At 47.7% G+C, this 44,276-nt stretch carries 41 protein-coding genes and 1 pseudogene; 19 read left to right on the forward strand and 23 right to left on the reverse strand.

All coding sequences use genetic code 11. The features are described 5' to 3' along the window. Positions 1-886: pseudogene (locus KNQ04_RS14825) on the forward strand (copper amine oxidase); the annotation flags it as partial. A 95-nt stretch (positions 887-981) separates the two neighbouring features. Here KNQ04_RS14825 and KNQ04_RS14830 read toward each other — a convergent pair. Next, positions 982-1,563, reverse strand: coding sequence for a DedA family protein (locus tag KNQ04_RS14830; protein ID WP_214851673.1), 582 nt, complete (start codon positions 1,561-1,563; stop codon positions 982-984). 386 nt (positions 1,564-1,949) lie between these two features. On the opposite strand from KNQ04_RS14830, the gene KNQ04_RS14835 reads away from it, so the two are divergent. Continuing rightward, the gene (locus KNQ04_RS14835; RefSeq protein WP_214851674.1) at positions 1,950-2,735 is read left to right on the forward strand and encodes an NUDIX domain-containing protein; all 786 of its coding nucleotides are present in this window, start codon (positions 1,950-1,952) and stop codon (positions 2,733-2,735) included. A 62-nt stretch (positions 2,736-2,797) separates the two neighbouring features. On the opposite strand, the gene KNQ04_RS14840 is transcribed toward KNQ04_RS14835, so the two are convergent. Beyond that, positions 2,798-3,400, reverse strand: a complete 603-nt coding sequence (locus KNQ04_RS14840) for a CPBP family intramembrane glutamic endopeptidase (protein WP_214851675.1) — start codon at positions 3,398-3,400, stop codon at positions 2,798-2,800. Between the two features lie 153 nt (positions 3,401-3,553). Here KNQ04_RS14840 and KNQ04_RS14845 point away from each other — a divergent pair, with 153 nt between their 5' ends. Then, the gene (locus KNQ04_RS14845; protein WP_353049736.1) at positions 3,554-4,441 is read left to right on the forward strand and encodes an Rgg/GadR/MutR family transcriptional regulator; all 888 of its coding nucleotides are present in this window, start codon (positions 3,554-3,556) and stop codon (positions 4,439-4,441) included. Between the two features lie 315 nt (positions 4,442-4,756). Here the strand turns inward: KNQ04_RS14845 and KNQ04_RS14850 are convergent, their stop codons facing one another. Then, positions 4,757-5,620 (reverse strand): VOC family protein, encoded by an 864-nt coding sequence (locus KNQ04_RS14850; RefSeq protein ID WP_214851677.1) that lies wholly within the window; start codon positions 5,618-5,620, stop codon positions 4,757-4,759. A 121-nt stretch (positions 5,621-5,741) separates the two neighbouring features. Between KNQ04_RS14850 and KNQ04_RS14855 the strand changes: the two genes are divergently transcribed. Then, entirely contained in the window at positions 5,742-6,098 is a 357-nt protein-coding gene (locus KNQ04_RS14855) for a winged helix-turn-helix transcriptional regulator (RefSeq protein WP_214851679.1), read from the forward strand. A 173-nt stretch (positions 6,099-6,271) separates the two neighbouring features. Then, on the forward strand, positions 6,272-7,045 hold the full coding sequence (locus KNQ04_RS14860) for a nucleotidyltransferase domain-containing protein (RefSeq protein ID WP_214851681.1): 774 nt from the start codon (positions 6,272-6,274) through the stop codon (positions 7,043-7,045). 447 nt (positions 7,046-7,492) lie between these two features. Here KNQ04_RS14860 and KNQ04_RS14865 read toward each other — a convergent pair whose 3' ends face one another. The 3 genes from KNQ04_RS14865 to KNQ04_RS14875 all read right to left on the reverse strand — a co-directional run bounded on the left by KNQ04_RS14865 (position 7,493) and on the right by KNQ04_RS14875 (position 10,817). Further along, positions 7,493-8,068, reverse strand: a complete 576-nt coding sequence (locus tag KNQ04_RS14865; RefSeq protein ID WP_214851683.1) for a DUF4352 domain-containing protein — start codon at positions 8,066-8,068, stop codon at positions 7,493-7,495. 167 nt (positions 8,069-8,235) lie between these two features. Continuing rightward, positions 8,236-9,165, reverse strand: coding sequence for an NADP-dependent oxidoreductase (locus KNQ04_RS14870; RefSeq protein WP_214851684.1), 930 nt, complete (start codon positions 9,163-9,165; stop codon positions 8,236-8,238). A 173-nt stretch (positions 9,166-9,338) separates the two neighbouring features. Continuing rightward, positions 9,339-10,817, reverse strand: a complete 1,479-nt coding sequence (locus KNQ04_RS14875) for a methyl-accepting chemotaxis protein (protein WP_214851725.1) — start codon at positions 10,815-10,817, stop codon at positions 9,339-9,341. A 144-nt stretch (positions 10,818-10,961) separates the two neighbouring features. On the opposite strand from KNQ04_RS14875, the gene crcB (KNQ04_RS14880) reads away from it, so the two are divergent. Together crcB (KNQ04_RS14880) and crcB (KNQ04_RS14885) are read left to right on the forward strand one after the other, a co-directional pair. Further along, the gene (gene crcB, locus KNQ04_RS14880) at positions 10,962-11,366 is read left to right on the forward strand and encodes a fluoride efflux transporter CrcB (RefSeq protein ID WP_214851686.1); all 405 of its coding nucleotides are present in this window, start codon (positions 10,962-10,964) and stop codon (positions 11,364-11,366) included. Beyond that, the gene (gene crcB / locus KNQ04_RS14885; RefSeq protein ID WP_214851687.1) at positions 11,363-11,722 is read left to right on the forward strand and encodes a fluoride efflux transporter CrcB; all 360 of its coding nucleotides are present in this window, start codon (positions 11,363-11,365) and stop codon (positions 11,720-11,722) included. Before crcB (KNQ04_RS14880) ends, crcB (KNQ04_RS14885) begins: the two co-directional genes overlap by 4 nt. Positions 11,723-11,783: 61 nt before the next feature. On the opposite strand, the gene KNQ04_RS14890 is transcribed toward crcB (KNQ04_RS14885), so the two are convergent. From KNQ04_RS14890 to KNQ04_RS14915, 6 genes are all read right to left on the reverse strand, one after another. Continuing rightward, entirely contained in the window at positions 11,784-12,638 is an 855-nt protein-coding gene (locus KNQ04_RS14890) for a DegV family protein (protein WP_214851688.1), read from the reverse strand. Between the two features lie 70 nt (positions 12,639-12,708). After that, positions 12,709-13,737, reverse strand: a complete 1,029-nt coding sequence (locus KNQ04_RS14895; RefSeq protein WP_214851689.1) for an aldose epimerase family protein — start codon at positions 13,735-13,737, stop codon at positions 12,709-12,711. Between the two features lie 193 nt (positions 13,738-13,930). Beyond that, on the reverse strand, positions 13,931-15,622 hold the full coding sequence (locus KNQ04_RS14900; RefSeq protein ID WP_214851690.1) for a LytS/YhcK type 5TM receptor domain-containing protein: 1,692 nt from the start codon (positions 15,620-15,622) through the stop codon (positions 13,931-13,933). Positions 15,623-16,217: 595 nt separating this feature from the next. Continuing rightward, positions 16,218-17,531, reverse strand: coding sequence for a hemolysin family protein (locus tag KNQ04_RS14905; RefSeq protein WP_214851691.1), 1,314 nt, complete (start codon positions 17,529-17,531; stop codon positions 16,218-16,220). A 37-nt stretch (positions 17,532-17,568) separates the two neighbouring features. Further along, positions 17,569-17,967, reverse strand: a complete 399-nt coding sequence (locus tag KNQ04_RS14910) for a MerR family transcriptional regulator (protein WP_088836120.1) — start codon at positions 17,965-17,967, stop codon at positions 17,569-17,571. Between the two features lie 131 nt (positions 17,968-18,098). Then, positions 18,099-20,234, reverse strand: coding sequence for a (Fe-S)-binding protein (locus KNQ04_RS14915; protein ID WP_214851693.1), 2,136 nt, complete (start codon positions 20,232-20,234; stop codon positions 18,099-18,101). A gap of 202 nt (positions 20,235-20,436) precedes the next feature. Between KNQ04_RS14915 and KNQ04_RS14920 the strand changes: the two genes are divergently transcribed. Continuing rightward, complete coding sequence (locus KNQ04_RS14920) at positions 20,437-20,781, forward strand: DUF2628 domain-containing protein (protein ID WP_214851695.1); 345 nt, start codon at positions 20,437-20,439, stop codon at positions 20,779-20,781. Between the two features lie 86 nt (positions 20,782-20,867). On the opposite strand, the gene KNQ04_RS14925 is transcribed toward KNQ04_RS14920, so the two are convergent. The 5 genes from KNQ04_RS14925 to KNQ04_RS14945 form a co-directional block, all read right to left on the reverse strand. Next, entirely contained in the window at positions 20,868-21,911 is a 1,044-nt protein-coding gene (locus KNQ04_RS14925) for a zinc-binding dehydrogenase (protein ID WP_214851697.1), read from the reverse strand. A 21-nt stretch (positions 21,912-21,932) separates the two neighbouring features. After that, on the reverse strand, positions 21,933-23,252 hold the full coding sequence (locus KNQ04_RS14930; RefSeq protein ID WP_214851698.1) for an APC family permease: 1,320 nt from the start codon (positions 23,250-23,252) through the stop codon (positions 21,933-21,935). Between the two features lie 202 nt (positions 23,253-23,454). Beyond that, positions 23,455-23,874 carry a hypothetical protein gene (locus tag KNQ04_RS14935; RefSeq protein WP_214851699.1) on the reverse strand — a complete coding sequence of 140 codons (420 nt, stop codon included), beginning with the start codon at positions 23,872-23,874 and terminating at the stop codon, positions 23,455-23,457. After that, positions 23,864-24,286, reverse strand: a complete 423-nt coding sequence (locus tag KNQ04_RS15695; RefSeq protein WP_353049735.1) for a YwiB family protein — start codon at positions 24,284-24,286, stop codon at positions 23,864-23,866. The genes KNQ04_RS14935 and KNQ04_RS15695 overlap by 11 nt, the downstream gene beginning before the upstream one ends. Before the next feature lie 112 nt (positions 24,287-24,398). Beyond that, a complete protein-coding gene (locus tag KNQ04_RS14945) occupies positions 24,399-26,099 on the reverse strand; it encodes a glycoside hydrolase family 13 protein (RefSeq protein ID WP_214851700.1) in 1,701 nt (566 codons plus the stop codon). A 359-nt stretch (positions 26,100-26,458) separates the two neighbouring features. Here KNQ04_RS14945 and KNQ04_RS14950 point away from each other — a divergent pair, with 359 nt between their 5' ends. The 9 genes from KNQ04_RS14950 (at position 26,459) to KNQ04_RS15850 (ending at position 36,173) form a co-directional block, all read left to right on the forward strand. Continuing rightward, positions 26,459-27,898 carry an NAD-dependent succinate-semialdehyde dehydrogenase gene (locus KNQ04_RS14950; RefSeq protein WP_214851701.1) on the forward strand — a complete coding sequence of 480 codons (1,440 nt, stop codon included), beginning with the start codon at positions 26,459-26,461 and terminating at the stop codon, positions 27,896-27,898. Next, positions 27,895-29,520: an acetolactate synthase large subunit gene (locus tag KNQ04_RS14955; RefSeq protein WP_214851702.1), complete on the forward strand. Its 1,626-nt coding sequence runs from the start codon at positions 27,895-27,897 to the stop codon at positions 29,518-29,520. Before KNQ04_RS14950 ends, KNQ04_RS14955 begins: the two co-directional genes overlap by 4 nt. A gap of 4 nt (positions 29,521-29,524) precedes the next feature. Then, complete coding sequence (gene ytxJ / locus KNQ04_RS14960) at positions 29,525-29,851, forward strand: bacillithiol system redox-active protein YtxJ (RefSeq protein WP_214851703.1); 327 nt, start codon at positions 29,525-29,527, stop codon at positions 29,849-29,851. 190 nt (positions 29,852-30,041) lie between these two features. Beyond that, positions 30,042-31,574: a DHA2 family efflux MFS transporter permease subunit gene (locus tag KNQ04_RS14965; RefSeq protein WP_214851705.1), complete on the forward strand. Its 1,533-nt coding sequence runs from the start codon at positions 30,042-30,044 to the stop codon at positions 31,572-31,574. A gap of 128 nt (positions 31,575-31,702) precedes the next feature. Further along, positions 31,703-31,999, forward strand: a complete 297-nt coding sequence (locus KNQ04_RS14970) for a metal-sensitive transcriptional regulator (protein ID WP_214851707.1) — start codon at positions 31,703-31,705, stop codon at positions 31,997-31,999. A gap of 12 nt (positions 32,000-32,011) precedes the next feature. Continuing rightward, positions 32,012-34,144, forward strand: coding sequence for a heavy metal translocating P-type ATPase (locus KNQ04_RS14975; protein ID WP_214851708.1), 2,133 nt, complete (start codon positions 32,012-32,014; stop codon positions 34,142-34,144). Then, entirely contained in the window at positions 34,141-34,347 is a 207-nt protein-coding gene (locus KNQ04_RS14980) for a cation transporter (RefSeq protein ID WP_214851709.1), read from the forward strand. Before KNQ04_RS14975 ends, KNQ04_RS14980 begins: the two co-directional genes overlap by 4 nt. An 85-nt stretch (positions 34,348-34,432) precedes the next feature. Continuing rightward, on the forward strand, positions 34,433-34,657 hold the full coding sequence (locus KNQ04_RS14985; protein WP_214851710.1) for a hypothetical protein: 225 nt from the start codon (positions 34,433-34,435) through the stop codon (positions 34,655-34,657). Positions 34,658-34,865: 208 nt separating this feature from the next. Continuing rightward, on the forward strand, positions 34,866-36,173 hold the full coding sequence (locus KNQ04_RS15850) for a protoglobin domain-containing protein (protein ID WP_214851711.1): 1,308 nt from the start codon (positions 34,866-34,868) through the stop codon (positions 36,171-36,173). Between the two features lie 513 nt (positions 36,174-36,686). Here the strand turns inward: KNQ04_RS15850 and KNQ04_RS14995 are convergent. The 5 genes from KNQ04_RS14995 to KNQ04_RS15015 form a co-directional block, all read right to left on the reverse strand. After that, positions 36,687-37,313 (reverse strand): class F sortase, encoded by a 627-nt coding sequence (locus KNQ04_RS14995; protein WP_251137082.1) that lies wholly within the window; start codon positions 37,311-37,313, stop codon positions 36,687-36,689. Continuing rightward, on the reverse strand, positions 37,273-38,067 hold the full coding sequence (locus KNQ04_RS15000; RefSeq protein WP_214851712.1) for a DUF4397 domain-containing protein: 795 nt from the start codon (positions 38,065-38,067) through the stop codon (positions 37,273-37,275). Before KNQ04_RS15000 ends, KNQ04_RS14995 begins: the two co-directional genes overlap by 41 nt. Positions 38,068-38,298: 231 nt before the next feature. Further along, entirely contained in the window at positions 38,299-39,171 is an 873-nt protein-coding gene (gene speB, locus KNQ04_RS15005; RefSeq protein WP_214851713.1) for an agmatinase, read from the reverse strand. Between the two features lie 60 nt (positions 39,172-39,231). Next, positions 39,232-40,071 carry a polyamine aminopropyltransferase gene (gene speE / locus KNQ04_RS15010; protein WP_214851715.1) on the reverse strand — a complete coding sequence of 280 codons (840 nt, stop codon included), beginning with the start codon at positions 40,069-40,071 and terminating at the stop codon, positions 39,232-39,234. 142 nt (positions 40,072-40,213) lie between these two features. Continuing rightward, positions 40,214-40,888 carry an NAD(P)H-dependent oxidoreductase gene (locus KNQ04_RS15015; RefSeq protein ID WP_214851717.1) on the reverse strand — a complete coding sequence of 225 codons (675 nt, stop codon included), beginning with the start codon at positions 40,886-40,888 and terminating at the stop codon, positions 40,214-40,216. 399 nt (positions 40,889-41,287) lie between these two features. Here KNQ04_RS15015 and KNQ04_RS15020 point away from each other — a divergent pair, with 399 nt between their 5' ends. Next, a complete protein-coding gene (locus KNQ04_RS15020; protein WP_214851719.1) occupies positions 41,288-42,844 on the forward strand; it encodes a BCCT family transporter in 1,557 nt (518 codons plus the stop codon). A 78-nt stretch (positions 42,845-42,922) separates the two neighbouring features. Continuing rightward, positions 42,923-43,768, forward strand: a complete 846-nt coding sequence (locus KNQ04_RS15025) for a metallophosphoesterase (protein WP_251137083.1) — start codon at positions 42,923-42,925, stop codon at positions 43,766-43,768. A gap of 71 nt (positions 43,769-43,839) precedes the next feature. Here the strand turns inward: KNQ04_RS15025 and KNQ04_RS15030 are convergent. Continuing rightward, on the reverse strand, positions 43,840-44,276 hold a 437-nt coding region (locus KNQ04_RS15030), incomplete at its 5' end, for an RNA-guided endonuclease TnpB family protein (RefSeq protein WP_214851723.1).

Below are 44,276 nucleotides of genomic sequence, written 5' to 3' on the forward strand. Positions count from 1 at the left end.
AAAAGCCGCTGCGGAAGAAGCCCTCCGTGCCCACGAAGCGGACGTCTATAAAACATTCCAAGAGTATGCAGCAGGCGACTATGAAGGTTCGTACAACACGTTCCGTGAAGGTTACAGCCGCATGTATGACATCTCGAAAGCTCTCTCAGTCGCAATCACAACACAAATGCCTGAGAAGTTCGACAACACGAAAGCTGATACAAAAGCCGCTGACCTCCGGTCAACACTCAACAGCCTCGCTGCTGAACACGTCGCACTTGCGAACATCAGCATGACAGCAGGCGTCGATCAAGCGAAAGACTACGACGCAGCGAACTGGACGGAAGACATGCACACAGCTGACTTCAAAGCCGCGATCAAATCAATCTACGGTCAAGCCGGTGCGGATCAGTTCGAGCAAGTCTGGACGAAAAACCACATCGAAGCACAAGCGAACCTCGTCACAGCAGCCATCAACGATGATAAAAAAATGATGGGTGACGCACAAGACATGCTCAAAATGTTCACGAACGACTTCGGTGCGTTCCTCGGAGCAGCAACGGAAGAAAACCTTCCGACAAAAGCAGCACAAGAAGCCGTCGCTGGCCATGAAACGTATGTCCAAGACACGTTCATGCAGTACACGGAAGGCGACTACAAAGGTTCAGTCGACACGTTCCGTGAGTCATATGCTTACATGTACGGTGTCGGGGAAAACCTCGGTGAAGCAATCGTCAAACAATCACCTGAGAAATTCATGGACGGTACGCCAGGTTCAATGCCGAACACAGGTAACGGCGGCATGAGCGACACAAACAACAACGCAACAACAGGTGCACTCGCACTCTTCGGTCTTGCACTCGGTGCAGCTGGAATCGTCGTGGCACGCAAACGTCAAAACGCGTAAGCTCACTTCATCAACTTCATTCAAACGAAAGACACGTTCCGCTTCGGCGAACGTGTCTTTTTTGTATATACCCGGTTTGGTAACCGTACTCTGAATCACTCAGCAACCGCTTCTTTCTCCAGTTGGTGTCGCCGTCTCGCATGCATAATGGAGGCGCCGGCAATAATCAACACGACGGCAAGGATGATAAAAATCATGCTCGGGTTTGTCATGATCCATTCCCATAACTCCGACCACGTGACAGCCTGACCAATCCGGACGATGATGAATGTCCAGAGGCCTGTGTACAACCCGGCAGCTAAAAATGTCATCCCCAGGTAACGCGGAAGCGGATACGCGAGTAATCCCGCGACATAATGAATCGGATGGCGCACGCCCGGTAAAAAGAAGGACAGCCCAATCGCCCAAAGACCACGGCGATCCAGAATGTCTTCGGCGCGCGTCAAAAATTTAACTTTCATGAACTTTTTGATGAATGGAATTTCGCGGAAGAAACGTGCCAGCAAATAAAACCACGCAAAGGAAATAAAAAATATCGGCCACGCGGCTAGCCATATGAGAACAGGATGCACACCTTCTTTGATTCGTAACGCTGTATATCCCATCATCAATACATCGTCTGATAACGGCGTAAACATGATGCCGCCCGCTAGTCGGACGAGTGCCATTAAATCCATTAATCGCTCACTTCCTTTTTTCTCTATATAGACAGTATGCCCGATTTTTTTGTTTTTGAGTGTCCTTTGTCGAACAAAGTATTTCGAACCAAAAACATTTGGATTTTAATTTTTGTACGTTGATAGCGCACAAGACCGCTTCGGTACAGCAGCAAACGTCACGGGTGACGGTATCATTGTCATGTCATCAAACACAATGCAATCCATCGCTCCTTGCAAAAAAAGAACGAGATTTTGCTTAGGGGCTGAAACGATCTCGCTCCCCGCGAAGTCCTTTTTTTAGTCATCTTGATTCATTTAAAAAAGAAGGGAATCCGCTTACATAAAGAGAAGTGTAGTAAAGAACCTGAACGTATATCTGCTTGTATGATAGAGGAGGAATTTCCATGTTACATCGCCGGAAGACCTATACGATTCGTCCCGAACGCTTAGAAGAATTTACTGAGTTTTTCCATACCTATTTGTACCCGCTTCAAGTTAGTCATGGTGCTCGTCTTGTTGGTCGCTGGGTGACCGAGGCTGAAGATGAAGTCATCGCCATCTGGGAATATCGCGACCGTGAACATTACGAACAAGTCGATCGTGATGTCCGCAACAGTGCTTTACGCCGCGAAGCGATGAAAAAGCGCGCCCGACTCGGCAAAAATTTGTATATCAAATCGTATGAAGACTTCATGACAGCAACTGGTACGTATGCTCCACCTCGCGCGATTGTCAGTGTGACCGCATATATTACGAACGATGCGGGTGAAGTCCTGTTGGTCCGTAACTTACATCGTGGTGATACGTACGAGATGCCAGGTGGACAAGTCGAAAATCATGAGTCGATTCTTGACGCGATCAAACGAGAAGTTAAAGAAGAGACCGGTATCGATGTCACGATCGACGGGATCACCGGTATTTATCAAAACGTCTCAAGTCACGTTCTTTGCGTTTGCTTCCGCGGAAAAGCGGTCGGTGGTGAACTCGCAACACAAGAAGGTGAAACGACGGAGGTCGGATTCTTCCCGCTGACGCGTGACTCACTGAGTGAGTACATCAAACGCGAGCACTTCCAGTTGCGTACACTCGACGCCATGGATCCACACTACTTCCCACACGCTTTATATAAAGTCAGACCGTATGAATTGATCAGCCGTTATGATGGTAATACGACATCCCCGTCACGCTGACTTGATTACTGTATAACGACATCCAGGAGCAAACCTAACGTCCGTTCCTGGATGTTTTTGCTTTAAAACGATAAGGCAATGAAATCGACAATCATGTGCGCAATCCATGATCCAAAAATGCTACGGCCGGTTTTGATATAGATGTAGTTGAAAATTAATCGCGCTACCCCTTGAAGTAACAGTACATGCAAGAGTGTCGATACGAAGGAGCCGTCCCAATATGACGGAATATGCATGAGTCCAAAAACCAGCGCACTCAACAGAGTACTCATCCACATCGATAATCCTTTACTGCGTGCACCTTCTAATACACCGATTCCAAGTAACTCTTCTCCCATCAACATGAAGGGAATCATAAGAGCAATTTGCGCGAGATGACCTGAAGCTGGATTAGCCGCCCATTCCATACCAGCCGCACTAGCGATTAAGCCAATTAACATACTTGAAACGAAATAGAGCAAAACACCTAGTGGAATCATCCACACTTTTTTCGGAAACGTCAGTACCTGCAGGCTATCTTTTTTAAAAGTAACTGCCCATGCCGCAAGTCCACCTATGAATAATGCTGACCACGCCCATTCCCACTGCGTCAAACCTAAGAATCCAACCAGTAACAACAGTGCTCCAACCACTAACCCACCATTTGTTGTCCGCATCGTTTTCATAATAAGTTCCTCCTTGAGTATTGCACGTTTTTCAATTCGTGCTTCATTTGATACTTGGAGTATAAGACGGATTGATAAAAATAATTCCAATAGTCTCCTATTTAGCACCTTTTACTTTTCGAAAGATACACTTGAAGAAAGGAGAGGATCGTCATTCTATCGCACGGCGAACTTTTACGCGAATTACGGATCAAAAAAGGTGTGACCCAAAAGGATCTCTACGATTCTGTCATGTCTAAGTCTTATGCAATCCGTTTTGAACAGGGGAAACATGAAATCTCTTTTCACCTTATTCAACTACTACTCGAACGGCTCGGTATGGAAATTGATGAATTTCTCTATATCCACCATGGGTTTCAGGAATCTCTTGTCGAACGCTTTTATGACGAGTATGGACTCAAAGGAAATGCAAATGATATCGACGGATTGATGGCTCTTCGTTCCACCTATCGTGCATTTCCGACTTCTTATCAAAATAGTTTGCGTCTTACCGAACTCGATGCCCGGATCGAACAACTGACTTACTTTAATCAGCATAGTGTCTTTTCAAAAGAGGCAATTTCAAAAGAAACACGCCAAACGATTCATGACTATTTAGATCGGATTGAGACGTGGACAATTGGAGAACTGCGTTTTTTTGCGAATACACTCGATTTCATCGACTATGAACGAAAAACGGAGTACTTTCGTAGCATTCTGCCTTCGCTTCATCGCTACAAACAGTTCAAACGCGGACGAACCGTCATTTGTACATTGTTGATTAATGAAATCCATGAATTGATCATGACGACTGAACTTGGTATGGCACAAATACTCCTCGTGCAGCTCGATGATTTTTCACAAGGTGTTGAAGCCATGTTCTATCGAAATACACACCACTTTTATAGCGGACTCCTACTAATTGCTCAAGGGAATGTCTCAGCTGGAAAACTCCAAGTCGAGCAAGCTATCATGATCTATGAAACACTTGGCTATTCTCACCAAGCCGCATTATCACGTTCGTTTTATCAATTGCTTCGTCCAACGAATCCTCCTGAATGAGGTCTTAAATAAGTGACTTTTTTTATCCCGTCCCTTGTTCTTCGATACGATACACCTATATTCGATTATAGGGCGGTGACTTTCCATGAAAAAATCAAATTCGAGTAACATCCGGTGGGAACGATTCTTTCTTTCGCTTGGTCTTCTTTTGCTCTCCTATCTGTATATGAAAACCCACCTATTTGGAGCGCAACTAGCGATGCCGTTATCTGGATTTTTCTCGATCCAACTCTTTTTATTATGAGATTTAATGATGATATCCAGTATAAAACCCTCGTCCATGCGATCATCGCATACAGACGAGGGTTAATCAGGTTAGTTTACGGATGGTGTAACCGTGAGTCGAACGGTAATTCCAGCATCATCGGTGACATACACATCTCCTGCTTGATCCGTAACAGTATAAGCAGAAGCTTTCAACGCCTTAATTGCTTCTTGGAGCGTCTCTTGATCCGGATAGCGTAACGTCCAGTAGACGAGACCGACCGCATCATTTGGATTCGTCGGTGCATCGATACCAGACCAGACGTTCAGACCGATATGATGATGATAACCGCCAGCAGCAACGAATAACGCCCGCATCCGGGAAGCGTCAGCTGCTACTTCAAAGCCGAGTGTCTCAACATAAAACTTTCGCGCTGCTTCGAGTGTCTTCACGTGGAAGTGGACGTGTCCCATGACCGTCTCGCTTGGCATGCCATACCAATCTTCTTCTCCTGCTTCAACGAGCATGCTTTGCCAATCGACAGGATCCGTCGTCATTTTGACGTCGCCATTCGCTTCATACGTCCACGTATCCCGCGGACGATCGGCATAAATCTCAATGCCGTTCCCATCTGGATCTGATAAATAGAATGCTTCACTGACAAGATGGTCGCCTTGACCAACCTCAATGCCTTGTGCGATCAGATTCCGGATGACGAAGCCAAGTTCTTTTCGGTTCGGTAGCAAAATCGCAAAATGGTATAACCCAGCGACCGAGTTCGGTGGGAAGCGACGGGCGTTCGGATGGACTTCCAGCTCAACGAGTGGTGTACCTTGTGCGCCAAGTACAGTCAGTTGATCGGTTTGTGTCAGCAGACGCAATCCGAGTGATTCGGTATAAAATGAAACGGAACGATCGAGATCCGTCACGCGTAAGCGAACAGGACCGAGTGTAATCTGTGGGTGAATGGACATCTTGTTTCCTCCTTCAATTAAATGGCTCGTGTCTCTATTATTACGCGGAAGCGATGGAAGCGGAAGTAGGCACGAATAAGTGGTATAGTATCCTCAACGATACCATGAAGGAGGAAGACCGATGGAAGAGACACCAAGCTGTCGGGTCGAGACGGCACTCGAAATCTTGACTGGAAAATGGAAACCGTCGATTTTACTTGTCTTGATCACACACGGAACACTCCGCTTCAGTGAACTGAAACGACAATTACCGAATATCACCCAAAAGATGCTGACAGCTCAACTACGTGAACTTGAGCTAAACGATATCGTACACCGTGAAATCTACCAAGTCGTTCCCCCCCGCGTCGAGTACTCCTTGACGGATTACGGGCGGACACTCATGCCAATTCTCCATGCGATGAACCATTGGGGCGAACAGCATGCCGCACATATGGAACAAAAAGAAGAGGATCAGAAGGCAGCTTCTTTGCGCTGAGTATTTGAAACGGCCGATTATTCGAAGGGATGGCTTTTGAGCCAGTCCCTTTTTGTGTGGTTGTTTTTTCTCTCCTCCCCCGTTTTCGTAAATCAGTAAAAAATGACAATGGAATAATATCCCTTATTTCACGTATACTGAAGAAATAGACTGCTTGAAGGAGTGACTTACTTATGCACCAGCTATATGCCATCGAACAACTTACAGACCGGCTCAAACAGGATCCGACCGTTGAAGCGATTTTTTTGAAAGGCTCGTTCGGTCGGGGGGAAGAAGATTACCATTCCGATCTCGACCTCTACTGCCTCGTCGCGGAAGACGCTGTTTCGACGTTCTTACCTCGCCGACTGGCGCACCTCGAAGCCTACCGGCCTGTCATTTGGCACGATGACCTGTTCATCGTCGCCCCGCAAATGATCGCCGTCTACGATGATCTGTTACATGTCGACTTATTTACTGTCACGACGGATTCGTTAAATCAAAAAGATGCCATCCGTGTCCTTTATGACCCAAAAAATCAGTTAGCACCGTTTATCGAAGAAAGTTCTCTGACCCTTGCCAAGCAGGAATTCGAAGACGAGGCGATTGACGCCGTCTGGTTCTACTTCCAATATCAGAAAGCTGCCGCACGCGGCAACGGTTTATGGGCAGTCGAAATGTTACGCAGTGCATTAACGAAATTCGCCAAAGTCCTGTTGCACCACTATCTGCCGGAACGGGCCCAACTCGGACTGAAGACGATTCCAGATTACTTACCGGACGACCGGCGTATCCCGTTCGAAGCCGTTTATGACGTCCTTGTCCCGGCGACGCATCAAGAAGCCGGACGTCGCTATGCTGCGTTACTCGAACAAGAACGCACCTTTTTGCAGACGACATTACAGGATCAGCCGGAGACACTTGTGTTACTTGATCGTCTCCTCCGCTCAACGTCTGTTTCCCATTGAACAGGTTGTCGCTTTTGTCAGATATCACTTGATCAACAAAAAAACTCCCTTCCACATCGGAAGGGAGTTTCAGCGTGTAGACAAACTCTTATGAAGCGCGAACATGCGATAACGAGAGACAATCCGGTCGCGCTTCCCTGTCTCGCCTCGTCTTCAAAGCGATTCGAGACGGATTGCGCCCTAAACCGTCTGCATGACTGGATTTCTTTCACGGTATTATCTAAAAGCGTCGCGTTTCGTTGACTCCTGCGGGGAAAAGTGCGTTTTTAACGTACTTTTAGAGGCAGGCAAGACCCTGCTCATTGTCCGTGAGGATCAAGGAGCAACGGCTTGCGCCTCGCCCGAGGAAAGCAACGAAAAAGGACGCTTGATCTCCCGATCGCACGTTGTCTACAGCCTGAAACGCCCTTCCACATCGGAAGGGCGTTTTGTCCAGTGTACCTTGCGTCATAACTTAATTTGTTTCGACTCCCCACCGGACCAGCCGAACCCGGACGAGACTTCGAGGACATATCCGTTTGCATTCTTCGGTAGCTCAAACACAATCTTCCCTTGTTTTTCGATATTCGGATTAATCGTCTCCAGGAAAAATCCGAGCCCTCCGTCATTGGCATATGAATCGAGTTCGGCATCTGCCGAATATTCAGTATCGCCGACTTTGACTTTAAACATTTCGCTGTCGACGAACCGTTCTTCCTTGTCCCGATTCAAAATCGTCACGTCAACGACGAGAAATTGACCCGACGTCTTTTTTTCACCTAATACATTACTAAGGGTCGCGACTTGTTTGACGTCATTGACGGTATAGGTCAGTTTGCCGACTTTTACTTGATCGCCCACCTTCGGAATCACTTTTTTTACGGCCGGCTTTGCCACCGCCTTTGGTTTCGTTGTTTCTTTTTCTTCCTTCCCTTCAACGGTCGTTTCCGGCTCCGCTGTTTTTGGTTCTTCGCTGTTCATTAATGCTGAGAGAATGATGAACCCGATGACGAGAAACGCGCCCCACTTGATTACTTTTTTCATGTTTCTTCCTCCTCTTTCTTTTGGCTGGTGATGTGATACTCCTAGTATAGAAAGAGGCAAGAGGTAGACCTTTTATTATTTTTGACCAGGTTATTTTTTGTTTATGGTATGTAAAATGACGTTTAAAAAACGCCTTGGCTCTAAGTTTGAGTCAAGACGTTCTTAGGTCATTTCACTTTAATGACGATTTTACCTTTCGCATGACCTTCTTCTCCGTAATCATGCGCTTGTTTCGTATCCTCAAGATCAAAGATCCGATCGACGACTGGTTTTAATTCACCTTTTTCGACGGCTTCCGCAATTTTTTTCATCCGTTCGCCTGTCGGTTGCATAAAGACATATTCGACGCGTGCCTTCGCCTGTTTTGCTTCCTCTTCGTTTGGCGGTGTTGAAATCGAGACGAGCATCCCATTTTCTTTAAGCATCTTGTAGAGTTTGCCCTGTCCGTCTCCCCCCATCGTATCGAAAACGAAATCAAGGTCACGCACGCTGTCTGCCGGGTCTTGTTGTTTATAGTCGATGACTTCGTCGGCTCCGAGTTCACTGACCCAATCGACGTTCGTCGTGCTCGTTGACGTGACGACATACAAGCCATGTGCTTTCGCGAGTTGGATTGCGACCGTTCCTACACCACCTGAACCGGCACCGATGAAAATACGGTCGCCTGGTTTCGCATCCATCACTTCGAACATGACTTGCCATGCCGTATGCGCGACGAGTGGCAGTGATGCGGCCTCCTCGAAGCTAAGGGAAGCTGGTTTTTTGACGACGAGATGGGCATCGACAGCGACATACTCGGCATATGTGCCTTGACGGGCAATATCCGGGCGACTGAAGACTTCATCTCCGACCTTCAAATCGGTCACGTTCGCTCCGACTTCTTTGATGACACCCGATACATCCCAACCGATGACAAGCGGCATTTCGTAACTGAGCATCTCTTTTAAGTATCCTTCGCGCAGTTTCCAGTCAACCGGATTGACACTCGCTGCATGAACTTCAATCAATACATCATCTGCACCAATCGTCGGTTGCTCAATCTCACCTACTTTGAACTCATCCGATCCACCATATTGTTCGATATACGCTGCTTTCATCTCATCGTCCTCCTTTAATCTATTCATTCACCCTTACTCTCTTCCCATTCTGCTTGGTTCACAAACGAAAAAGCACACCGCTTGTGGGACGGTGTGCTTAGAACTATAGACAAACTCTTATGGAAAGCGAGGATGTCGGAACCGTCCGTCACAAGGATTGGTTTTGATCTGACTTATCCATGTTCTTGTGTCGTCTCGCGTAGCGTCGATGCCGTCGCGTTCAACGCATGAATCGCATGCTGCAAGTCCCGAATCTGTTCGACTTGTGACCGGGTCAGACCCGATAACTGATCACTGCTCGTCAATAACAGATCCATGAAAGCATCCAGCTGTTCTGTCGCCTGCGTGATATCCGTTAGGCTACTCGTAATCGTAGCGAATTGCTGACGTGCACCACTGATTGCTTGGACTGAGTCTGACGAATCTGCCGCAATCGTTTGCAAGGCCTCCTGACTCTGTTGCATCCGCTCCTCTTGCTCACGGAGTAATGCCGTACTCGCATTGATTGCACTTCCCGTATTCGTCACATCACGTTCGACCCGTTCGATGATTTGATTGATTTCTTTCGACGCTTCTGCCGTTTGTGACGACAAGTTACGAATTTCTTGCGCGACGACGGTGAACCCTTTTCCGAATTCCCCCGCCCGTGCCGCTTCAATTGAAGCGTTTAAACTCAGTAAATTCGTTTGCGTGGCGATGGCATTGATGCTTGACGTGATCGTCACGATTTCTTGGAATCGTCCCGCGAGCTGACCGAATGACGTCACAGACTCACCCATGCTGACCGTCAATTGTTGGAGCGACTCACCTGCTTCACTGATTGTCTCTTGACTGTTCTCAGCTGTAAGTTTTGAAGAGGAACTCCGTTCGAGAGCGCGATCGACAGCTAATGTGACATCGGCAATCGATTGGACGTTACTTTCGTTCATTTGCCGAATTTGACGGACGGACGTTGCATTTTTCGCTGAATTTGCCGCAAGCATCTTCATCGCGTCATCGATTTTCTCGAATGAGGCTTTTGCCGTATCGACCGTTTCACTCATCTCTTCCGTGAACGTCGTCACGTCTGTAGCAGTCGCCGCGGATTGGGCAAGCGTCGTCCGAGAGACTTCTGCATACGTTTCTGCCTTTTCTTGCTGGAGCCGGACTTCTGTCATGACGTTCCGACCGAATACAGCGACAAACACGGCAGCTGCGAACGTCATCAAATAGATGACAAGTGCAACGATCATATCAAATAAATTGACCAGTTGAATCGTCCCTGTGACCGTAAAGAGCACGAGTTCAAAGAGACCAAGAAGACCTGCCATCACGACCATTCGTGGAATCAAATAGACGACGGACATGACGAGGTAGAGATAGGCAATCGTCCAAATGCTTTGTGTCGGTAAGGTAACGAGCACTAGGGCAAGAACCATGTATGTCAACACGATTTGGATGTACTTACCACTCGGGTGTTGTCCGAAAAAATGATTTCCGGCGAGGAGCGCGGCAGTCAATAGGACACCACCGATTAAAAATTGATAAAAGACTTGCATCGTGACGTAATCCATCTGGGCAAAAATAAAAATCAACGGATGGGCAATTGTGATCAATGTCGGGATGAGACGCGATAAGATTTTAGTGCTAAGCTGTTCGAGCGGCGATACCATCTGCAAAACTCCTTCTCCTGTTCGTATAGTCATATATCGGTTATGAAGGAAGAGAGGTTTAGTGGTTCTTTTTTACCTACTTGACGCTTCGATTCGAAACAGCGTATGTTGAAAACACGATACAGGTAGAGGATGGATGACAGCATGCTTTATGTTTTAGTTGGTTTAGCCGGTGTACTCGGTGCCTCGGCACGATACGGTCTGAGTCTAGCGATCGGGCAGTTCGCGACGGGAACGTTTCCGATTGCGACGCTCGCGATTAATCTGCTCGGTTGCTTCATTTTAGGATATGCCACCCACTTTTTATTTCGGACGAATTTACTCCATCAGTATGCGATGACGGCGCTCGGGACGGGGTTCGTCGGCTCGTTCACGACCTTCTCGACGTTTAGCGTCGAAACGGTCACGTTACTCCGGACAGGCGCGTACGGTTTTGCTGCGCTTTATGTGTGCATCAGTTTGTTTGGTGGATTACTTTGTTCATACCTCGGTTACGCACTTGGAACGCGGCGCCTCCGCCACTTCGCGACAAGGAGGGGGAACAAATGAATCTGCTTGCACTCGGCCTTGGTGCTTTTTTTGGTGCCCTTAGCCGCTTCGCGCTCAGTCAGTGGACGAAAACATTTTGGACACGTGACTTCCCCCTCGCAACCTTCGTCGGTAACGTCAGCGGTTCCTTTTTGCTTGGTCTCGTCGTCGGACTTCATCTCGATTCGCCATGGATGTTGTTCCTCGGGACAGGATTTCTCGGTTCATTTACGACGTTTTCGACCTTTAAACTCGAGACCCTCCAATTGTTACAGGATGAAAGTCGTCGGACGCTCGCCCTTTATCTCGGGATGAGTTATGTTCTCGGAATCGGTGCTGCCTTTCTCGGTCTACTGTGCGCACTTGCAACAAACTAAAAAAACAGATCTGCGTCTCCATTTAAGGAGAAACAGATCTGTTTTTGTTTTGCTGAGTTGATTAGTCGTTCAACCAGAAGAGACCGACTGTTTCTGCTCCGGCATGTGTTCCGATTGCTGGACCAAATGTACCGTCAAGAACCGTTAACTCCGGGAACTTCGCGACAACTTGATTCCGCAACTCGGCGGCCATTTCCGGTGCCATCGTTGTCGCAACATAAATCCGGTTTTTATAAAACGTGTGCTGGCGCATTGCTTCTTCGACTTGCTTGACGATTTCGATGTAGGCTTTTTTCAGCGAACGTGCTTTTTTGAACGGGACGATTTTACCGGCTTCATCCGTCGTGATGATCGGTTTAATGCTGAGTAAGTTCGCTAAGAACAAATCTCCTGACGAGACCCGTCCGCCACGGCGCATCGTCTCCATGTTGCCGACGATCATATAAAAATGCGTTTTTTTAGAAAGTTCATGTAACGCCGCTGTGATTTCCTCAACGGACTTTCCTTCCGCTTCAAGCGCCATCCCGTAACGAATGAATTCTTGTTGCGTTTCGAACGCCGTGTGCGAATCAATGATATGGACCGGGAAACTTGCCGCTTCTGCAGCAGATGCAGAACTTTGAACCGTACTCGATAGACCGTTCGTACAGTGGACGGCAATCGCACAATCATATCCTTCTTCTTTTAAGCGTTCATACGTACCGACGAACTCCCCAAAAATCGGTTGTGATGTCTTTGCGACCAACTTCTTATCTGCATCGAGTGCGCGGAACAGGCGCTCTACCGTAATCGTGTCTTCATTATAGGCTGTATCGCCGAGCAAGATTTGAATCGGTACGACATTGACGCCGATGGATTCTGCCTCTTCCTTTTTGAAATAGGCCATACTATCGGTCACCCATGCTATTTTAGTCATTTTCCTATGCCTCCGTTAGATTCTTCTTGCTTTATCGTACCACATACGAGCACGTAATTCGCAAGAAACGTCACTCTATTCGCCCAAATTGGAAGGTCGTCCGTTTTTTGTACAGTTCCCCTGCACGTAAGACAACGGATGGGAAATCTGGTTGATTGATCGCGTCCGGTAACCCTTGTGTCTCAAAACAAATCCCAAGATACGGGGTTGCCTTGCGACCGGCAATCGTGAAGTCTCCACCTAAATGGTTACCGGTATAGACGACGACGCCTGGCTGCTCCGTCACGACCCGCAATCTTCGTCCGCTCACGGGTTCCTCAAGAACGATTTCGCCCTCTTCTTTGAGAAGGAACGGATGATCGACCCCACTTCCTGCTTGGCGGAGTGCTTCATCCGACGCATGGGTCACTTCGTACAGTGGACGAGGTGTCCGAAAATCAAAGACGGTCTCATTCACCGACAAAATTTCCCCGGTTGGGACAGCATCTTGATCCAGCGGAATATAAAACGGCGCATCCATCCGTAACCGGTGCTGTTCGATCGTCGTCTTCGCGTCTCCCGTCAAGTTAAAGTACGTATGATTGGTCGGACTAAACGGAGTCGAGGCCGTCGTCGTCGCATCATAAGTCAGAATTAACGCATCATCGTCTGTCCACTCGACCGTTAAGCGGACTTCCATCTGACCGGGATACCCATTCTCGCCTTCCGGACTGACAAGTGACAGCTGTAGCGTATCGCCTTCAATCGTGTGATCAAAAAATCGATTCGACCAGTTGACACTTCCTCCATGTAAATGGTGTTCGCCCTCATTTTGTTCGAGGAGATAATTCATGCCTTCGAGCGCGAATGCTCCGTTCGCGATTCGCCCACCGACGCGACCAATCGTCGCCCCGAGATGGTGCGGATCGTCTAAATAGTCATCTAATTCATCAAATGCGAGCACAACATTTTCAATGTTCCCTTCTTGATCCGGTACACGAATGGCTGTGATTTTCCCACCGAGATTCAACAATTCGACGCTATGCCCGTTTCGATTCATCAGTGTAAAAGCGATGATCGGCCGTTCGTCGGTCTGACCGACTTCTTTTTTTGTAATCATCTGCCTCGTCCTCCTGTATCTCATCTTTGTCTGCTTTCATTTTTACCCGAGTTCTTCAAAAAAAAAACAAAGTGGTTACATGAAAGCAATCACTTTCGATTCGCCCGTGTGACTTCATCTAAAAAAGTACGGCAGCCGACTCAACATATGCTGCCGTACTTTCAGTTGAAGATTCGCGTTTTCATCCAGTCTGCTATCCATCATTCCGCGAGAGGGGCAAAGTTATCGCAATACGCGTTCCTTGGTTGAGACGGGAATGGATCGTATACGTCGCTTCCGTCCCGTATTTTGCACCAAGCAGACGGCGTAGTCCAAATAACGTGCTCGTATCTGTCAGCTGATCCTCATCGAGTCGTTGACGGATGTCTTTGTTCATCCCGACACCGTTATCGCTGATTTCTAATACAAGATCGTTCACCTGCCGAAAAGCACGGACCTCAATCCGAAAATGACGTCCGTCTTTTGGAAAGGCGTGCCGCAATGCATTATCGACTAGTTTCGTTAGTAAAAATGGCGGCACAAATGACTCTTCAATTGCCGTTTCGATATCTAAATCAATCGTAATATCGGCATGGGTCAATTGATTTTGACGGCGTCGTGTCCCTTCAAGCGACAGATAGGCTTTTAATGTCGCAATCTCTTCCCGAAGTGGATAATCATCGATTCGCCGTGCCGCCGTCAACAAATGAAGCAACGCGTCGAGTTGTTGCTTGACCGGAGTTCCGGGATCAGCCGTCTGATGAATCTCGTCTACGATGCCACGCAAATAATTTGGATGAAGAAATGGTTTTTGTATCGGATTTGACCGTTTTTCGAGCTGTTCTTCCCGGTACGTTACAAGCTCACGCGCCAACAAGTGAACCAGTTGCTCTGTCGTCTGTTCAATCGTATCGTCAAACAAATCACTCGGGAAGTAACACAATATCCCTGCTTTCTCACCATTGATCTGCAAGGGATGAAACGACAAAATTTGCTGCGTCACGGGTTCTTCGATTTGTGTCGGTACCGCTTCCTCAATCCAGCGGTTCAGTTCCCCATGTGGTGTTCCCCCATATACGGGGTCCTCTCCTGCTTCAATGTCGACAAGAACTTCCGAAGGACTGGACAAGGTAATGCGGTCGATTTTTGTTTCATCTAAAATCGTCGTCCCGATTTGGCTAGCGACATCGCGTGTCATCCCCTCTTTTCGAAGTGGGCGGATCGCTGATAACAAGCGCGACGCACGTGCACTCTCGCGGACGAACAGTTCCTTCTCAAAACGCAACTGCGTCCGTAAAATCAAAATGAACACCAAAATACCGACTGCATTCGCAAACAGCATCGGAAAGACGGCTTGTCCCGTGATGGTTAAAATCTCTGCCGGATCGTCTGCCAGTAAAATCGCTAAACCTAAATCAAGTATCACCATAGTCAAAACGAGCGCAATCGGTTGGAGCAACGTGTATTTATCTTTCAGTCGCCACCGTCGACTATATAGACCACTTAACGTCCCTGCAAGGATTGCAACGAACCAGCCCGCCTCCGCACCGAGTGACCCAATTAAAAACCGATGGAACCCGACAAATAGTCCGGTCAATCCCCCAATCACAGGTCCCCCGAGGAGTCCGCTCGTAACGATGATCGTCAACCGTGTATCAATTAACAGTTGATCGTCCGTCACTGCGAGTCCAAGTAACGGGTCAATCGTTTGATTTGAGGATACAGCAACGCCTGCGTAATTCATTAAAATACCTGACACGGAGAAAATAACAAGGAGCGACAGCCGACGTGAACGACTCGTCGAGGTTTTGAAGACATGCCGTGACGTACGCCACTGCGATAACAAAAAGGCAAGTAAAGCCAGCATACCAAGCCGGCTGAGCAGAAACGGCATCAAGTCTAACACAAGGTTCCTCCCTCTTTTGAACGACACGATGAATTCTCTTTTTAGTAGTATTCAAGCCGGTACGCCGTTTTCCCTACTGATTAATCCGTTATTCGCACACTGATTTAATTTCTGAAAAATTGATTCCCACAGCAACAAAAAAATCCCCTTGATTGATTCAAGAGGATTTCAGACTGTAGACAACGTATCATCGGGAGAGCAAGCGTCTGTTTTCGTTGCTTTCCTCGGGCGAGGCGCAAGCCGTTGCTCCTTGATCCTAGCGGACAACGAGCAGGGTCTTGCCTGCCTCTGAACGTGCGTTAAAAACGCACTTTTCCCGTAGGAGTCAACGAAACGTGACGCTTTTTAAATCATACCGTGACGGAAAACTGGGCAGACAGACGGTTTAGAGCACAATCCGTTTTGAATCGCTTTAGAACCGTGAAAAGCAATCAATCGCAACCCTGCAGCTTTGTTCGATTGCCGCTTTGAATACGAGGCGAGACAGCAAAGTGCGAACGGATTGCCTCTCGATAGCGCATGTTCACGCTTCATAAGCGTTTGTCTACATGCTAAAATCCCCTTGATTAACTCAAGAGGATTTTGCATTTTATTCTTATTCTGCTTTTTCGAGCGGGTGCAACCAGAGTTTAATCTGATTGATTTGATAGTTCTCCATCTCCATCACTTCGACAGAGAACGTCTCTGTATCAATATGTTCGCCTGGCTGAAGATCGATGTTATGCATCTGGATCCAACCGCCGATCGTATCGACATCTTCGTCGTTCGTAAACTTGAGACCAAACCGTTCTTCTAAATCTTCCAGCAAGACCGTTCCGGCAACGAGGTACTCGTTGTTCGGCAACTCTTGAATTTCTTCGACTTCGTCCGTATCAAATTCGTCACGGATTTCGCCAACGATTTCTTCCAGTAAATCTTCCATCGAGACGATTCCCGCCGTACCACCGTATTCGTCAACGACGAGGACGATGTGCGAACGCGTTTCTTTCATTTTTCGTAACGTATCTTGAAGCGACGTCGTTTCTGAGACGACCGGTAAATCCTTCAAGTAATGTGTCACCGGATACTGATGTCCATTCGCAAAATCCGTCAAAACTTCTTTGACGTTGATGTAACCGAGAATCCGGTCTTTGTCGTTTTCTTCCGTTACCGGGTAACGTGTGAACGGATTGTCCATGAAGATTTCCATCAGTTCTGCTTTTGAGAGACGCTCCGAGATCGTCGCCATCCGCATCCGTGGAACCATTAAATCTTTGACGACATGCTCGTCAAAGGCGAACACATTTTGCATCAAAGCAAGTTCCGTTTGGTTGATTTCACCACTTTGGAAGCTTTGTGCCATGATGATTTTCAATTCATCTTCCGAGTGGGCTTGTTCGTGTCCAGCAGGTTTTACACCGAATAATCCAAGGAAAAAACGTGCCGATCCATTGAGTAACCAAATGAACGGGTACATGATTTTACCGAAAATGAACAGTGGACGTGCGAAGAGCAAGGTCATTTTTTCCGCGTATTGGATCGCGAGCGTTTTTGGCGCGAGTTCTCCGATGACGACGTGCAGGAATGTCACGGAAATAAAGGCAATCCCGAACGATAGGAGTGTCGAGACAGCAGCCGAGACACCGAATTCGTCAAAGACCGGGTGGAGAATCTTTTCGACGGTCGGTTCTCCGAGCGCCCCGAGTCCAAGTGCCGTTACTGTGATTCCAAGCTGACAGGCAGACAAGTAGTAATCGAGATCACCGGCAATCTTTTTGGCGAGAATCGCACTCTTATTGCCTTCTTGAATCATTTGATCGAGACGCGACATCCGAACTTTAACGACCGCAAACTCTGATCCGACGAAAAACGCTGTTAACACAATCAACAACACCACTAAAAATAAATTGATGAAAAGTATAGTATCCAAAATCCCCTAAACAGGGGTCACCTCCAGTTATTTGTTTTTACAGCTGTGCAATCAAGGATGCAATCAAGGTGAGACGACGTGATAACTCAAGACGAATCTCTTGTTTTTCGAACTCTGTTGATTCGAGTAAACGCCGCTCCAATCCTTTGACCGTATCTTGAAGTTGCTGTACTTCTTGATAAATGACATCTCCCGTTTTTTCTTCCCGTTCCGTAAATGAAGCAAGAATCTCTTGTAAGGAAAGTCGCTGTGTCTTTAAATATTCAATCTTTTGAACTTGATGGACGACATCTTCCGGATATAACCGGTAGCCGGCCGCCGTGCGTTCTGATGTTAAGAGACCGAGTGACGTATAGTAGTCGATCGTCCGTTTTGATAAGCCGGTGGTCTCCGCGACCTGACCGATTTTAAGTAGCGCCTTCCCAAAGATTCTCACCCCCTTCTCTAGTGAAATTGTATTTGTATCATAACACGCCAAAACCGTACAGTACAACGTTACGCTTGTTTCTTGTTACAAAAATAGACCATTTGTCCTCCTCCAGACGAGAAGAGCAAATGGTCATATCTTTATACTGAAGCGACTGATTCTCTTGTTGGTGTGCCGACGATCGAACGTTCAAGCAGTTCGACGACGTCGTATGTTGCGACGGATTCATCGACTTCTTTTGCTTTCGTTCCATCGCTGAGCATCGTCAGACAGTACGGACAAGCAGAACCGATGACAGATGGTTGCACCGTCAACAGTTGTTCCGTCCGGGCGACATTGACACGGGCTCCGACTTTTTCTTCTTGCCACATCATCCCGCCGCCTGCGCCACAGCACATGCCTTTTTCCCGGTTCCGCTCCGTCTCGACGAGCGTGATCCCTGGAATCTTTTCAAGGATGTAACGTGGAGCGTCGTAGATGTCGTTATACCGACCGAGGTAACACGAATCATGGTAGACGACACGTTCTTTGACTTCATGCATCGGCGTGATCCGTTTGTCGTCAATCAAGCGCGCCAGTAACTCCGTATGGTGATAAACCTCGACATCCGGACTAAGTCCGAAGTCTGGGTATTCATTTTTGAACGTGTTGTAAGCGTGCGGGTCAATCGTGACGATTTTTTTGACACCGTATTTTTCGAACGATTTAATGTTCGCTTCCGCAAGTTCTTGGAACAAAACTTCGTTCCCGATCCGGCGTGGTGTGTCACCGGAGTTCTTTTCATCATTGCCGAGAATCGCAAACGAGATGTCCGCTTCGTTCAGAATACGGGCGAAGGCCATCGCGATTTTTTGACTGCGGCTGTCATATGAGCCCATCGCACCGACCCAGAAGAGGTACTCGAATTCTTCGCCGGCTTTTTTCTTTTCTTTTGCCGTTGGAACGACAAGTTCTTCGCGCGTTTTGCGCCAGTTTTCGCGTTCTTTCCGGTTCATTCCCCATGGGTTCCCTTGACGTTCGATGTTTGCCATCGTCCGTTGCATTTCAGGATCCATTTTTCCTTCCATCATCACAAGGTGACGACGGAGATCGATGATTTTATCGACGTGTTCATTCATGACCGGGCATTGATCTTCACAGTTGCGGCATGTCGTACACGCCCAGATTTCTTCTTCCGTGATGACGTTGCCAATCAATGAATCCGGTACAACATCCATCTGACCGGCTGCTGCAAGGGACGCAATCTGATTCCCTTGTGATCCGTCAAAGGCAAAGGCTGGTGCCCACGGTGATTTTTGTGTGATCGCTGCCGTCTTCATGTTGAGGTGATCGCGTAGCTTGACGATTAAGTCCATCGGCGACAGCATCTTCCCGGTTCCGCTCGCTGGGCACATATTTGTACAGCGTCCACATTCGACGCAAGCATACAGATCGACCAATTGTTTTTGGTTGAAGTCTTCAATTTTATTGACTCCGAAACTAAATTCCGCATCATCATCTTCCGCTTCTTCCATGACAGACAAGTCGATTGGTGCAAGGCGCCCGACTTTTGACGTCCGACCGAGCCAGACATTCGCCGTACCGGCGATTAAATGAGCATGTTTGCCTTGCGGAATGTAGACCATGAAGCTAAGCAGGAACAGTAAGTGTGCCCACCAGAAGAAGACGAACAGTCCGAATGCGACTTGTTCCGGTACCCAGCTGAACAAGAAGGCGATGGCAGACGCAACCGGTTCACCGAGTGTCGAGTGGTTTTCGTAGACGAGGAAAAACCCGTTGCCGAATAAAACTGCGACCATCAATCCACCGATAAAGATTAAGGCGAGTCCTGCCATGAAGTTTCGTTTTAAGCGCACCAGTTTCTCGACATAGCGACGGTAGAATCCCCAAACGACCGCAACCAAGATGACGAGCATGACGATTTCCTGGAAGAACGTAAAGATTGGATAAAGTGGGCCGAGTGGAATGTGTGGAAAACGTTGTCCGACTGCAAGTCCCTTCCAAATGAAATCAATCGCCCCGAACTGGACGAGTAAGAAGCCATAGAACATCATGACGTGAATCGTCCCACTCTTCTTATCCTTAAGTAGTTTCTTTTGTCCAAAGACGTTCACGAGTACCGAGTTGAACCGTTCTTTATTCGTTAAATCCCATTCCGCCTTTTTCCCCCGGCGAATCGCTTCATAACGGCTCTTGACGAGCGTCACAAACAGATAACCTGCATACCCGACGATGAGCAGGAAGGCAATCCAGTTAATCAGTAAAAATGTCCCCATAAAACAAGCCCCTTTCCCCCTAAAGCAGTTGTATTGAAATGAGTATAGCACATAATGAATGACTATTCATTCATTATTTTGATATTTTTTGGAATAACAAAACATTGATGATTCCTCTCAAAAATTTAGTTTATTTTGTAATATAAGTAAGTTAAACTAAAAAAGCTGTTTTATTTACATATTTAATAGGAGGTATTTGGTTATGAACGGTATTTTGCAACATCCGAGTGGTTTAGTGAAAGAAGTAAAAGTCGGTTTTTCGTGGACGACGTTCTTTTTTGGATTTTTCCCAGCGTTTTTCCGCGGTGATTTTAAATGGGGATTGATTCAATTGGTCGTCGGTTTCGTAGCAGCATTTGCGACAGCCGGAATCCTCGGTATCGTTATCAATATCGCGTTTGCTTTTTTATACAACAAGATTTACATCAATGGTTTAATCGAAAAAGGCTATCGCCCGATTGATCAGTCGTTCCAACAGTCGTTACGCCAACGCGGCATCCACGCTAAACTCTTATCCGAAACAGAACGGACAGAAGCTGCGTTTTGATTTTTCTTTTTAACACATACAAAAAACCGACAGCTTCTCACTTTCCAAGGAAGGTCAGAATCCGTCGGTTTTTTGTATGAAGTTAATTATTCACCCGTTGGCAACAAAACGATTTTCCCAAGCTTCCCCGCTTCCTTGAAATACGTCTGTGCTGCCCCCGCTTCCTCGAGCGGAAATGTCCGGTCGATGACGGGTTCTAGTTTCCCGGCTGCAATCGCTTCAAGCATTCGTCCGTACTCTGCACGTGTTCCGAGAACTGAACCATACAGCGTCAAGTGCTTCAAGTAGACTGTCCGGAAGTCAAGCTGTGTCTGCTGGCCACCAGCAGAACCGGAGATACAGAACTTGCCGCCATTTTTTAAGATGGCGAGTGATGTCGCAAACAACGCATCACCGACAACATCGAGTACGGCATCGATGGGTCCACCGTTCGCCGCTACAATATCGTCTGCTAGTTGCTCTGATTTATACGAGAGGACGTGTGTCGCCCCAAACTGTTTTAACTGGTCACTTAGTGCAAGATCACCGACGAGGGCGATGACGTTTGCTTGAAAAACACGCGCGGCAATTTGGACGTTCAATGAACCGACACCACCATTCGCCCCTGTCACGAGAACCGTTTGACCTGGTTCAAGTTGGAGCTGTTCGACCATGTGCCACGCCGTCAAACCACTGACAGAGAAGACGGCACTTTTGGCGTAGTCGTCAAGCGGCATCTCGTAACACAGTTCGGCCGGCCAGACGACGTAATCCGCGTAACCCCCATCGTATTCCGACCCGATGAACGACATATCTTGCGCGATATGCTCCGTTCCGTCCGGTCCGCTTGAGGTAAAGGGAAACAGGACGACGTCTCGATCGATTTGTGTTTCTTCTACCCCCGTCCCGACTTTCACGATCCGTCCGCTAATATCAGAACCCGGAACACGTGGAAACTGAACGCCTTCCGGTTTCCAACCTGATTTTGCGTCCGTCCCGTAGGCCCCTTCACGCATCCAAATTTCTGTATTGTTGATGGCGCACGCTTTGACTTTTACGAGTACTTCTCCTGGACCGGGCTCCGGAATCGGACGCTCGACGACGGCGAGCTGATCGACGTCCCCGTATCCTCTGACTTCGACTGCTTTCATAATCATCTCTCCCTTTCTAACTTACTCTGATTTATTGTTTGACGTATTCTCTTCATCAACATGATTTAAGAACAGTCGCTCACCGAAGAAGACAACGGCGATGACGATCAGTGACACGACGACGACAAGCCAGTCACTTGAAACTTTAACGTAGACGAAAGCACCAAGAACAATCGCATCTAGAATAATCGCACAACTGACGATGAACGGATTGACGCTCAACTCTTTTCGCAGATGCTTGAGCACGCCGACATGAATGATGATATCCATGACGAGATATAAAATTGCTCCCATCGAGGCGATTCGTGTTAAGTCGAACAGCACCGTTAAGACCATCGCAACGACAATCGTATAAACTAATGTATGCTTTTGAACGGATCCCGGCATCCCGAAGTGACGATGCGGAATCAAGGTCATGTCCGTCAACATCGCAAGCATCCGTGAGACAGCAAAGACACTGGCAATGATCCCGGAAATCGTTGCAAGAAGCGCGATCGACACCGTGAACCAGACACCGGCGTCCCCGAGTGCCGGACGTGCCGCTTCTGCTAGGACATAGTCCTTCGCATCGATAATTTCTTGGAGCGATAGACTGCTCGATACCGAGAATGCTAACAAGAGGTAGACGACCAAACTGATTAAAATCGATACGATGATCGCGATGCCAACGTTCCGTTTCGGATTGACGATTTCGGACCCGCTGTTCGTAATCGTCGTAAACCCTTTAAACGACAAGATGGTCAACGCAACTGCCGCAATATATCCGGTGATTGTGACATCGGGTGCGCTGCCTGTCGTCTCAGGGACGAATGAAAAACCACCGATGGATAAAGCAATAATAGCAAAGACAACGAGTGCTGCGACCTTCAAGATCGAAGCGACAAGTGAAAAGGACTGAATAAAGGTATTTCCTGCGATATTAACTAAAAAGGCGAAAACTAACAAACCAACACCAAGTAACGGAACGAGATAGTCCGCTTGATCCCCTGGGAATAGTTGCAGTAAGTATGTCCCGAACGTCCGGGCGACTAAACTTTGATTGATGACCATCGATAAAGCCATCAGTAAGGCGGCACCTGCCGTAATTGTTCCTTTACCATAGGCTTTGACAAGGAACATTCCGATTCCGCCTGCTGACGGAAAGGCATTGCTCAACTTAATGTAGGAATAGGCACTAAACGCCGTCACGATCCCACCGATGATGAAAATGAACGGAAACCATGTACCTGACAATTCTGCGACCTGCCCGAGTAAAGCAAAAATCCCGGCACTGATCATGACGCCTGTCCCTAAACCGATGGCTCCTGTTAACTTGATACTGTCTTTTTTATATTCTGCCACTTGCTCCACTCCTCTCTATTGCTGTCATTACCCTGAAAATTCTTAGGATTAAACAGCAATCGAGAAATAGCACGTCTGCAAACAAATTTTTTTGAACACAAAGAGAGAGGTGGTCATCAAAACCCACCTCTCTCTTTCGTTCATCTCTGACTTTTACGTCATCACCTTTATCGGGTAAAAAAGAACTCTGTCTAACCCGCCGTTATTCGAGACCTAATGTTTGCGGCAACTTGACTGCTTTTGCATAAGCGGTCTGATAATCTTTTTTTGCGACAGCTTGTTCGACTTGTCGGAGCGCCGGGTGATTTTCTTCCGCAAAAGCACCAAGAATTGTGAGGTAGCGTTCGTAGACTGTTTCGTCCTCTTTTCGAGCGTGAAGTAACGCCGTATACAACATGACTGTATCTTCCCCGTATAAGACCGGCAATTCTTCATTGATCAACAACAATGAATCAATTGCATCCGTCTCGACTTTCGGGTTGTATTCCGTCATGACTTGTTCTGCGAGTGTTTCGAGTTGGTCACGCCACGCATTGTACTTATCCTCATCATTTTCTAACCACTCGAACCATTCCTCGTCGAGCATCTGTTCCATCTCTTTTACCGTTTGTTCAAACGCCATCTGTCTCACTCCGTTTCCATGTTAGTTCAATCGTATACGTTCCGACCGCCTGATGATTCATCATCAAGTCGTAGGTGAAGCGCATCTGTTGGTCGAGCATTTCAATCGTATGTGTGTCTGTCTGCATCAACATCTGACCAAACTGACTTTCATATCCACTCTTTGTTTGTTGTCCTAAAATGAACACGTGATGCATCGAGACGGGACCTTTGCGGTTCAACGCAACTTGGTCATGCGACCACTTGATCGTCGTATCAATCGGCTGCTCGTCTTCTTGTACGAATTTCACCGCAAAACCGTCCTTCGTCTCAAACAGCATACCTTCTGCTTCGAGATCGACGGATTCACGCATCGCGTCATCTTGAATCGTCGTCACTTGCCGCAGCAGGACGGGATAACGTTTTGGTTTCACTTTTTATCACCTCATTGTCTAGCGTACACGATTTTTTCCTCTTACGCACGGTCGCAAACTGACAAGACACACAAAAAGACTGGATTCAGCACATGCCGAATCCAGTCATTGTTTATCGTACCCGGTACAGACGTGCTTCGAATGGACGAAGCGCCAGTTCCGTTCCTTCGTGATAGGCTGTCTCGTAGTTACCGAGCACCAGATTATCCGAATGGAGGATGATGTCCGTATCGATGTCTGCTGCTTCACCTTTTAAGTTCGTCACAATCAAGAATTGTTCATCACCCAGTGTCCGCGTATAGGCATAAACTTTTTCGTCTTCCGGTAAAATCAAATCGTATTCTCCGTAAATCAACGTTTCTTCTGCTTTCCGGATTTGAATCATCCGTTTGTAGAAGTTAAGAATCGAATCTTCGTCTGCTTGCTGTGACGCGACATTGATGTCCGCAAAGTTCGGATTGACACCGAACCACGGCGACTGTGAAGAGAATCCGCCATTTTGTTCGTTCGTCCACTGCATTGGTGTCCGTGAATTGTCACGCGACGAGTTCCAAATGACTTCCATGATTTCTTCATGCGTTTTACCGGATGCCAGTTGCATGTTGTACATGTTTTTCGTCGCGACATCATCATAATCCGCGATGTCCGGGAATTGAACGTTCGTCATCCCGATTTCTTGGCCTTGGTAGATGAATGGTGTCCCTTGCATGAAGAAGTACATCATCGCGAGCGACTTCGCACTTTCTTTCCAGTACTGTCCTTCGTCTCCCCAAAGTGAAACGGAACGGACCTTATCGTGGTTTTCAAGGTAAAGTGCATTCCAGCCTGTTTCTTCGAGACCTTTTTGCCACTTCGTCAAGACTTGTTTCAGTTTGACGACGTCAACGCCTTTTTCCGCATCTGACCGCCATAAATCCATATGCTCGAACTGGAAAACCATGTTCATTTTCCCATTTTCTTCGCCGACCCAAAGATCTGCTTCTTCCGGTGAAACACCATTCGCTTCACCGACTGTCATGATGTCATATTTTGAGAAGGTTTCATCTTTTAGCTCTTCCAAGTACTCATGGATCCCCTCAACATTCATATGCATCTCAAATGACGGTACATGCGGCATCCCGAGTGGATTCGGTAAGTCGGCAAATGATTGGTCTTTATTGATGTGACTGATTGCATCGATCCGGAACCCGTCGATCCCTTTATCGAGCCACCAATTAATCATCGTGTAGACTGCTTGACGCATGTCTTTATTTTGCCAGTTCAAATCCGGTTGGCGGCGTGAGAAGACATGTAGAAAGTATTGTTCTGTCTTTTCGTCATATTCCCATGCCGATCCGCCGAAGATGCTTTCCCAGTTGTTCGGTTCTCGGTCGTTTACGGCATCTTTCCAGATGTACCAGTCGCGTTTTTCATTGTCTTTTGAAGAACGCGATTCGAGGAACCACGGGTGTTCGTCCGATGTATGGTTGACGACCAAATCAAGCAATACTTTAATATCGCGCTTGTGTGCTTCTTCCATTAATAAGTCGAAGTCTGCCATCGTCCCGAATTCATCCATGATGTCTTCATAGTCACTGATGTCATATCCGTTGTCATCATTCGGTGATTTGAACATCGGACAGATCCAGAGAACGTCGACACCTAAATCTTTCAAATAATCGAGTTTTGCGATGATACCCGGAATATCGCCGATTCCATCGTTGTTTGCATCATAGAAGCTTCGTGGGTAGATTTGGTAAGCAACTGCTTCTTTCCACCAAGCGCGTGTTAGAGTTTTTTGAGCCGTTTCTGGGCGCGGTATCATTTGTGTCATCGTGTATAAATCCTCTCGTTTGTCTGTCTTAGTCACTTGTTTTTTGTCGTATTTTATCTCGTTCATTCTCTTATATCGATTCATTTCTTTTAAGCGCAATCGATTGCGCAAATACTCTACCTTCATCTTATCAAATACACATGCAATGTCAACGTTCCCGGTCTGTTTCCGGCACTTCAAAGTGATGACGTTTGTTAACGATATTTCAGTCACACATACATTACAGTTACTGAATTATCCTACACTCTTTATCGGTCGATTTCTAGCCTTTTGCATGAAGTTCTGTCGAAAGATGAATCTTTTTTTCCTCGTTCGGGTATATTCTTTACAATGCAAATAAAAAAGGGGGATTTTGTAAGATGGACGGACAATTTTTAATCGATGGAAAGTGGCTTGATCATGACCGTGAACGGACGGATGTCAAGAATCCGGCAACCGGGGAAGTCGTCGGCAGTGTCCCGAACGGCACGAAATCGGATGTCAACGATGCCGTCGAAGCGGCACGCCAAGCATTTCCGGCTTGGTCAAAACGAAGTGTCTATGAACGGGCTGAACTTCTCGAGAAACTGTATGCGAAGATGATTGAGAAAAAAGACGAACTCGCACGCTTGATGACGCTTGAAATGGGGAAACCACTCGCAGAATCTGAAGGAGAGGTCCAGTACGCGGCAAACTTCGTCAAATGGTTCGCGGAAGAAGGAAAACGTGCGTACGGACGAATCATTCCCTCGCACGATACGAACAAACGACTTCATGTCATGAAACAACCGGTCGGTGTCGTCGCCGCCATCACACCCTGGAACTTCCCGGCTGCGATGATTACCCGTAAACTCGCACCGGCACTCGTTGCAGGCTGTACCTTTATCCTGAAGCCGCCTACCGCAACACCACTGACTGCACTCCGGCTGCTTGAACTTTGTCAGGAAGTCGGTATTCCAAACGGCGTCGTCAACGCCGTCACGGGAAGCGGAAAAGAGCTCGGGGAATCGCTCGCGACACATCCGCACATCGACAAAATCACATTCACCGGCTCAACAGAAGTCGGTCGGACATTGATGGCACAAGGTGCCGAGACGATTAAAGCGATGTCACTCGAACTCGGTGGACATGCACCGATCCTTGTATTTGACGACTGTGACCTCGATCTCGCCGTTGCGGAAACGATTAAGTCTAAATTCCGAAATGGTGGACAGACGTGTGTCTGCGGGAACCGGATTTATGTCTCCGATTCGATTTATGATACGTTCGTCGAAAAATTAGGCGAAGCAACAGCGAAGCTGAAAACCGGGAATGGACTCGATGAAGATACAAAAATCGGTCCGATGATCAACAAATCCGGTTACGACAAAGTCAAAAAACACGTCGACAATGCGACATCAGCCGGTGCTCGTGTCGTCACGGGCGGGACTGGAACGACGGACGAGGACAAAGACGTCTATTACTATGAAGCGACCGTCCTCGCTGACGTCACGCCACAAATGTTGATCATGAATGAAGAAACATTCGGACCGGTCGCCCCCGTTCAACGTGTCAGCTCTGACGAGGAAGCCATTCACTACGCCAATCAAACACCATTCGGTCTCGCATCTTATGTCTTTACGAATAACTACGCACGGGCCATGCGGACGATTGAGCAACTCGATTACGGCATCGTCGGCTGGAATGATGGTGTCCCGTCTGCTGCCCAAGCGCCGTTTGGTGGCATGAAACAGTCTGGTATCGGTCGTGAAGGTGGATCAGAAGGTCTCGAAGCCTACCTCGAAACGAAGTATGTGTCGATTGGCGGACTCGACGCATGAACGCGGCAGAGCGGTTCGTCGCCTGCCTGGAGGCAGAAGGAGTCACGCATATCTTCGGCGTACCCGGTGAAGAAAACATCACCTTACTTGATGCTATCAGTAAGTCCGATATCACGTTCATCACGACACGTCACGAAACGAATGCCGCCTTCATGGCTGCGATGTTCGGACGTTTAAGTGGTCGCGCCGGAGTCTGTCTATCGACACTTGGGCCTGGTGCGACGAACATGATGACCGGTATCGCGAGTGCAACGATGGATCATTCGCCTGTCGTCGCGCTTACAGGACAAGGGGCAACTTGGCGGCAACACAAGGCGTCACATCAGATGTTTGATTTAGTTGAGATGTATCGTCCCATCACGAAATCAAGTACATCGATTGTTTCAGGAGACGTCATTCCGGAAATCGTCCGTCAAGCGTTCGCCGAGGCATGCTGTGAAAAACCCGGTGCGACGCACATTTCTTTCCCGGAAGATATCGCAAAAACTGATGTCGATGCTAAGACACCGCTTTTACGGGACAGTGAACCGGATACGCTTCACCCGACATCCGTCAAAGATAGCGCCGTCTTAAAACAAATCGAACAGGCAGAACGCCCTGTCGTGATTGCCGGTTTCGGAATCAATCGCGGACAAGCGACGGACGTGTTCCGTCAGTTCGTGGAGCGTCTTGGCGCACCCGTCGTCGAGACGATGATGGGGAAAGGAGCGATTTCTTCTCAACACGTGCTTGCTGCACACACGATCGGTTTGCCGAATACGGATTATAACCAACGGATTCTTGACCGGAGTGACTTAATCATCGCCATCGGTTACGACATCACGGAGTTACCGCCGTCGAAATGGAATCCGAACCGGACTGCTGTCATTCATATCGATACGAATCGCCACGAAATCGATCAGTACTATCCGGTCGTCGCGAATCTAGTCGGTCCCTTGTCCGATACGTTACGTTTGTTAGCAGAAGAGATTCCGACACGGGCCTGGGACGGCTGGCAAGGAGACCGCGATAAACTCCGCCAAGAAATTCAAGCGACGTATTCGATGGCCCTACCGCTTCACCCCCAAAGCATCGTCCGTGAACTCGAGGCGGCCATCGGTGAAGACGGCATGGTGTTTTCAGACGTCGGTGCGCATAAAGTATGGCTCGGCCGCCATTTTCAAACAACGCGTCCGAACCAATTATTCATTTCAAACGGCTTTTCTTCGATGGGATACGGATTATCGAGCGCAATTGCCGCGCAACTGTTATACCCGGACCGGCGTATCTTTTGCGCTTCCGGTGACGGGGCCTTTCTAATGAACGGGCAAGATCTTGAGACTGCCGTCCGGTTAAAACTTCCGATCGTCGTCATCATTTGGCGCGACGGAACGTACGGCTTAATTGAATGGAAGCAGCAACAGGCTTACGGGCGTGCTCCTTACATTGAATTCGACAATCCGGACCTCGTCGAACTGGCGAAAGCGTTCGGAGCACTCGGACTTCGTGTCGGTGAACACGGTACTCTCTCGAGCTGTCTCGAACAGGCAAATCATAGCGACGGACCTGTTTTGATTGACTGTCCAGTCGATTACAGGGAAAATCTAAAGTTAAGCGACCGTCTACGGACGTATGGAGGATGATACTATGCCACAACTTAGAAAACTGCAATCGATTTCAGACTTTGACCAGTTCGTTTCCGAACACGACTCATTCGTGATTTGCAAACACAGTACGACGTGCCCGATCAGTGCCGCAGGATTTTCCGAATACACGAAATTCGCGGATACGACATCGGTCCCGACCGCTTACTTGCTCGTGCAAGAAGCACGGACACTTTCGAATCATATCGCGGAACATTACAACGTCCGTCATGAGTCACCCCAGGTCATCTTTATTGAAAAAGGACGTGCAACATGGTCCGCCGCCCATTACGACATTACGAACGATGCCTTGAACACACATGTCGGCTAATACTGCTTTGTTTATATGCTAAAACATCCTACTCTGTTTCGAGTCGGATGTTTTTTTGTGCTTCACCAAAAATAAAATTACCTTTCTTAGTTATTAATGTTTGTATTTATCTTGAAATCAGATTAAGATATACAACAGATATAACGACCGTATAGAAATGTGTACCGTCAGTTCATTAAGGAGGTAAACCATGCAACACGAAAAAACTGCTTCTAGTCGTCCACCCTACGGCATCCTCGCCGTACTGATGATTGGAGCCTTTATCGCTTTTTTAAATAACACGTTACTTAATATCGCCCTTCCTTCAATCATGAAAGATCTTAACATCGAAACGTCGACCGTCCAGTGGTTATCGACTGGTTTCATGCTCGTCAACGGGATTTTGATCCCGACGTCCGCTTTTCTGATCCAAAAATTTTCTGTCCGTCGCCTGTTCATCCTTGCGATGACACTCTTCTCAACCGGGACGATTCTTGCCGGATTCGCTGATACGTTCCCGGTCCTTTTAGCCGGACGGATGATTCAAGCTTCCGGTTCAGCAATCATGATGCCACTCTTGATGAACGTCATGCTCGTCAGTTTCCCAATCGAAAAACGCGGGACAGCAATGGGCTTCTTCGGTCTCATCATGATGGGTGCACCCGCAATCGGTCCGACATTGTCAGGCTGGATCATTGAACACTATGATTGGCGGATGTTGTTCCACTTTATTACGCCAATCGCTTTAGTCGTTCTCGTTGCCGGAATCGTCTTACTCCGCGACGTCAAGGAACGGTCCGATGCCAAACTCGATTTCATGTCAGTCGTCTTATCCTCATTCGGTTTCGGCGGACTCTTGTACGGCTTTAGTTCTGCCGGTTCTAAAGGCTGGGACAGTCCACACGTGACGATTGCACTCGCGATTGGTGTCATCGCGCTTGTTTCATTCATCTTGCGTCAGTTACGTATGGAACGTCCGATGTTGAACTTCAAAATTTATCGGTATCCGATGTTTGCGCTCTCGTCTGCCATTTCGATGGTCGTAACCGTCGCGATGTTCTCCGGCATGTTACTTCTACCGATTTACGTTCAAAACATTCGCGGTATCTCGCCGCTCGATGCGGGTCTCATGTTATTGCCAGGAGCCATCCTCATGGCAGTTATGTCACCAATCAACGGGAAGTTATTTGATAAAATCGGTGGACGTCCGCTTGCTATCACAGGTCTGTTCATCACTGTCGTCACGAGTTACTTCTTCAGCCAGCTCGAAATGGATACGACATATACACACTTAATCGTCTTGTATTCACTCCGGATGTTCGGGATGTCGATGGTCATGATGCCTGTCTCGACAAACGGTTTAAACCAGTTACCAACACGCTATTACCCGCATGGAACAGCCATGAACAACACGCTCCAACAAGTTTCCGGTGCAATCGGAACAGCACTGCTCGTCACAATCATGTCGACTCACGCGAAGACACGTGGAACGGAGCTCGCGCAAGAGGCTGCTAAAAATATGACGAGTCAGCCGACAGCAGAAGCGGCCGCTGCGCTGAAGCAACAGATTGTGATGCAAGCGACACTCGATGGGATCAACTACGCCTTCTTCATTTCAACGTTCATCGCCGGTGTTGCGTTCATCCTGTCCTTCTTCATCAAACGATCCACACAAGCGGAAGACATCATCAGTGGTCGTTCGCTCAATGAACAAATCATCAAACCTCAAGTTTCTAATCAATAAAGTTCGACTGAATACGCCATCCCATTCGGATGGCGTATTTTTTTGCTTCTGTAAATCATCATACTGGTACCCCCTACCCCTATGTGTTATGGTATAGATATCAACTACCAACAGAAAGAGGTGTTCCTATGCAACATGATCATCCACTCGTTCCCCGCTCTTCCGAGGAACAGGACGCGTTAACTAAACGCTTAAAGCGGATCGAAGGACAAGTTCGGGGGATTGCGAACATGGTCGCTGAAGATCGGTACTGTATCGATATCTTGACGCAGACGGCATCGATTCAAGCCGCCCTTCGTCAAGTCGAACTGCAAATCATCGAACGTCATGTCAAGATGTGTATGCATGATGCCGCGACCGGACAGAAAGATACCGACCTTTATGTCGATGAATTGATGGCCGTCATCGCCCGACTCAAGAAATAAGGAGGGGCTCTTATGTCAAAAACAATCGAACTTAACATCGAAGGCATGACCTGTGCCGCCTGTTCAGCCCGAATCGAAAAAGTCTTGAACCGGATGGACGGTGTCGACGCGACAGTCAATTTACCACTCGAGACAGCACGGATTGCAGTCCCGGACGAACTCGATGAACAAGCAATCATTGATAAAATCAAGAAAGTCGGCTACGGTGCGACCATCAAGTCGGCCCCTCATGAAAAAGTTCAAGATCGCCGAATGCTCTATCGTTTTTTCGTCGCCGCTTTGTTGTCGTTACCACTCTTACTCAGTATGGTCTCGCACATCCCGAACAGCCCGGTCCATTTGACGTTCCTGATGAATCCGTGGCTCCAATTCGCACTGGCAACACCGGTGCAATTCATTATCGGGGCGCCGTTCTATATTGGGGCTTATAAGAGTCTCCGGAGCGGTAGTGCCAACATGGATGTCCTCGTCGCACTCGGGACGTCAGCCGCTTACTTTTATTCGGTCGCAGAAATGCTGATCCATCCGGCAATGCCGAACCTTTATTTTGAAACAAGTGCCATCTTAATTACGCTCGTTCTTCTCGGTAAAGTGCTCGAAGACCGCGCCAAACAGCAAACGACCGGTGCAATTAAAAGTCTCTTGTCGCTCCAAGCAACGGATGCCGTCGTCCTCGACAATGGGACGGAACGCACGGTCGCCATCGACCAGATTCAACCCGGGATGCACATCGTCGTCAAACCAGGTCAGAAAATTCCGATGGATGGTCTGATTTTATCCGGTGATGCCTATCTCGATGAATCGATGCTGACCGGCGAACCACTTCCTGCGCATAAAGGTGCCGCTGATCCTGTCATCGGTGGAACTTTAAATACGAATGGTCATTTGTTGATTGAAGCAACAAAAGTCGGTCAGGAAACGATGCTTGCGAATATCATCCGTGTCGTTGAACAAGCACAGACGGAAAAAGCGCCGATCCAACGACAAGCTGACCGGATTTCCGGTATTTTCGTTCCAATCGTCGTTGCCATTGCCCTCATTACGCTTGGTGCCTGGTGGTTGACGACGGGTTCATTTGCTGAAGCGATTCGCCCGGCAATCGCCGTTCTCGTCATCGCTTGCCCCTGTGCCTTAGGACTTGCCACTCCGACATCGATCATGGTCGGGACGGGTAAAGGTGCAGAGCATGGGGTGCTCTTCAAAGGCGGTGCCCAGCTTGAATCGCTGCAACATGTCGATGCTGTCGTCTTCGATAAAACAGGTACACTAACAATCGGACGCCCTGTCGTCGTCGAGACATTCGGGAACGAACAGGCACTCGACTTCGCAGCAGCCATCGAAAAAAAATCAGAGCATCCGCTCGCTCATGCCATCACGGAAGAACGTGATGTCGTGTTCGATATCGAACGTTTTCAAGTCGATGCTGGCCGCGGTGTCAGCGGGATGATTCTCACTCGCAACATCCTGGTCGGTTCCGAACGAATGATGCGGGATCACCAGCTCGACATCCCGGACTGGTCTTCTGACGGCGCGACATTCGTTTATGTCGCTGTCGACGGGCAAGTTGAAGCCGGTTATGCAATTCGCGACGAGTTGAAGCCGACGACGAAACACGTCATCGCTCAAATTCAACAGACAAAAGCAGTCTATCTTTTAACGGGTGACCGAAAAGACGTTGCCCTTAATCTGGCGATGGAACTCGGCATTCCAACAAATCATGTGTTTGCGGATGTCTTACCCATCGAAAAAGCCGACCAAATCAAAGCTCTTCAAGATGCGGGACATCGCGTCGCCATGGTTGGTGACGGCATCAACGATGCACCAGCGCTTGCGACAGCTGATGTCGGAATCGCCCTCGGTAGCGGGACGGATGTTGCCTTAGAAGCGGCTGACGTCACACTGCTCGGACACGATTTACAACAAGTCGCGACCGCGATCCGTCTGAGTGAACAGACGATGAAGAACATTCGCCAAAATCTATTTTTTGCACTCGCGTATAACACAATCGGGATTCCCGTTGCTTTTCTCGGACTACTCGCTCCGTGGCTCGCTGGAGCGGCGATGGCATTTAGCTCTGTTTCCGTCGTCACGAATGCGTTACGCTTAAAACGCACCCCACTCACTAAAGGAGGAACTCCATCATGAAAGAAACGACTTTAAACGTAATCGGTATGACATGTAACCACTGTAAAGCAAGTGTCGAATCGGCACTGAACGAACTAGACGGTGTCACAACGGCGACGGTCTCTCTACCTGACAATTCAGTCACTGTCGTCCATGAAGATGTCGCAAAAGACCGTCTCGTCGAAGCCATCGAAGAGATTGGTTATGATGTCGCTCCTGCTTAATCTTTCAAGCCAAACTGTTGTTAACGCACAGTTTGGCTTTTTTAATTCCTGAAAAAGGGGAATGGACTAACAAGGAGGGGTTCGTATGGTACCGAAAATCGAATTCGTACAACACTTCGACGACAACAAAGGGAAACGATTTAAAATCGAACTTTGGAATCTCGGAACCTTCACATTTAGCGCCGAGTCAGCCCAAGGCCCCGTCACGCGCTTCAGTTCGATTGATATCCAGTTCATTCAATCATGTGTTAGCCGGATGCGGGCACTCAATGATGCCAAACAAGCGTTTCAAGAGGATCAACCTGTTTAACTTTTTTTCATCTCATCTTTTAAATATAGGATCAACCCTTAAACAATTCTTCAGCTCATGGTCCCGTAACATGAGCTTTTTTTCATTGACAATCTTTTTTTTCGTTTCTAGAGAGTTTCCTTCTAAAAAAGATACTGTTTTTTCCGTTATCAACCGATAAAGGATAAGACCATTACATTCTCAATTTAAAGAAAATCGGAGGCTTACTGTGCGCAATCCATTTAAAACAAAATCATCCAGTTCAACGTATCAAGCAACGATCGGATTTCCCGATAAAAAATTCATAACGAAAACGAGTGATCCGACCTTAGCAGCACGCCTCGAATATATGGGCTACACGGAAGAACAACTTCAGACACTAAAAGCGATGGCACCTGTCGTCCGCTCAATCCTAGATGAAGTCCTTGAGCAAGTGCTCGACCATCTCCTCCTCCATCCGGAAATGGTTCAGATTGCTGAAAATGCGTCGACCCGTCAACGGTTGAAAAAAGTATTCGCTGATTACTTCGGTAGTCTTTTAACGGGCAACATGGACGACAAATTTCTTGCGATGCGTAAACGAATGGGTAAAACACATAACCGTAATTTTGTTCCCGTCACCTGGTTCATCGCGTCCTACGCAGCCTTTAACACCTTATTGATTCCTAAAGTCGTCGAACATTTCCAACATGATCCCGCGCAACTGACGACGGCAATCCTTGCATTGACTCATGCGATGAACTTGGACGCTCAAATCGTCACAAGTCAATATGTTGACGCGCGCTTAGAAGAAGTTGGCGCAGCCAATGAATCACGAACACGTCTCCTACAAGATGTCGTCCGCGTCAGCCAAGAAGTCGCAAGTACGGTCGAGCAAACAGAAGGTGCGATTCTTGAAACGAGTCAACGGGCGACACAAATCTTATCCGAGACGGATCAGACGGAGAAAACGAGCCGTAACCTTGTTGGCTTAACGTCAGAAAACGAAGCACAGATGGACAAAATGGAGCAACAATTCGTCCAGTCGACAGGTCAAGTCAACACTTCGCTAACAAGCATCCAACAATTAAAAACAACGTCTGACGAAATCGTCAAGATGACACAAGGCATCGAGGATATCGCGAACCAAACGAATCTCTTGGCGTTAAACGCCTCAATCGAAGCAGCACGTGCCGGTGAGCACGGAAAAGGATTCTCTGTCGTCGCGATTGAAGTCCGCAACCTTGCTGAAAATGCGAAACACCTAAGCAGCAGCATCAACACGTTGATTCAAAAGAACAACGGGAATATCACAGAACTCGTTTCGCAGATGGAAGACATCACCCGTTCAAACTCTGCTTCACGGACTGAACTTCAACAGGTGAAGAGCGGGATTCATACCGTGAAAAAAGAAATGGAAAACTACTTGGATATGTTCGGACGCAATAAAAACGATTTAAGTCAAATCGTTCAAACGATTCAAGGAATCAGCCAGACGACACAAGGTCTCTCTGCTTTGACAACGGATCTCGTCGCGGCATCGGAATCAAACGCGTAAGTTTTTCTAATTTGTTCAGGTTGAGCTTCATCCAAAAAAGGACCAATCCATGGCGGATTGGTCCTTTCAAGCTGTAGATAAAGTGCCATCGGGAAATCAAGCGTCTTTTTTCGTTGCTTTCCTCGGGCGAGGCGCAAGCCGTTGCTCCTTCGTCCTCACGGACAACGAGCAGGGTCTTGCCTGCCTCTAAAAGTGCGTTAAAAACGCACTTTTCCCCGCAGGAGTCAACGAAAGGTGACGCTTTTTAGGTAACACTATGACGGAAAGTCAGTCATGCAGACGGTTTGGGACGCAATCCGTCTCGAATCGCTTTTGAAGCGAAAAGCAATCGGTTGCGACCCTGCAGCTTTGCTGTAGCGGCGTGACCGATTGCCGCTTTGAAGACGAGGCGAGACAGGGAAGCGCGAACGGATTGCTTCTAGATATCGCATGCTCATGCTTCATAAGAGTTTGTCTACGGTCTAAAAGGACCAATCCATGGCGGATTGGTCCTTTTTGGTTCCATATTGCTTGTTACTCTTCGATTTGATCGGCGGTTACGACGAGTCGTTCATCGTACCCTTTCGATTTCGTGAACGTTCCGATACAAGAAATCAATGTCAGACGTTTTGCGACCGTCGCCCCAAAAATCGAACCGACGGGTGCTTTTTCTACAGGATAGGAGGTTACGTTTGTCACCACGTAAGATAGCGTCTGTCCTGTTTTTGACTGTAACTCGATTTTTTGTCCTGGTTTCATCTTTGCTAAGTCGTAAAATACAGCGGGACCATCCGTATCGTCCAAATGACCGGCGAGAATGACATTTCCCGTCTGGTTCGCTTCTGCGCCGTACCGATACCAGGCGACCTGCTCCGTTTTTTTCGGGACATCCATTCGGCCTTGCTTGTCTTTCCCAACAGTTTCGATCTTCGCCTTCACGTCAATCGCATCAATCGTTAGCTTCGCTGGGATAAAACTAGCCGTTTCACGACTTTCCGGTACAGGTTCGGGTGTTGCTTGCTCAATCGCAGGTGTCGCTTGTTCGACCGGATTCGCCGAAGGAACAGATTCTTCTGCTCCTCCGCATCCAGCGAGAATGAGAAAGATCAGAAGGAAACCGTTACGCGTTTTGTTTACGGCGAATGACATAACTTGTTCCAACAAGGGCAGCTCCCGCAAGTGCTACAAGGGCCCAAGTCGTTGCCATTGAAGACGTATCTGTTGATCCACCGAGTCCTGTGTCTGGCATTGCAGCCATTTCACCGCCATCTGGAATCAAGAGAACATCAAACGCTGGTTCTCCCTCAAGGAGACCAATCGCAAGGGCTGTATAGTTTTTACCGCTATCTAATTTAATACCGTCGAGTGCTTTGACAACGTCCATCGCGCCCGCTGGTCGTACTTCAAGATCGTACGTCCCGGCATCAAGTGTTCCATAGTCAGAGACTTTCGAGAATTCAAGGTCGCTGAAGAGTGCGTCTCCCCCTTTAGGAGCGACATCAACGGCTGGTGCATCCGGTGCAAAGTGTGCCACACGCACCATTGATTTTCCGTCTTCCCCTTTGCCGTTGTCTTCCATGACAGCGAGTTTAATATCTGCTAATTTACCGATTGCCGCGACTGAATAAAATTTTCCGGCTTCAACGTTGAGTGTTTGAGAAAGTACAGGATCTTTCGTTGTCCCTGCAGCGAAGACTTCCACTTTATGTTCTCCTGCCGGGAGAGTGAGATAATCCGTGACAGCTTTGAATTCCGCTCCTGAGACAGCTGTTTCGCCATCGACGGCAATATCAACTGCTGGAGCATCTGGTGAAGCATGAATCACACGCACCATTGCGTCATCGGCTGCGCTTACTGGGAGCACGAATAGTGCAAACAAAAACGCAGCGGTAACGAACGATATGAATTTCTTCATCTTTTTTCCACCTCTCGTGTCAAAATGTATTTCGCTTCTCAAGCCAACCATTCATTCTACCTAAAAATATTTCATCCGCGGTGACATCTTAAATTTAAAGTATTATTCACTTCTTGTAAATGCTTCAGTATGCTTCTGATATGGATAAGGGAATCAAAAAACACTTTGAGGTCTTATCTCAAAGTGTTTTTGACTAGAAACACCTACTACAGGTGCCAAATAAAAATATTTTTACTTGATGAAACCGATCATCATTTCACGTAAGATTTTTGCAGCAGCGATCGCTGTCATGTCCGACTGATCGTACGCCGGACAAACTTCGACGAGATCAGCTCCGATGACGTCGACGTCAGCACGGGCAATCATGTGGACGACTTCAAGTAATTCTTTTGTTGTTACGCCGCCGATTTCCTGCGTTCCCGTTCCCGGTGCAGCAGACGGATCGAGGACATCGATATCAATCGTTACGTAAACTTTTTTACCGGCAAGCTTCGGCAAAACCGCTTTTAACGGTTCGACGATTTCGTACTTGAATAAGTTGTAACCAGATGTTTTTGCCCATTCAAACTCTTCTTTCATTCCTGAACGAATCCCGAACGAATAACAGTTTTCTGGTCCGATCAAGTTCGCGATTTTTTTGAGCGGTGTCGAGTGTGACAACGGTTCGCCTTCATACTCATCACGTAAGTCCGTATGTGCATCAAAGTGCAGGACGACAAAATCATCGTAATGTTTATCAAAAGCTTTGACGACCGGCCACGTCACGAGGTGTTCGCCGCCCATACCGAGTGGGAATTTGCCTGCTGTTAGTAGTGAATCGACGTATTCTTCAATCAGATCAAGCGATTTTTGTGCATTTCCGAACGGCAACGGAATGTCACCCGCATCAAACAATTTCGCATCGGCGATATCGCCATCTAAATAAGGACTGTATTCTTCAAGACCAAGTGACACTTCACGGACTCGCGCCGGACCAAAACGTGATCCGGGGCGGAAACTGACCGTCCAGTCCATCGGCATGCCGTATAACACACCTTTTGCATCTTCGTGAGTCGGTTGACTCGCGATAAAGACTTTACCTGAATATGCTTCATCAAAACGCATTTCTATTCCTCCAGTCATAGAAAGGAGTGTCCCTGAAAACGGAACACTCCTACTTTGAAATTAAATCGTTAAATCTTTGACGAACTTCGGCAACGCAAAGGCTGCTGTATGAAGTTCTGGTGTATAGTACTTCGTTTCGATTTCGTGGAAACGCTCTGGTGCGACAGCGAGTGGATCATGTTTTTTCGATCCAATCGTAAATGTCCAAAGACCGCTTGGGTATGTCGGAACGTTCGCAACGTAGAGTTTTGTGATCGGGAAGATTTCTTTGACGTCACGTTGTACATCACGGATCAAGTCTGGTGTAAACCATGGGTTGTCCGATTGTGCGACGAAAATACCGTCTTCTTTTAATGCTTTCGAGATTCCAGAGTAGAATCCTTTTGTGAACAGGTTGACGGCAGGACCGACCGGCTCTGTCGAGTCGACCATGATAACGTCGTATTCATTAACAGCTTCTGCGATATGCATAAATCCGTCACCTACGATGACTTCGACGCGTGCGTCGTCTAAACCACCTGCGATGTTCGGAAGATATTTTTTCGAGTACTCGATGACCTTGCCATCAATTTCGACGAGAACTGCTTTTTCGACCGATGGGTGTTTTAAGACTTCACGAATGACTCCGCCGTCTCCTCCACCTACAACGAGAACCGATTTCGGGTTCGGGTGTGTGAACAATGGGACGTGTGCGACCATTTCATGGTACACAAACTCATCTCGATCTGTTGTCATGACCATACCGTCAAGTAACAACATCGTGCCGAACTCGTCCGTCTCAACCATCTCTAAGCGTTGAAACTCCGTTTGTTCGCTCTCATAAACGTGGTTGACACGGAATGTGATACCGTAATCTTCCGTTTGGTGTTCCGTGAACCATAACTTTAATTTTTGTTCCATTTGCGATAGAACCCCTTTCTTTCTCAAGACAAAAGTTGTTCGTATGCGAGTGGCGTTTACGGCGCTTCTTAATCATACAAGTGCGAGTATACCGAATTTTGAAAGAAACTTCTATATAATTCGAAAAAAATTGTCCAGCTGCTTACTCGACGAAAGTGACGATCTCCTCTAAGTCACGACGCTGTTTTGCACGTTTCGGTTCATCGGCCCGGTAACCGAACGCGACCATGACAGGAACCGTAAAAACAGTCCGGTCGAGTAAATCATGTTCGACTAAGATTTTTTCAACTGCCTCTTGATCAAATCCTTCGATCGGACAAGAGTCGATGCCGATTTGTGCTGCCGTCGACATCATGTTCCCGAGTGCGATATAGGCTTGTTTTGCCGACCAATCCTCCATCGCTTTTTCATTGTTTCCAATCTTGAAATCTTCTTCGAGGAAAAGACTATAGCGTGTGGTCCGTCCTTGTTTTGCCTCGTCCGACAAACCGAGCGCGTCCATCATCCCCGTAACGTGTGGACCATCCGGTTGCATTTGCGCCCCCGTACGTGCAAGGAAAATGACATAATGGCTTGCTGTTGGCAATTGTCCCTGTGCACCCCACGAGACGGCACGAAGCTCTTCACGCAATGCTTCGTTTTGGATGACGAGGAGATTCCAAGGCTCATAACCAAATGAACTTGGAGAGAGACGCGCCGTTTCTAAAATAAATGCAAAATCTGCTGATGTGATCTTTTTTGAAGGATCAAATGCCTTTGTCGCATGACGTGATTGAAAGGCTGCTAAAATCTCTTGTTTGGTTTGTTCGTGACTCATCGTTTCATTCCTCCAGTGACTTTGGTTGATTATTATTTCACAACGATAGCAAATCTTGAACGAAGCGTCTGCTATTATGCTTTGTACTATATGTTACAAATTAATCATTTCGGGAAATAGTAGAGAAAGAAAAGAAAAATTAGATTTTTTCATCTTTTTCAAAAATCGCTACACAAAGCCAATTTAAGCCTATTTAAAACCCTTTTTCCCTAGAAATACCCACTATTCATTACCCACAAAATTTGCCATCGTTACGATAAGTTTGTTACGGTAGTACCTTGCGTGATAAGGTTTTGTTTTTAAATGTCCGGGTATTACTAATCGTTGTATAGCAATTTTTATTTATTTACAACAGGAACAAAACAACCATGTAAAATTCGAAAGAAGGTGTTGACCACGATGGAAAATAATCGAAAAAGTAAGATCACGAACGTGTTTATTGTATCAGTCATTTTCTGTGTGCTCTTTACCATATGGGGAATCTTACCTGAGTCACTCATTGGTGCCGCAAACCTCGGTAATGTGACAGGAAAAGCTCAAGAATTTATTACAAACGGCTTCGGCTGGCTCTACCTGCTTGGTATGAGTGCCTTTTTATTAATTGCCATCTTCCTTATCTTCTCGCGCTTCGGTTCAATCCGACTCGGGAAAGACTCTGATCGTCCAGAGTATGGTTTGATTTCTTGGTTCGCAATGCTCTTTAGCGCCGGTATGGGAATCGGGCTTGTCTTCTGGGGTGTTTCTGAACCGTTGACCCATTTCCACACACCACCGGTCGCGACAAACGACCCAACTGAAGCAGCACGTCTTGCGATGCGCTATTCATTCTTCCACTGGGGACTTCATCCGTGGGCACTGTACGCCATCGTCGCATTAGCAATCGCTTACTCGACATTCCGTAAAGGACGTCCTGCAACAATCGGTGATACTGTCGCTTCACTCATGAAACCGAAATACGAAGCTGCCGGTAAAGGAACGGTCGAAGTACTTGCGATCGTCGCGACAGCATTTGGTGTTGCGACTTCACTTGGACTCGGCGCCCAGCAAATCTCGGGTGGCTTACATTTCCTAGTCGGTAACATTCCGAACTCGTTCATGACCCAATTGATCATCATCTTAGTCGTTTCTGTTCTTTATATGATCAGTGCTGCATCTGGTCTTGATAAAGGGATCGTTCGTCTCAGTAATGCGAATCTTGTTCTCGCAGCACTCTTGATGATCGGTGTCCTGTTCCTCGGACCATTCAGTTTCATCATGGATTTATTCGTCCAAACAACTGGTGCATATCTGCAAAACTTACCAATCATGAGTTTCCGTGCTTCAGCCTTTAATCCAGACGAACGGACTTGGATTAACGGCTGGACGATCTTCTACTGGGCTTGGTGGATTTCATGGTCACCATTCGTCGGGACATTTATCGCGCGTGTCTCTAAAGGACGGACGATTCGTGAGTTCGTACTTGGCATCATGCTTGTTCCAACGATTTTCGGACTCCTTTGGTTCTCTGTTTTCGGTGGATCAGCAATCTGGAACGAACTCTTCAATAGCGTCAACTTAATCGACACGGTCAACGATAAAGGTGTCGAAACAGGAATGTTCGCCTTGTTCGAAACATTTGGTACACTCGGGACGATTCTCAGTATCGTCGGTGTCTTCTTGATCACGACATTCTTCATCACGTCAGCTGACTCAGCAACCTATGTCCTCGGCATGCTTTCTTCAGGCGGTAGCTTGATGCCAAGCCTCCGTATCAAATTGACATGGGGAGTCATTCAGTCTTCCATCGCAGCAGTCCTTCTGTATGCGGGTGGACTCAGTGCCCTCCAGGCAGCCGCGATTTTAGCCGCCTTCCCGTTCGTCTTCGTCGTCGGGATGATGGTCATCGCCTTGTTCATTGATTTGTCCAAGGAACCGGATGTTAAAAAAGAAACAGAAGATATTCAAAAAGAAGCGTAATTTTTCAAGACACCCCGTTCCGCGATGCGGTACGGGGTGTCTTTTGCTATGCTTAGGTCAGAGAGAGGGGTTGAGCGCTTGCACGTCAAAAAACGCTGGTTCGTTTCATTAGGCATCATTGTATTAGGAGGCTGGTTCCTCTACCAAGAAAATAACACGATTGAAACGACTTCGCTTACCATTACATCAAAACAACTCCCTGCTGCTTTTGACGGCTACAAAATCGTTCAAGTTGCGGATCTTCACGGAAAGTCCTTTGACTCGAAACAACAAAAACTCATCCGTCAAATCAATCAAGCAGAACCGGATCTCATTGTCATGACGGGCGACTTGATCGACTCACGCCGAAACGGAGAGGACGCTGCACTGATCCTCATGAAGCAGTTGACTGCGAAGTATCCTGTCTATTTCGTGACAGGAAATCATGAAGTCCGGCGAAATCTGACACTCTTACCGAAGCTTGAAGAAATCGGTGTGCAGATTCTCCGGAACACGGCAGTCCCGATCACCTATCAAGGAGCGGATATCACACTCCTTGGAATCGACGACCCGACGACGACACGTTGGAGCGAAGGACTGCAAGAGCCGGACGGGATCCGTAAAAGTCTCGATACTGCCGAAAAAAACACTGATCCGTCGGCATTCAAGCTCTTACTCGCCCATCGCCCGGAGTACTTATCGTTGTATGCTGAGCGAAAGGTCGACCTCGTCCTATCCGGTCATGCCCATGGCGGACAGATTCGTCTTCCTTTCACAGATGGCTTGTATGCACCCGGACAAGGTTTTTTCCCGAAACGAACAGCCGGACGATACAAAATTGATCCGACACAGCTGGTTGTCAGCCGTGGCCTCGGGAACAGTCTCTTCCCATTCCGGTTGTTCAATCGCCCGGAGATCGTTGTCGTCACATTAAAATCAAATTGAACTACCTCCACCTACGCTTCGTTTAGAGGTGGAGGATTCCTGTGTTATCCGACCTAACGGTCGAAAATTGATCAGGCTAACCCCGTCGTCCCGACGGTTGAAGAAGCTAAGAGGCGTTCAGCTTCTTGTTTGAGGTTCAGTCCTGCGTTCACATCCCGGTCGTGGTGGATGCCGCAACTCGGGCATGTCCATTCGCGCAAATCAAGATGTTTCACGTCTTTGTGTTGATGTCCGCAACTGGAGCACAGTTGACTAGAGGCGAAGGTCTTGCCGACCTTCACGACGGTCTTCCCGTACCATGCCGCCTTGTATCCGAGCATGCGGAAGAACTCCGACCAACTGACCTCGGAGATGGACTTGCTCAACTTGCGATTCTTCTGTATGTTCTTCACTTGCAAGGTCTCGATGCCGATGACGTCGTGGTTTTTGACGATCTCGGTCGATACCTTGTGCAGGAAATCGGTTCGCTTGTTCGCGATCTTCTCGTGGATGCGGGCGACCTTCCGCT

The sequence above is a fragment of the Exiguobacterium sp. s193 genome (assembly GCF_018618755.1).
Lineage (GTDB): Bacteria > Bacillota > Bacilli > Exiguobacteriales > Exiguobacteriaceae > Exiguobacterium_A.

Coding starts and splice junctions, on each gene's coding strand:
- KNQ04_RS14830 (WP_214851673.1), bottom strand. CDS start 1,563: ATGGATTTAATGGCACTCGTCCGACTAGCGGGCGGCATCATGTTTACG.
- KNQ04_RS14835 (WP_214851674.1), top strand. CDS start 1,950: ATGTTACATCGCCGGAAGACCTATACGATTCGTCCCGAACGCTTAGAA.
- KNQ04_RS14840 (WP_214851675.1), bottom strand. CDS start 3,400: ATGAAAACGATGCGGACAACAAATGGTGGGTTAGTGGTTGGAGCACTG.
- KNQ04_RS14850 (WP_214851677.1), bottom strand. CDS start 5,620: ATGTCCATTCACCCACAGATTACACTCGGTCCTGTTCGCTTACGCGTG.
- KNQ04_RS14855 (WP_214851679.1), top strand. CDS start 5,742: ATGGAAGAGACACCAAGCTGTCGGGTCGAGACGGCACTCGAAATCTTG.
- KNQ04_RS14860 (WP_214851681.1), top strand. CDS start 6,272: ATGCACCAGCTATATGCCATCGAACAACTTACAGACCGGCTCAAACAG.
- KNQ04_RS14865 (WP_214851683.1), bottom strand. CDS start 8,068: ATGAAAAAAGTAATCAAGTGGGGCGCGTTTCTCGTCATCGGGTTCATC.
- KNQ04_RS14870 (WP_214851684.1), bottom strand. CDS start 9,165: ATGAAAGCAGCGTATATCGAACAATATGGTGGATCGGATGAGTTCAAA.
- KNQ04_RS14875 (WP_214851725.1), bottom strand. CDS start 10,817: ATGGTATCGCCGCTCGAACAGCTTAGCACTAAAATCTTATCGCGTCTC.
- crcB (WP_214851686.1), top strand. CDS start 10,962: ATGCTTTATGTTTTAGTTGGTTTAGCCGGTGTACTCGGTGCCTCGGCA.
- crcB (WP_214851687.1), top strand. CDS start 11,363: ATGAATCTGCTTGCACTCGGCCTTGGTGCTTTTTTTGGTGCCCTTAGC.
- KNQ04_RS14890 (WP_214851688.1), bottom strand. CDS start 12,638: ATGACTAAAATAGCATGGGTGACCGATAGTATGGCCTATTTCAAAAAG.
- KNQ04_RS14895 (WP_214851689.1), bottom strand. CDS start 13,737: ATGATTACAAAAAAAGAAGTCGGTCAGACCGACGAACGGCCGATCATC.
- KNQ04_RS14915 (WP_214851693.1), bottom strand. CDS start 20,234: ATGGGGACATTTTTACTGATTAACTGGATTGCCTTCCTGCTCATCGTC.
- KNQ04_RS14920 (WP_214851695.1), top strand. CDS start 20,437: ATGAACGGTATTTTGCAACATCCGAGTGGTTTAGTGAAAGAAGTAAAA.
- KNQ04_RS14925 (WP_214851697.1), bottom strand. CDS start 21,911: ATGAAAGCAGTCGAAGTCAGAGGATACGGGGACGTCGATCAGCTCGCC.
- KNQ04_RS14935 (WP_214851699.1), bottom strand. CDS start 23,874: ATGGCGTTTGAACAAACGGTAAAAGAGATGGAACAGATGCTCGACGAG.
- KNQ04_RS14945 (WP_214851700.1), bottom strand. CDS start 26,099: ATGACACAAATGATACCGCGCCCAGAAACGGCTCAAAAAACTCTAACA.
- KNQ04_RS14950 (WP_214851701.1), top strand. CDS start 26,459: ATGGACGGACAATTTTTAATCGATGGAAAGTGGCTTGATCATGACCGT.
- KNQ04_RS14955 (WP_214851702.1), top strand. CDS start 27,895: ATGAACGCGGCAGAGCGGTTCGTCGCCTGCCTGGAGGCAGAAGGAGTC.
- ytxJ (WP_214851703.1), top strand. CDS start 29,525: ATGCCACAACTTAGAAAACTGCAATCGATTTCAGACTTTGACCAGTTC.
- KNQ04_RS14965 (WP_214851705.1), top strand. CDS start 30,042: ATGCAACACGAAAAAACTGCTTCTAGTCGTCCACCCTACGGCATCCTC.
- KNQ04_RS14970 (WP_214851707.1), top strand. CDS start 31,703: ATGCAACATGATCATCCACTCGTTCCCCGCTCTTCCGAGGAACAGGAC.
- KNQ04_RS14975 (WP_214851708.1), top strand. CDS start 32,012: ATGTCAAAAACAATCGAACTTAACATCGAAGGCATGACCTGTGCCGCC.
- KNQ04_RS14980 (WP_214851709.1), top strand. CDS start 34,141: ATGAAAGAAACGACTTTAAACGTAATCGGTATGACATGTAACCACTGT.
- KNQ04_RS14985 (WP_214851710.1), top strand. CDS start 34,433: ATGGTACCGAAAATCGAATTCGTACAACACTTCGACGACAACAAAGGG.
- KNQ04_RS15000 (WP_214851712.1), bottom strand. CDS start 38,067: ATGAAGAAATTCATATCGTTCGTTACCGCTGCGTTTTTGTTTGCACTA.
- speB (WP_214851713.1), bottom strand. CDS start 39,171: ATGCGTTTTGATGAAGCATATTCAGGTAAAGTCTTTATCGCGAGTCAA.
- speE (WP_214851715.1), bottom strand. CDS start 40,071: ATGGAACAAAAATTAAAGTTATGGTTCACGGAACACCAAACGGAAGAT.
- KNQ04_RS15015 (WP_214851717.1), bottom strand. CDS start 40,888: ATGAGTCACGAACAAACCAAACAAGAGATTTTAGCAGCCTTTCAATCA.
- KNQ04_RS15020 (WP_214851719.1), top strand. CDS start 41,288: ATGGAAAATAATCGAAAAAGTAAGATCACGAACGTGTTTATTGTATCA.